General features: G+C 70.6%; 40 protein-coding genes and 2 pseudogenes (1 of these 42 only partly in view). 26 read left to right on the forward strand and 16 right to left on the reverse strand.

Features of this window, described 5'->3' with window-relative positions:
* The 10 genes from AQJ91_RS31300 to AQJ91_RS31345 all read left to right on the forward strand — a co-directional run.
* Positions 1 to 721, forward strand: partial view of a Rossmann-like and DUF2520 domain-containing protein gene (locus AQJ91_RS31300; RefSeq protein WP_067028207.1) — the 3' portion only. Its footprint begins 209 nt before the window's first position; the window shows 721 of its 930 coding nt (coding positions 210-930); its start codon lies off the left edge, out of view; its stop codon occupies positions 719 to 721.
* Entirely contained in the window at positions 718 to 1719 is a 1002-nt protein-coding gene (gene panC, locus AQJ91_RS31305) for a pantoate--beta-alanine ligase (RefSeq protein ID WP_067028208.1), read from the forward strand. Before AQJ91_RS31300 ends, panC begins: the two co-directional genes overlap by 4 nt.
* Entirely contained in the window at positions 1716 to 3434 is a 1719-nt protein-coding gene (locus AQJ91_RS31310; RefSeq protein ID WP_067028210.1) for an L-aspartate oxidase, read from the forward strand. The genes panC and AQJ91_RS31310 overlap by 4 nt, the downstream gene beginning before the upstream one ends.
* 5 nt (positions 3435 to 3439) lie before the next feature.
* The gene (gene nadC / locus AQJ91_RS31315) at positions 3440 to 4420 is read left to right on the forward strand and encodes a carboxylating nicotinate-nucleotide diphosphorylase (RefSeq protein WP_067028212.1); all 981 of its coding nucleotides are present in this window, start codon (positions 3440 to 3442) and stop codon (positions 4418 to 4420) included.
* 5 nt (positions 4421 to 4425) lie between these two features.
* Positions 4426 to 5223: a type III pantothenate kinase gene (locus AQJ91_RS31320; protein ID WP_067028214.1), complete on the forward strand. Its 798-nt coding sequence runs from the start codon at positions 4426 to 4428 to the stop codon at positions 5221 to 5223.
* A gap of 154 nt (positions 5224 to 5377) precedes the next feature.
* The gene (locus tag AQJ91_RS31325) at positions 5378 to 6025 is read left to right on the forward strand and encodes a hypothetical protein (protein WP_067028216.1); all 648 of its coding nucleotides are present in this window, start codon (positions 5378 to 5380) and stop codon (positions 6023 to 6025) included.
* Between the two features lie 45 nt (positions 6026 to 6070).
* On the forward strand, positions 6071 to 6250 hold the full coding sequence (locus tag AQJ91_RS31330) for a hypothetical protein (RefSeq protein WP_067028218.1): 180 nt from the start codon (positions 6071 to 6073) through the stop codon (positions 6248 to 6250).
* A gap of 153 nt (positions 6251 to 6403) precedes the next feature.
* Complete coding sequence (locus AQJ91_RS31335; RefSeq protein WP_079085342.1) at positions 6404 to 6814, forward strand: BlaI/MecI/CopY family transcriptional regulator; 411 nt, start codon at positions 6404 to 6406, stop codon at positions 6812 to 6814.
* Between the two features lie 9 nt (positions 6815 to 6823).
* Entirely contained in the window at positions 6824 to 7387 is a 564-nt protein-coding gene (locus AQJ91_RS31340; RefSeq protein ID WP_067028222.1) for an amino-acid N-acetyltransferase, read from the forward strand.
* 224 nt (positions 7388 to 7611) lie between these two features.
* The gene (locus tag AQJ91_RS31345) at positions 7612 to 7947 is read left to right on the forward strand and encodes a histone-like nucleoid-structuring protein Lsr2 (protein ID WP_067028224.1); all 336 of its coding nucleotides are present in this window, start codon (positions 7612 to 7614) and stop codon (positions 7945 to 7947) included.
* Positions 7948 to 7983: 36 nt separating this feature from the next.
* Here AQJ91_RS31345 and AQJ91_RS31350 read toward each other — a convergent pair whose 3' ends face one another.
* A complete protein-coding gene (locus tag AQJ91_RS31350; protein WP_067028226.1) occupies positions 7984 to 8697 on the reverse strand; it encodes an SCO3374 family protein in 714 nt (237 codons plus the stop codon).
* A gap of 430 nt (positions 8698 to 9127) precedes the next feature.
* On the opposite strand from AQJ91_RS31350, the gene AQJ91_RS31355 reads away from it, so the two are divergent.
* Positions 9128 to 11653: an ATP-dependent Clp protease ATP-binding subunit gene (locus AQJ91_RS31355; RefSeq protein WP_067028228.1), complete on the forward strand. Its 2526-nt coding sequence runs from the start codon at positions 9128 to 9130 to the stop codon at positions 11651 to 11653.
* A 76-nt stretch (positions 11654 to 11729) separates the two neighbouring features.
* Here AQJ91_RS31355 and AQJ91_RS31360 read toward each other — a convergent pair whose 3' ends face one another.
* From AQJ91_RS31360 to AQJ91_RS56210, 3 genes and pseudogenes are all read right to left on the reverse strand, one after another.
* Entirely contained in the window at positions 11730 to 12377 is a 648-nt protein-coding gene (locus AQJ91_RS31360; RefSeq protein ID WP_067028229.1) for an HAD family acid phosphatase, read from the reverse strand.
* Between the two features lie 155 nt (positions 12378 to 12532).
* Positions 12533 to 13376, reverse strand: a pseudogene (locus AQJ91_RS31365) (PDDEXK nuclease domain-containing protein).
* Positions 13373 to 13987 (reverse strand): NACHT N-terminal Helical domain 1-containing protein, encoded by a 615-nt coding sequence (locus AQJ91_RS56210; RefSeq protein WP_234383107.1) that lies wholly within the window; start codon positions 13985 to 13987, stop codon positions 13373 to 13375. Before AQJ91_RS56210 ends, AQJ91_RS31365 begins: the two are co-directional and overlap by 4 nt.
* A 382-nt stretch (positions 13988 to 14369) precedes the next feature.
* Between AQJ91_RS56210 and AQJ91_RS31375 the strand changes: the two genes are divergently transcribed.
* Positions 14370 to 14918, forward strand: a complete 549-nt coding sequence (locus tag AQJ91_RS31375; RefSeq protein ID WP_067028233.1) for a M23 family metallopeptidase — start codon at positions 14370 to 14372, stop codon at positions 14916 to 14918.
* On the opposite strand, the gene AQJ91_RS31380 is transcribed toward AQJ91_RS31375, so the two are convergent.
* Entirely contained in the window at positions 14915 to 15514 is a 600-nt protein-coding gene (locus tag AQJ91_RS31380) for a TetR/AcrR family transcriptional regulator (RefSeq protein WP_067028235.1), read from the reverse strand. The genes AQJ91_RS31375 and AQJ91_RS31380 overlap by 4 nt on opposite strands.
* Before the next feature lie 117 nt (positions 15515 to 15631).
* Here AQJ91_RS31380 and AQJ91_RS31385 point away from each other — a divergent pair, with 117 nt between their 5' ends.
* Positions 15632 to 17197: an MDR family MFS transporter gene (locus AQJ91_RS31385; protein WP_067028238.1), complete on the forward strand. Its 1566-nt coding sequence runs from the start codon at positions 15632 to 15634 to the stop codon at positions 17195 to 17197.
* 19 nt (positions 17198 to 17216) lie between these two features.
* On the opposite strand, the gene cseC is transcribed toward AQJ91_RS31385, so the two are convergent.
* The 5 genes from cseC to AQJ91_RS31410 form a co-directional block, all read right to left on the reverse strand.
* Positions 17217 to 18560 carry a two-component system sensor histidine kinase CseC gene (gene cseC / locus AQJ91_RS31390; RefSeq protein ID WP_067028240.1) on the reverse strand — a complete coding sequence of 448 codons (1344 nt, stop codon included), beginning with the start codon at positions 18558 to 18560 and terminating at the stop codon, positions 17217 to 17219.
* A gap of 8 nt (positions 18561 to 18568) precedes the next feature.
* A complete protein-coding gene (gene cseB / locus AQJ91_RS31395; protein ID WP_067028242.1) occupies positions 18569 to 19273 on the reverse strand; it encodes a two-component system response regulator CseB in 705 nt (234 codons plus the stop codon).
* A gap of 45 nt (positions 19274 to 19318) precedes the next feature.
* Entirely contained in the window at positions 19319 to 19909 is a 591-nt protein-coding gene (locus AQJ91_RS31400) for a hypothetical protein (RefSeq protein WP_067028303.1), read from the reverse strand.
* 110 nt (positions 19910 to 20019) lie between these two features.
* The gene (locus tag AQJ91_RS31405; RefSeq protein WP_067028245.1) at positions 20020 to 20568 is read right to left on the reverse strand and encodes a SigE family RNA polymerase sigma factor; all 549 of its coding nucleotides are present in this window, start codon (positions 20566 to 20568) and stop codon (positions 20020 to 20022) included.
* A gap of 298 nt (positions 20569 to 20866) precedes the next feature.
* Positions 20867 to 21793: an HhH-GPD family protein gene (locus tag AQJ91_RS31410; RefSeq protein WP_067028246.1), complete on the reverse strand. Its 927-nt coding sequence runs from the start codon at positions 21791 to 21793 to the stop codon at positions 20867 to 20869.
* Positions 21794 to 21914: 121 nt separating this feature from the next.
* On the opposite strand from AQJ91_RS31410, the gene AQJ91_RS31415 reads away from it, so the two are divergent.
* Both AQJ91_RS31415 and AQJ91_RS31420 read left to right on the forward strand, forming a co-directional pair.
* Positions 21915 to 22229 (forward strand): hypothetical protein, encoded by a 315-nt coding sequence (locus AQJ91_RS31415; RefSeq protein ID WP_067028248.1) that lies wholly within the window; start codon positions 21915 to 21917, stop codon positions 22227 to 22229.
* A gap of 198 nt (positions 22230 to 22427) precedes the next feature.
* Positions 22428 to 23255: a hypothetical protein gene (locus AQJ91_RS31420; RefSeq protein ID WP_079085345.1), complete on the forward strand. Its 828-nt coding sequence runs from the start codon at positions 22428 to 22430 to the stop codon at positions 23253 to 23255.
* A 28-nt stretch (positions 23256 to 23283) separates the two neighbouring features.
* Here the strand turns inward: AQJ91_RS31420 and disA are convergent, their stop codons facing one another.
* Positions 23284 to 24408 carry a DNA integrity scanning diadenylate cyclase DisA gene (gene disA / locus AQJ91_RS31425; RefSeq protein WP_067028250.1) on the reverse strand — a complete coding sequence of 375 codons (1125 nt, stop codon included), beginning with the start codon at positions 24406 to 24408 and terminating at the stop codon, positions 23284 to 23286.
* 80 nt (positions 24409 to 24488) lie between these two features.
* Entirely contained in the window at positions 24489 to 25898 is a 1410-nt protein-coding gene (gene radA, locus AQJ91_RS31430; protein WP_067028252.1) for a DNA repair protein RadA, read from the reverse strand.
* Between the two features lie 205 nt (positions 25899 to 26103).
* Between radA and AQJ91_RS31435 the strand changes: the two genes are divergently transcribed.
* Entirely contained in the window at positions 26104 to 27825 is a 1722-nt protein-coding gene (locus AQJ91_RS31435) for a BACON domain-containing protein (RefSeq protein WP_067028307.1), read from the forward strand.
* Positions 27826 to 27853: 28 nt separating this feature from the next.
* On the opposite strand, the gene AQJ91_RS31440 is transcribed toward AQJ91_RS31435, so the two are convergent.
* Positions 27854 to 28711, reverse strand: a complete 858-nt coding sequence (locus tag AQJ91_RS31440) for a DUF3109 family protein (RefSeq protein WP_079085347.1) — start codon at positions 28709 to 28711, stop codon at positions 27854 to 27856.
* A 71-nt stretch (positions 28712 to 28782) separates the two neighbouring features.
* On the opposite strand from AQJ91_RS31440, the gene AQJ91_RS31445 reads away from it, so the two are divergent.
* From AQJ91_RS31445 to ilvD, 4 genes are all read left to right on the forward strand, one after another.
* Positions 28783 to 29715 (forward strand): Ppx/GppA family phosphatase, encoded by a 933-nt coding sequence (locus AQJ91_RS31445; protein WP_067028254.1) that lies wholly within the window; start codon positions 28783 to 28785, stop codon positions 29713 to 29715.
* Positions 29716 to 29929: 214 nt separating this feature from the next.
* A complete protein-coding gene (locus tag AQJ91_RS31450; protein ID WP_199848067.1) occupies positions 29930 to 30754 on the forward strand; it encodes a sugar phosphate isomerase/epimerase family protein in 825 nt (274 codons plus the stop codon).
* The gene (locus AQJ91_RS31455; RefSeq protein ID WP_067028258.1) at positions 30751 to 31392 is read left to right on the forward strand and encodes a TetR/AcrR family transcriptional regulator; all 642 of its coding nucleotides are present in this window, start codon (positions 30751 to 30753) and stop codon (positions 31390 to 31392) included. Before AQJ91_RS31450 ends, AQJ91_RS31455 begins: the two co-directional genes overlap by 4 nt.
* A 143-nt stretch (positions 31393 to 31535) precedes the next feature.
* Positions 31536 to 33389 (forward strand): dihydroxy-acid dehydratase, encoded by a 1854-nt coding sequence (gene ilvD / locus AQJ91_RS31460; protein ID WP_067028259.1) that lies wholly within the window; start codon positions 31536 to 31538, stop codon positions 33387 to 33389.
* A gap of 158 nt (positions 33390 to 33547) precedes the next feature.
* Here ilvD and AQJ91_RS31465 read toward each other — a convergent pair whose 3' ends face one another.
* Complete coding sequence (locus AQJ91_RS31465; protein WP_067028261.1) at positions 33548 to 35701, reverse strand: serine/threonine-protein kinase; 2154 nt, start codon at positions 35699 to 35701, stop codon at positions 33548 to 33550.
* Between the two features lie 380 nt (positions 35702 to 36081).
* Between AQJ91_RS31465 and AQJ91_RS31470 the strand changes: the two genes are divergently transcribed.
* The 3 genes from AQJ91_RS31470 to AQJ91_RS31480 all read left to right on the forward strand — a co-directional run bounded on the left by AQJ91_RS31470 (position 36082) and on the right by AQJ91_RS31480 (position 37871).
* Complete coding sequence (locus tag AQJ91_RS31470) at positions 36082 to 36408, forward strand: SH3 domain-containing protein (protein WP_067028263.1); 327 nt, start codon at positions 36082 to 36084, stop codon at positions 36406 to 36408.
* Between the two features lie 47 nt (positions 36409 to 36455).
* Entirely contained in the window at positions 36456 to 36968 is a 513-nt protein-coding gene (locus AQJ91_RS31475) for a hypothetical protein (protein WP_067028265.1), read from the forward strand.
* A 132-nt stretch (positions 36969 to 37100) separates the two neighbouring features.
* Positions 37101 to 37871, forward strand: coding sequence for a class I SAM-dependent methyltransferase (locus AQJ91_RS31480; RefSeq protein ID WP_067028267.1), 771 nt, complete (start codon positions 37101 to 37103; stop codon positions 37869 to 37871).
* Positions 37872 to 38233: 362 nt separating this feature from the next.
* Here the strand turns inward: AQJ91_RS31480 and AQJ91_RS56215 are convergent.
* Positions 38234 to 38500 (reverse strand): annotated as a pseudogene (locus tag AQJ91_RS56215) (SulP family inorganic anion transporter); the annotation flags it as partial.
* 288 nt (positions 38501 to 38788) lie between these two features.
* On the opposite strand from AQJ91_RS56215, the gene AQJ91_RS31485 reads away from it, so the two are divergent.
* Genes AQJ91_RS31485 through proC form a run of 3 tightly spaced genes read left to right on the forward strand, consistent with a single transcriptional unit; the run spans position 38789 to position 41253 of the window.
* Positions 38789 to 39595, forward strand: coding sequence for an ABC transporter ATP-binding protein (locus AQJ91_RS31485; RefSeq protein WP_067028269.1), 807 nt, complete (start codon positions 38789 to 38791; stop codon positions 39593 to 39595).
* The gene (locus AQJ91_RS31490; RefSeq protein WP_067028271.1) at positions 39592 to 40386 is read left to right on the forward strand and encodes an ABC transporter permease; all 795 of its coding nucleotides are present in this window, start codon (positions 39592 to 39594) and stop codon (positions 40384 to 40386) included. Before AQJ91_RS31485 ends, AQJ91_RS31490 begins: the two co-directional genes overlap by 4 nt.
* 54 nt (positions 40387 to 40440) lie before the next feature.
* Complete coding sequence (gene proC, locus AQJ91_RS31495) at positions 40441 to 41253, forward strand: pyrroline-5-carboxylate reductase (RefSeq protein WP_067028273.1); 813 nt, start codon at positions 40441 to 40443, stop codon at positions 41251 to 41253.
* 47 nt (positions 41254 to 41300) lie between these two features.
* On the opposite strand, the gene trpS is transcribed toward proC, so the two are convergent.
* Entirely contained in the window at positions 41301 to 42326 is a 1026-nt protein-coding gene (gene trpS, locus AQJ91_RS31500; protein ID WP_067028275.1) for a tryptophan--tRNA ligase, read from the reverse strand.
* Positions 42327 to 42751: the final 425 nt, after the last annotated feature.

Consider the following 42751-nt stretch of genomic DNA (forward strand, 5'->3'; position numbering starts at 1 on the left):
CCTCCGGCGCGCCGAGCTGGTGCTGCTCACCGTCCCGGACGACAGCCTGCCCGGCCTTGTCACCGGGCTCGCCGAGACCGGGGCCGTACGGCCGGGGCAGCTGCTGGTGCACACCTCCGGACGGTACGGCGCGAAGGTGCTGGACCCGGCCCTGCGCGCGGGCGGGCTGCCGCTGGCCCTGCACCCGGCGATGACCTTCACCGGCACCGCCGTGGACGTCCAGCGGCTGGCCGGCTGCCCGTTCGGCGTCACCGCGCCCGACGAGCTGAGGCTGGCCGCGGAAGCCCTCGTCATCGAGATGGGCGGCGAACCCGAGTGGATCGCCGAGGACATGCGGCCGCTGTACCACGCGGCGCTCGCGCTCGGCGCCAACCACCTGGTCACGCTGGTCGCCCAGTCCATGGAGCTGCTCCGCGAGGCAGGCGTCGCGGCCCCCGACCGGATGCTCGGCCCGCTGCTGGGCGCCGCCCTCGACAATGCCCTGCGCTCCGGCGACGCGGCCCTCACCGGCCCTGTCGCGCGAGGGGACGCCGGCACGGTCGCCGCGCACGTCACGGAGCTGCGCAAGCACGCCCCGCAGGCCGTCTCCGGCTATCTGGCGATGGCCCGCGCGACCGCCGACCGGGCGCTCGCCCACGGGCTGCTGAAACCGGAGCTCGCCGAGGACCTCCTCGGGGTACTCGCCAACGGGACCGACGGCGCCGAGGGAGAGGCCCGATGACCACCACCCTGCTGCGCACCGCCGCCGAGCTGCACGCGCGGGAGCGCACCGGCCGCCGTGCCGTCGTGATGACCATGGGCGCCCTGCACGAGGGCCACGCCACGCTCGTCCGCACCGCGCGCGAGATCGCCGGAACGGACGGCGAGGTCGTCGTCACCGTCTTCGTGAACCCGCTGCAGTTCGGCGCGGGCGAGGACCTCGACCGCTACCCGCGCACCTTGGACGCCGACCTCAAGATCGCCGAACAGTCGGGCGCGGACGTCGTGTTCGCGCCCTCGGCCGACGAGGTCTACCCGGGCGGCGAGCCCCAGGTGCGCATCAGCGCGGGCCCCATGGGCGAGCGCCTGGAGGGCGCCTCGCGCCCCGGCCACTTCGACGGCATGCTCACCGTCGTCGCCAAGCTGCTGCACCTCACCCGCCCCGACGTGGCCCTGTACGGCCAGAAGGACGCCCAGCAGCTCGCCCTGATCCGCCGCATGGTGCAGGACCTGAACTTCGGCGTCGAGATCGTCGGCGTACCGACCGTCCGCGAGGACGACGGCCTGGCCCTGTCCAGCCGCAACCGCTACCTCTCGCCCCAGGAGCGGCGCACGGCGCTCGCGCTGTCCCGCGCGCTGTTCGCGGGCCGCGACCGGCACGCCGCGCAGGAGGCGCTGCGCGCGCGGGCGCGCGAAGTGCCCGCCACGCGGGCGCGTGCCGAGGCGCTCAGCGCCATAGGGGAGTCCCGCGCGGCGGCCGACGCGCACGCCGTCTCCAAGGCCGCGCCGGGCTCCGCGACAGCCGTCCGCGCGGCCGCCCGCCTGGTCCTCGACGAGGCCGCCCGCCTCGACCCGCCGCTCGCCCTGGACTACCTCGCCCTCGTCGACCCGGCGGACTTCACGGAGATCACCGATCTCAAGGACGACTTCACCGGCGAGGCCGTCCTCGCCGTCGCCGCCCGGGTCGGGACGACCCGGCTGATCGACAACATTCCCCTCACCTTCGGAGCCGCCTCGTGACCAGCACAGGCATACGACTGCACGCGCCCGCGCCAGGGTGGTCCATCACCGCGGACGTGGTGGTCGTCGGCTCCGGCGTCGCCGGCCTGACCGCGGCCCTGCGCTGCGAGGCCGCCGGCCTGAAGACCGTCGTCGTCACCAAGGCCCGCCTCGACGACGGCTCCACCCGCTGGGCGCAGGGCGGCATCGCCGCGGCTCTGGGCGAGGGCGACACGCCCGAACAGCACCTGGACGACACGCTGGTGGCGGGCGCGGGCCTGTGCGACGAGACGGCCGTACGGATCCTTGTGACCGAGGGACCCGACGCCGTACGCCGGCTCATCGAGACGGGCGCCCACTTCGACGAGTCCGAGGAAGGCGGCCTGGAACTCACCCGCGAGGGCGGCCACCACCGCCGCCGCATCGCGCACGCCGGCGGCGACGCGACCGGCGCGGAGATCTCCCGCGCGCTCGTCGAGGCGGTACGCGCGCGTGGCCTGCGCACGATCGAGAACGCGCTGGTGCTGGACCTGCTGACGGACGCCGACGGCCGTACGGCGGGCGTGACCCTGCACGTCATGGGCGAGGGCCAGCACGACGGCGTGGGCGCTGTGCACGCCCCCGCCGTGGTCCTCGCGACCGGCGGCATGGGCCAGGTCTTCTCGGCGACCACCAACCCGTCGGTGTCGACGGGCGACGGCGTGGCGCTCGCCCTGCGCGCGGGCGCGGAGGTCAGCGACCTCGAGTTCGTCCAGTTCCACCCGACCGTGCTGTTCCTCGGGCCGGACGCCGAGGGCCAGCAGCCGCTCGTCTCCGAGGCGGTACGCGGTGAGGGCGCCCACCTGGTCGACGCCGCCGGCGTGCGTTTCATGGTCGGCCGGCACGAACTGGCCGAACTGGCGCCCCGGGACATCGTCGCCAAGGGCATCATGCGCCGCATGCAGGAGCAGGACGCCGAGCACATGTTCCTCGACGCCCGGCACTTCGGCGCCGACATGTGGGAGCACCGCTTCCCGACCATCCTCGCCGCCTGCCGCGCCCACGGCATCGATCCGGTCCACGAGCCCATCCCGATCGCCCCGGCCGCCCACTACGCCTCCGGCGGCGTCCGCACCGACTCCCACGGCCGGACGACCGTCCCCGGCCTGTACGCGTGCGGCGAGGTCGCCTGCACCGGCGTGCATGGCGCCAACCGGCTCGCCTCGAACTCCCTCCTGGAGGGCCTGGTCTACGCCGAGCGCATCGTGACGGACATCGTGGCGGCCGGGCCGGCGAGCGCCCCCCACGCGCGCGTGCCCGAGCCGGTCCCGTACCCCGAGACGCCCGCGCACCCCCTCCTCGAACCCGAGGCCCGCTTCGCGATCCAGCGGATCATGACGCTGGGCGCGGGCGTGCTGCGCTCGGCACGGTCCCTGGCCACCGCCGCCGACGGCCTCCAGAAGCTGCACGCCGACGCCCGCGACGCCCTCGACGAGAACGGCAAGACCGCCGAGCCCGGCGTCGACACCTGGGAGGCCACCAACCTCCTGTGCGTGGCCCGCGTCCTGGTCGCCGCGGCACAGCTGCGCGACGAGACCCGCGGCTGCCACTGGCGCGAGGACCGCGCCGACCGCGCCGACACGACATGGCGCCGGCACATCGTCGTACGGCTGAATCCGGACCGCACGCTGGCCGTACACACCACGGACACCGCAGACTTCCCCCCGACCCGGCAGCCCCGCCCCCAGGAGCAGTGACAGCAGTGAGTACCCCCGACCTTCCCCTCGCCCCGACCGGCGGCTGCGGCGACGACTGCGCCTGCGGTGCCGGTGACGGCTACGAAGAGTACGCAGAGTGCGGTCTCGACCCCGCGCTCGCCCAGCTCCTGGCCGACGCGGGCCTCGACCCCGTGGAGGTCGAGGACATCGCCAACGTCGCCATCCAGGAGGACCTCGACCACGGCGTGGACGTGACGACGGTCGCGACCATCCCCGAGGACGCCGTCGCCACCGCCGACTTCGTCGCGCGCGAGGCGGGCGTCGTGGCGGGCCTCAGGGTCGCCGAAGCGGTGATGTCGGTGGTCTGCGAGGACGAGTTCGAGGTCGAGCGGCACGCGGAGGACGGCGACCTCGTGGAGGCCGGCCAGAAGCTCCTGTCGGTCACCACGCGCACGCGTGACCTGCTCACCGCGGAGCGCAGCGCGCTGAACATCCTGTGCCGGCTGTCGGGCATCGCGACGGCCACGCGCGCGTGGGCGGACGCGCTGGAGGGCACGAAGGCGAAGGTCCGGGACACGCGGAAGACGACACCGGGGCTGAGGTCGCTGGAGAAGTACGCGGTGCGCTGCGGGGGCGGCGTGAACCACCGCATGTCGCTCTCGGACGCAGCCCTGGTCAAGGACAACCACGTGGTCGCCGCGGGCGGTGTCGCCCAGGCCTTCAAGGCCGTACGGGAGGCCTTCCCGGACGTGCCGATCGAGGTCGAGGTCGACACCCTGCACCAGCTGCGCGAGGTCGTGGACGTGGGCGCCGACCTGATCCTGCTGGACAACTTCACGCCGGGCGAGTGCGAGGAGGCGGTGGCCCTGGTGCACGGCCGGGCGGCGCTGGAGGCGTCGGGCCGCCTGACGCTGGAGAACGCCAAGGCGTACGCGGACACCGGCGTCGACTACCTGGCCGTAGGTGCCCTCACCCACTCCTCGCCGATCCTGGACGTCGGCCTGGACCTGCGCGGGGCGGAGTAAGAGCGATGCTCCTCACGATCGACGTAGGCAACACGCACACCGTCCTGGGCCTGTTCGACGGCGAGGACATCGTCGAGCACTGGCGCATCTCCACGGACGCGCGCCGCACGGCCGACGAACTGGCGGTGCTCCTGCAGGGCCTGATGGGCATGCACCCGCTCCTCGGGGACGAGCTGGGCGACGGCATCGACGGCATCGCGATCTGCGCGACGGTCCCCTCGGTGCTGCACGAACTCCGTGAGGTGACCCGGCGCTACTACGGCGACGTGCCGGCCGTCCTCGTCGAACCGGGCGTGAAGACGGGCGTGCCGATCCTGACGGACAACCCGAAGGAGGTCGGCGCGGACCGCATCATCAACGCGGTCGCCGCGGTCGAGCTCTACGGCGGTCCCGCGATCGTCGTCGACTTCGGTACGGCGACGACGTTCGACGCGGTCTCCGCGCGCGGGGAGTACGTCGGCGGGGTCATCGCGCCCGGCATCGAGATCTCGGTCGAGGCGCTGGGCGTCAAGGGCGCGCAGCTCCGCAAGATCGAGGTGGCGCGGCCGCGGAGCGTGATCGGCAAGAACACGGTCGAGGCGATGCAGGCGGGCATCATCTACGGGTTCGCGGGGCAGGTTGACGGCGTCGTCGGCCGGATGGCCCGCGAACTGGCGGAGGACCCGGACGACGTGACGGTGATCGCGACGGGTGGGCTGGCGCCGATGGTTCTGGGCGAGTCCTCGGTGATCGACGAGCACGAGCCGTGGCTGACGCTGATCGGGCTGCGACTGGTGTACGAGCGGAACGTGTCACGCATGTGACGGCCCGCCCCGGAGCGGCCGCACCTCGGTCGATCCGGACCCGGGTCACCCCCAGCCGAGTGGCTCCCGCGCCACACCCGTTGTCCTGTGCCTCGTTTGTCTGATTAGCGCGTATCGTCGCCGCATGCCCACGCCATACGGATCCCGCGGCGGCATGGCGTTCGGCGCGGAGGAGCTGCGCGTGCTCCGCCGTGCTCTCGCCCTTGCCCTCAACCCGACCCCTGCCTCGGCCGAGGACGTCCAGGACTGCCTTCGCCTCGCCGAGTCCCTCGACGAGGCGATGCGCGAGGGCGCCCGGCTGCGTGCCTTCCTGGTGGCCGACCTCGCCCGGTACCGCGCCGCCCTTCCCGGCACCGCCGCCGGTTATCTGGCCCTCCTGGAGGAGGCGCTGGGCGCGGGGTACCGCCCGAACCCGGACGACCTCGCCGCACTCCAGGCGCTGCGCGGCAACCCCGTCGCGGCCGCCCTGCTGAACCGCTGCCAGATGCTCGCCGAACAGGGCGTCTGTGCCCGTCTCGCGCGCGGTACGGCCCGCCAGGTCACCCCGGCCACCGCGACCGTCCCCGCATCCCGTACACGCCTCCTGGCCCTTCCTGGAGGCATTTCCGGCGCCTCGTCCCGGGACCAGGACCCCGCCAAGCGGCCGGAGAAGAAACCCGCGGAGAAGCCGGCCGCCCCCAAGCCCGCCCCCGCCGAGCCCAAGCCGTCCCGCCCCATCCCCACCCCCGGCGAGGTCTTCCCGCGCCGCAGACCGGCGACCCCGCCACCCGCGGCCCCACCCCAGCAACTCGCCGCAGGCTGAGCCCCCACCCCTGACCGCCGACCACCCTCTGGCTACCCTGGACGCATGGACTACGTCTCCGCGCTCCTGCCCCCGGTCGTCATGGCCGCGCTCTTCATCGGTGTGATCAGGGTGATCGTGAAGACCCAGGGCGGGGCCAACAAGGCCAAGGAGGACGCGGCCGTCGACGCCGCTCTCGCGCGCGCGGAGGGGGCCCGTCAGGCCTCCGCCGCGCCGGACGCCTGACACCGGCGGCCGCCCGCAGCACCGGCGTAGGACTCCCGCGCCCACCGCGCTTTCGGGTCGTACGCCCTTTTTGTTGCCGTTTGTCGGTGAAGTGCACGTTCGGCACGCCAATACCGAGATCTCCCACTATTGTGTCGAGTTGTGCCTCGCCCATTGGGAGAACTCGAAGACGCGGTCATGACGCGGGTGTGGAAGTGGAACCGCCCGGTGACCGTTCGAGAAGTCCTGGAAGATCTCCAGCAGGAACGGTCCATCGCGTACACCACGGTGATGACCGTTTTGGACAATCTTCATCAGAAGGGCTGGGTACGCCGCGAAGCGGAAGGCCGGGCCTATCGATATGAGGCGGTCTCCACCCGCGCCGCCTACGCCGCCGCCCTGATGAACGACGCCTGGTCCCAGAGCGACAACCCCGCCGCCGCTCTCGTCGCCTTCTTCGGGATGATGAGCGACGAACAGCGCCACGCCTTGCGGGACGCCGTACGCATCGTCCAGGGACCGGATACGCCGGATACGGCCGGTACGGAGAACCCTGACTCGGCGGCGGAGGGCGGCGGGCGATAGCGTCCGCTCATGTCAGCAGAGAGCCACTCCGCCGAGAGCTCCTCGGCGGAGAGCCCAGAAGTCACCGCAAAAGCCCTCACCGTCCGCCGCGCCCGCACCAGCGATGTCCCGGCCGTGCGCCGTCTCCTTGACGAGTACGTCCGCGCTCGCATCCTGCTCGACAAAGCCACGGTGACGCTTTACGAGGACATCCAGGAGTTCTGGGTCGCGGAACGGGACGACAACGGCGAGGTGGTCGGCTGCGGCGCCCTGCACGTGATGTGGGAAGACCTCGCGGAAGTGCGCACTCTCGCCGTGAAGCCCGGCCTCAAGGGTGCCGGTGTCGGGCATCGCGTTCTGGAGAAGTTGCTGCAGACCGCGCGCTGGCTCGGCGTTCGTCGCGTTTTCTGTCTCACCTTCGAAGTGGACTTCTTCGGCAAGCACGGCTTCGTCGAGATCGGCGAGACGCCCGTTGACACCGATGTCTACGCGGAGCTGCTGCGTTCCTATGACGAGGGCGTGGCGGAGTTCCTCGGTCTCGAACGAGTGAAACCGAACACCTTGGGCAACAGCCGCATGCTTCTGCACCTGTGATCGCCAAGGCATATTCCGCCGAGCACCCCTGCCCGGGTTCCCTATGTCCGAAACGCGCATGTTTCCGGGCCGGGGCCGGGGAGCAGGTCTCTCCCAGGGGTTTGTGTTTTTCAAGCAAAAGCGGTTTGCTTTCCGACGTACTGCAGTACTGCATATAACAGGGGACGGCGAAACGGCGGACGCCGCAGACCCCGGCCCTGAAGTTATCGATGAAAGGAAATCCGGTGGCACAGAAGGTTCAGGTCCTTCTTGTCGACGACCTCGACGGCGGCGAGGCGGACGAGACGGTGACGTTCGCGCTGGACGGCAAGACGTACGAGATCGATCTCACGACTGCCAATGCGGACAAGCTCCGTGGTCTTCTCGAGGCTTACGTGAAGGGCGGTCGTCGTACCGGAGGCCGTGCTTCGGGTGGGCGCGGAAAGGCGCGCGTCACGTCCGGCGGCAGCCAGGACACCGCGCAGATCCGCGCGTGGGCCAAGGAGAACGGCTACGAGGTCAACGACCGCGGCCGTGTCCCGGCGTCCATTCGCGAGGCCTACGAGAAGGCCAACGCCTGATCGCGAGGCCTGAAGGCCTTGACGGTTCGAGCGGTTCTACGGCCGGGCGCACGCGCGCCGCAGCCGGAGGCGGTGGCAGTGCGTGGCCACCGTGTGCAGAACCCGTACGAGATCGGGGGCGCCCCCAACGCCTCCCATGGCCGACAGCGTCGGCAGCGAGGCCTCGACCTCGCACCCCGGCTCGGGGGGCCGCAGCCACACGGCGGCCCCCTGCAAGGCACCGGAGCGGCCCAGGGGAAGCGGCCGCCCTCCGGTCTGCCCCGCCGCACAGGAATACCGCGCGACCGCGGCCTGCCCCACGGCCGTCAGCCCGTCCGGATGCGGCGCCGCGGGACGCCGTACGACCGCGCCCGGCCCCGGCTCCGGAGGCAGTGGCGCGTCCATGGTCCCGCCCTCGCCGATCGCCGTCAGGTCGACGGCCAGCTTGCCCCACTCCAGCCAGTCCAGCACCGTCGGCAGGTCGTCCGCGCTGCCCGCGGCCATCAGGATCCGCAACCGGCCGGCCTGGACGGCCACCGGGGAACCCGGCAGCAGATGGCGCAGGGCGGCGTGGCCCGCCTCGGCGGGGACGTCCAGGACGTCGTAGTGCACGCCCACGGAAAGTCGTACCGGAGTGTCCGGCCTCCCGGGCACCGTCGGCCAGCCCAGTTCGTTCTCGTACCAGCGGCGGATCCCGTCGCTGGGATGGTCGGGATCGACAGGGCGGCGGGGAAGGGGGACCGTGGTGACCGTGGGAAGGGTGCCAACCATGCCAAGTGCAACCGTCGGAAAGGCGTGCGAGTTACGCTGAGTGCTCTCGCGGATGCGCAGAGTGCCGGAAAAGGGTGCGTGCGGGGGCGCGGCGGGACGCAAGGATGTTCGCCCGTAGCGGAGGGAACCGGTGCGCGCGGCATGGAGTGTCAGTCCCAGCGGGTAAGACATCCCTAGTGGGAGGGGTCGACACGCAGATCAGGCCGTCTCACGTTCGCCATCGGCGTACTGATGACGGGGATAACTGCCTGGCCTGCGGGAACATCGTCTCGCACCATCGGGTTGGAGCAGATGTCGGCGTTCGGGGTCAGGAGGCCATCGACGGTGTCGGCAGTTGGAATGAGCGGTCCCCGCTTGCGGGACTAAGCTGCGGAAGGACAGGGAGGGGAAGTTCCCCCCACTGCCTGACCGCTCTGAGGAGCGATTAACGATGTTCGAGAGGTTCACCGACCGCGCGCGGCGGGTTGTCGTCCTGGCTCAGGAAGAAGCCCGGATGCTCAACCACAACTACATCGGCACCGAGCACATCCTCCTGGGCCTGATCCACGAGGGTGAGGGTGTCGCCGCCAAGGCCCTTGAGAGCCTCGGGATTTCGCTCGAGGCGGTCCGCCAGCAGGTGGAGGAGATCATCGGGCAGGGGCAGCAGGCCCCGTCCGGGCACATCCCCTTCACCCCCCGTGCCAAGAAGGTCCTGGAGCTGTCGCTCCGCGAGGCCCTTCAGCTGGGCCACAACTACATCGGCACGGAGCACATCCTGCTCGGCCTGATCCGCGAGGGCGAGGGCGTCGCCGCCCAGGTCCTGGTCAAGCTGGGCGCAGATCTCAACCGGGTGCGGCAGCAGGTCATCCAGCTGCTCTCCGGTTACCAGGGCAAGGAGACCGCCACCGCCGGCGGGCCTGCCGAGGGCACCCCCTCGACGTCCCTGGTCCTCGACCAGTTCGGCCGGAACCTCACCCAGGCCGCTCGTGAGTCCAAGCTCGACCCGGTCATCGGGCGCGAGAAGGAGATCGAGCGGGTCATGCAGGTGCTGTCCCGCCGTACGAAGAACAACCCGGTCCTGATCGGTGAGCCCGGCGTCGGCAAGACCGCCGTCGTCGAGGGCCTGGCCCAGGCCATCGTCAAGGGCGAGGTGCCCGAGACCCTCAAGGACAAGCACCTCTACACCCTGGACCTCGGCGCCCTGGTCGCCGGCTCCCGCTACCGCGGTGACTTCGAGGAGCGCCTGAAGAAGGTCCTCAAGGAGATCCGCACCCGCGGCGACATCATCCTGTTCATCGACGAGCTGCACACGCTGGTCGGTGCGGGTGCCGCCGAGGGCGCCATCGACGCCGCTTCGATCCTGAAGCCGATGCTGGCCCGCGGTGAGCTCCAGACCATCGGTGCCACCACCCTGGACGAGTACCGCAAGCACCTGGAGAAGGACGCGGCCCTCGAGCGCCGCTTCCAGCCCATCCAGGTCGCCGAGCCGTCCCTGCCGCACACGATCGAGATCCTCAAGGGACTCCGTGACCGGTACGAGGCCCACCACCGCGTCTCCATCACGGACGAGGCGCTGGTCCAGGCCGCCACCCTGGCCGACCGGTACATCTCGGACCGCTTCCTGCCGGACAAGGCGATCGACCTGATCGACGAGGCCGGTTCCCGGATGCGCATCCGCCGGATGACCGCGCCGCCGGACCTGCGCGAGTTCGACGAGAAGATCGCCGGCGTCCGCCGCGACAAGGAGTCCGCGATCGACTCGCAGGACTTCGAGAAGGCCGCCTCTCTCCGCGACAAGGAGAAGCAGCTCCTGGCCGCCAAGGCCAAGCGGGAGAAGGAGTGGAAGGCCGGCGACATGGACGTCGTCGCCGAGGTCGACGGCGAGCTGATCGCCGAGGTCCTCGCGACCGCCACCGGCATCCCGGTCTTCAAGCTGACCGAGGAGGAGTCCTCGCGCCTGCTGCGCATGGAGGACGAGCTCCACAAGCGGGTCATCGGCCAGGTCGACGCCGTCAAGGCGCTGTCGAAGGCGATCCGTCGTACGCGTGCGGGCCTCAAGGACCCGAAGCGTCCCGGTGGTTCGTTCATCTTCGCCGGTCCGTCCGGTGTCGGTAAGACCGAGCTGTCCAAGGCGCTCGCCGAGTTCCTCTTCGGTGACGAGGACGCGCTGATCTCCCTCGACATGTCGGAGTTCAGCGAGAAGCACACGGTGTCGCGTCTCTTCGGTTCGCCCCCCGGCTACGTGGGCTACGAAGAGGGCGGCCAGCTGACCGAGAAGGTCCGCCGCAAGCCGTTCTCCGTCGTCCTCTTCGACGAGGTCGAGAAGGCCCACCCGGACATCTTCAACTCGCTGCTGCAGATCCTGGAGGACGGTCGCCTGACCGACTCCCAGGGCCGGGTCGTGGACTTCAAGAACACGGTCATCATCATGACGACCAACCTCGGCACCCGGGACATCTCCAAGGGCTTCAACCTGGGCTTCGCGGCCTCGGGTGACAAGAAGACCAACTACGAGCGCATGAAGAACAAGGTCTCGGACGAGCTCAAGCAGCACTTCCGGCCCGAGTTCCTCAACCGCGTCGACGACGTGGTCGTCTTCCCGCAGCTGACCCAGGACGACATCCTCGCGATCGTCGACCTGATGATCGGCAAGGTGGACGAGCGCCTGAAGGACCGGGACATGGGCATCGAGCTCTCCCAGTCCGCCAAGGAACTGCTGTCCAGGAAGGGTTACGACCCGGTGCTGGGTGCGCGTCCGCTGCGTCGCACCATCCAGCGCGAGATCGAGGACTCGCTGTCGGAGAAGATCCTGTTCGGCGAGCTGCGCCCCGGTCACATCGTGGTCGTGGACACCGAGGGCGAGGGCGAGACCCAGACCTTCACCTTCCGCGGTGAGGAGAAGTCGGCGCTGCCCGACGTCCCGCCGATCGAGCAGGCGGCCGGCGGTGCCGGGCCGAACCTGAGCAAGGAGGCCTGACCCTCAGCGGGTTGAGCCGAAGAAAGGGGCCGGTGCTTTCCAGCACCGGCCCCTTTCGCATGCCTGAGAGCGCGGCTTACGACAGCTGGCCGTCGTAGTCCGGCAGCTTGTACGTCTTCTCGGCGTGGCCGCCCGACAGGTCGGTGGCGCTGTTGCCGATGTTCGCGATGATCGTGTAGCCCTTCGACTCGATGGCGACGCGCTGGGCGGTCTTGTACTCGGCGACGTCCTTGAAGAGGTCGATGAAGCTGCGGACGTGGAGGCCGGAGACCCGGTAGCCGACGTTCTTGAGGTTGTAGTCGGTCACCGAGTAGATGATGCCGGGGCGGGCGGTCACGAAGAACAGGGCGACGCCGTGCTCCTGGGCGTACTTGGCGACGTTCAGCACCGGCTTGTTGGCGGGCTGCGGGTAGCTGAAGCCGAAGTCGGTCTCCAGGGTGGTGTTGTCGATGTCGAACACGATCGCCTGCTTCTCGCCCGGCCCGGTGTTCGCGATGCGCTGCTTGAGGTAGGGCAGCGCCTGGTCCATCACGGCCTGGCAGTCCACCTGCCAGGTGGCGTAGTCGACGTCCTCGGCTGCGGCTGCGGCTGCGGCCGTGGCGGTGGCGATGGTGGAGGTGGTGGCCGTCGCGGCCTGGGCGTCGGCGGGCACGGCCATCGCCGTGACGGCGATCGTCGCGACGGCGGTCGTGCCTATGCGGCGCGTCCAGGTGCCTCTGGTCATGTGGGGTCCTCTCGCATCCGAGCGCTGCCTGTGTCGTGGGCATGCTCGTGGGTGGGGATGGCTTGCGGGGAACCAGCGGGTTACCGGACGGTAGTTCACGTTGAGATGTGGCTCATACCACTCGGCGTGTCGTTGTGGCGAGAGTCACACGGAAGTCAGTGGTCCGGTGCCCGCTCGCCGATGTGGTCGATGGCCGCTTGGACGATGCGGGACAAGTCCTCTTCCGTGGGGACGAGTTCGCGGTCAGCGGGCGAGAGCGTCGAGTAGTTGGTCACGGCCAGCGGGTTGGCGCTGGCGTCCAGGGCGAGCTGAACAGCGGCCTTGTTGTGGCGGGTTCCGATGAGGAAGCCGATCGTGCTGTCGTCGCGCTGTGAGTCGCGCACCATCTGGTCGACCACGCTCACGTAGAAGTTGAGCTTGCCGACGTGTTCGGTACTGGCGGCCGACGAAGGCGAAGCCCACGCCCAGTTCGGTGAGGAAGCGGACCATGTTGGCGACGATCGCCTCTTCGAGTTCGTGCTCGGCATGGTGCTCGTCGAGGCCGAGGAAGTCGAGGCGGTACGGATCCCGGGCAAGCTCCTTGAGGCCCGCGGAGTCATCGGGGACAGTCACTTCGAAGTTGGTGGCGGCGGAGCCCTGGGCGAGGTGCAGGCTCTGGTGGATGAAGCGGTCCAGCAGGGCGTGGGACCAGCCGTTGCGAACGGCTTCGGCGGTGTAGAAGTCCAGCTCGGAGCGGGTTTCGAGTTTGTCCATGAGGACGGTGATGTGGCCCCAGGGCAGTTGTCCAACAGGCTGTTGGACAATTGGGTCCGGCCAGGTGCGAGCCATCTTCTGCATGTACATCAGGTTGCTGCGGGAGAAGCCGCGCAGGTTCGGGAAGGCCGCTTTCAGGTCCGCCGCCAGCCTTCCTACGACCTTGGTGCCCCAGCCCTCGTCCTCTTGGCGGGCGAGGATCAGCTTGCCGATCTGCCAGTACATCCGGACGAGTTCGGTGTTCACGGCCCGCTGTGCGCGCAGGCGTGAGCCGGCGACCGTCTCTCTGACCTCGCCGAGGAGATCGCCGTACCAGGACGGCAGGGAACCCAGTTGGGCGGGGACGGCCGCCTCGGACTCCTTGGTGTTCTTGTGCATGGGGTGAGGCTTGCGCAGAAGTGCACGATGTGCAGGCAGGAGCTTGTCAGCAGCTGGGAGTAGAGGGATACGGAGTCCTCGCTGAAGAACCGTACGAGCTCGCGACCGCCTGCCTGCACGTAGAGCATGTTGGCCAGCGTTTCGTGGCCCAGCCGAACGGCCTGTATGTCGTCGAGTTCCAGATTGCCCAGAGCGTAGAGCGTCAGCTCCAAGGCGTCTGTGACGGCCTCCAGCTCGGCCTCGTCCAGCGGCGCCTCGCGTGTCTCGCGCGCCGCACGCTCCACGAGCTGTCGGGCGAGCTTGCGTAACTCCTTCTGGCCGAGCGTGCGCTTCTCGCCCCGGAAGGACACCGGGGCGGACAGCCGTACGGGCTTGTCCACGAGCCCCGCACCCGGACCGCCCTGGGACACGAACAGCTTCTTGATCAACGGCCCGATGGCGCTCGACGCCAGCTTGCCCCCGATGACCGCAGGATCCACTTGGCCTCCCCCTGAGCCCGCTTCTGTGCAGGGCAGCAGAGTAGTCCCCGTCACATCCCGGGGTCCCCCGATCTCGGCGGCCGGTGACATGCCGCACAGGCGATTTGTCCGTTACTAGGGCGGATAGTGGAGAGGGTGGTTCAGGCAAAAGAACTTTTACCCCGGAACTCCGAGACGGTTTTCTGCGTCCTGGGCGGATTCATCCCGGATGGGCTTGATGAGCCTTCTGTGAAGGATAGGTGATTTTTGGGATGAAGTACTAGGTTCCGTCGTAGATCGCGGCTTTTGTGGTTCGTGGGGGTCGGGGTTACCAAGGAATGGCCCACCCGGCGGCCGCTCGCGTCCCGGGTGGTCTTTCTGCCCCCGTCCCCATGAGGTTCCTATGTCTTCGCGCGTCTCGTCCCGCTTCTCCCGTACGTCCATGCTCCGCACCCGCGTGGCTGTCGTGGCCACCGCTGTGGGCGCGTCAGTCGTGTTGGGGGCCGGTGTCGCGTCCGCCGCGGGGAAGACCGCTTCCTGGGTCGACCCGGTGAAGAAGTACAAGCTGTCCGCCGGCTACGCCCAGTCCGGCAGCATGTGGAAGTCCACCCACTCCGGGCAGGACTTCGCCGTGCCGAGCGGTACCGCGGTCGTGGCCACGCATGGCGGCACCGTCGCCAAGGCCGGCGGCAACGGCGCCGGCGACGGGCCGGCGTACGGCAACGCCGTCGTCATCAAGCACGGCAACGGGACCTACTCCCAGTACGCGCACCTCTCGCGCGTCGAGGTGAAGGTCGGCCAGGTCGTCAAGACCGGTCAGCGCGTCGGCCTGTCCGGCAGCACCGGCAACTCCAGTGGCCCGCACCTGCACTTCGAGATCCGTACGACCGCGGACTACGGGTCCTCGATCGACCCCGTCGCCTTCCTGCGCTCCAAGGGCGTGACCCTCTAAGGAGTTCGGCGGCTGCCCATGTGGGCCTGGGTGACCAGGTCCGTCGCGACCTCGAGGATCGCCCTGCGCTTCTCCTCGGGGTCGGCCTCGATGTCCTGCATGACGAACATGCCGGCGTGCATCGTGAACAGGGCGCTGATACAGCGGACCTGGTCGGTCAGGTCCGCGTCCGGGTCGATGATGATGTCCCGCATGCCGAGCATGCGGCTCTTGAACATCTCGCCGATGCTCAACTCCCGTACCGTCGCCTGGTTCTCCTGCATGAAGCGGAACAGCGGGGCCGCGTCGGACAGGGCCTGGCTGTAGCGGCGTACGATCTCCTGCTTGGTCTCCAGGGTGTGGGGCTGCTGTCTGCCCCACTCGATCAGGTCCTCGATCGGTTTCGTCAGGTCCTCGAAGAGGCCGACGAGGATCTCTTCCTTCGTCTTGAAGTGGTAGTACAGGGCCGCTTTCGTGACGTCCAGGCGCTCGGCGATCTCGCGCAGGGAGGTCTTCTCGTAACCCTGCTCGGCGAAGAGCTCGAGCGCTACGTCCTGGATGCGCTGGCGGGTGTTCCCGCGGCGCCGCTGCTTGGTGCCGTCCATGGTGCCACCCATCGTCGTACTCCTCGCGCTTTCCTAAAAACTTACTTGACGCCCGGCTAGTTACGCCTCTACGTTCCCAGTGTAGACAACTAGCCGGGCGGCAAGTAAGTAGCTGGGGGAGTGGGAGTCATGGCGGACACACAGGCGGTCGACACAGGCGCGGAGAAACAGCCGAGGAGCGTACGGGTCGTACTGCTCGCGCTGATGATCACGATGATGCTGGCGATGCTCGACAACATGATCGTGGGTACGGCGATGCCGACGATCGTGGGCGAGCTGGGCGGCCTCGAACACCTGTCGTGGGTCGTGACCGCCTACACGCTCGCCACGGCGGCCTCCACTCCGCTCTGGGGCAAGCTCGGCGACATGCACGGGCGCAAGGGCGTCTTCATGAGCTCGATCGTGCTCTTCCTGATCGGCTCCGTGCTGAGCGGCATGGCCCAGGACATGGGACAGCTCATCGGCTTCCGGGCCGTCCAGGGGCTCGGCGCCGGCGGTCTGATGGTCGGCGTCATGGCGATCATCGGCGATCTGATTCCGCCGCGGGAGCGGGGCAAGTACCAGGGCATGATGGCCGCCGTCATGGCGCTCGCGATGATCGGCGGGCCGCTGGTCGGTGGGACCATCACCGACAACTGGGGCTGGCGCTGGGCCTTCTACATCAACCTGCCGCTCGGTGTGGTGGCGCTCGCCGCGATCAGTGTCGTCCTGCACCTGCCGAAGAAGCGGGCCCAGGCGCGGATCGACTACCTCGGGGCGGCGCTGCTGACGGTCGGCATCACCGCGATCGTGCTCGTCACCACGTGGGGTGGCACGGAGTACGCGTGGACGTCCGCGCGGATCATGGAGCTGACCGGGATCGGGGTCGCCTCGCTGATCGGGTTCGTGTTCTGGCAGACCAAGGCGGCGGAGCCGGTGGTGCCGCTGCACATCTTCCGCAGCCGGAACTTCACGCTGATGTCCGTCATCGGGTTCATCACCGGGTTCGTGATGTTCGGGGCGACGCTGTTCCTGCCGCTGTACCAGCAGTCGGTGCAGGGCGCCTCCGCGACCAACTCCGGGCTACTGCTCCTGCCGATGCTCGGCGCGATGCTGGTCATCTCGATGGTGGCGGGCCGGGTGACCACCAACACCGGGAAGTACAAGGTGTTCCCGGTCGTCGGCAGCGTGGCGATGGTCGCCGGGCTGTACCTGCTGTCGACGATGGACACGGACACCTCGCGGCTCACCTCCGGTGTGTACATGGCCGTCGTCGGTCTCGGCATGGGCTGTCTGATGCAGATCACCATGCTGGTCGCGCAGAACAGCGTCGAGATGAAGGACATGGGCGTCGCGTCCTCGTCGGCGACTCTCTTCCGTACGCTCGGATCGTCGTTCGGCGTCGCGATCATGGGCGCGCTGTTCAACCACCGGGTCCAGGACGTCATGGCCGAGCGGGCCGGGGCGCTGGGCTCCAAGGTGACCGAGACGTCCGCGCAGCTGGACGCGGCGAGCCTGGCGAAGCTGCCGACGGTGGCGCGGGAGGCGTATCAGCACGCGGTGACCGCGGGGACGCACTCGGCGTTTCTGCTGGGTGCTGTCGTGGCGGTGGTCTCGCTGGCGGCGGCGGTGTTCGTGAAGGAGGTGCCGCTCAAGGGGGCGGGACCGAAGGAGGAGGAGGAGCGGGTTCAGATGCCGGTGAGCGAGCCGGTCTGAGACACCTCGTCCAGGGCGGTCACGGCAGCATCGGGTAGCTCCCCGTGTTCGTCGGCGCGTGTTCCGGCAGCCACAGGACGGCCACGGCGCCCTCCGCGGGCACGTGCTCCGGCGCGCCGGCCGGGCGTACGTTGCGGAAGGTCAGCCGGGCGCCCAGGACCCGCGCCTGGCCGGCCGCGATGGTCAGGCCGAGGCCGTGGCCGTGGCCGGCCCGGTCGCTGCTGCCGGTGCGGAAGCGGCTCGGGCCCTCGGCGAGGAGGTTCTCGGGAAAGCCGGGGCCATGGTCGCGGACCCGGATGACACGGCCCTCGACGGTGACCTGGATGGGCGGCCTGCCGTGCCGGGCGGCGTTGGCCAGCAGGTTGAACAGGACGCGTTCCAGGCGGCGCGGGTCGGTCGTGACCTCCGACTCGTGCACCACCCGCACCTCGACGGCCGGGTCCTTCGCCGCCACCCGCCGGGCGACGAACTCGCCCAGCATGATGCCCTGCAGCTCGGCCCGCTCGGACGCCCCGTCCAGCCGGGCCACCTCCAGGACGTCCTCGACGAGCGTGCGCATCGCCTTCGCCCGGTCCAGGACCAGCTCGGTCGGGCGGCCGGGCGGCAGCAGCTCCGCCGCGGTCAGCAGCCCCGTCACCGGTGTGCGCAGCTCGTGCGCGATGTCCGCGGTGACCCGGCGCTCCGCCTCGATGCGCTGCACCAGCGCGTCCGCCATCGAGTCCACCGCGCTCGCCAGGTCGTCGGTCTCGTCCCGCACGACCCCGCCGATGGCGTCCCGCACCCGTACGTCCGTCTCGCCCCTGGCCAGCTGGTGCGCCGCCGCCGCCGCCTTGCGCAGCCGCCGGGACAGCTGCCCGCCGATGAGCACACCGAGCGCGCTGCCGCCCAGCACGACCGCGATGGAGCCGATCACCAGCGCCTGGTCGAGGTCCCGCATCACATCGTCGCCGCGCTCGGTGAACCCGGTGTGCAGGGACAGCACATGCCCGTTCTTGACCGGCACCGCCGCCCAGATGTCCGGCTCGCCGTCCGCGCCGTCGGTCACATAGGTCGCCCGGCGGCCCTCCTCGACCTTGGCCCGCAGTGCCGCCGGCAGATCCGGGTCGTCGATGCCGACGTTCGGGAAGTTCGGCCGGTCGGACTGGTCGAAGTTGAGCTGGGCCAGCTGGATCCGCTCGTCCGCGAGGTCGCGCGCGTTGTCCAGCATCGAGACCCGGGCGGCGTTGTGCACCACCAGGCTCAGCGCGACCGCCACCAGCGCGCCGACCAGCGCGATCGCCGCGCTCAGCTTCCACTTCAGTCCCGTGCGCATGCCGTCGTGGTCCACGCCGGACGGGACGAGACGCCGGAAGATCCCCCGCATACCCCTGCTCAGGCCTTCAACTTGTAGCCGAAGCCGCGGACCGTCTCGATGCGGTCCTGGCCGATCTTCGTACGCAGCCGCTGCACATGGACGTCGACGACGCGGGTGTCCCCGCCCCAGCCGTAGTCCCAGACGCGCTCCAGCAGCTTGTCCCGCGACAGCACCGTGCCGGGCGCCGACGAGAACTCCAGCAGCAGCCGCATCTCGGTCGGGGTGAGCGCCACCGGCTGCCCGGCCCGGCGCACCTCCATGCCCTCGGTGTCGACCTCCAGGTCGCCGAAGGTCAGCATGCCGCCGGCCGCCGCGGCCCCGGCGTCGTCCGCCCGGTCGCCGCCGTTCGCGTGCCCGAACCGGCGCAGTACCGCCCGGATCCGCGCGACCAGCACGGCACCGTCGAACGGCTTGGTGACGTAGTCGTCCGCGCCCGCCTCCAGGCCGAGCACGACGTCGATGGAGTCGGCCCGCGCCGACAGCATGATCACCGGCACGGTCGACTCGTCCCGGATGCGCCGGCACAGGCTCACCCCGTCGAGCCCCGGAACCATGACGTCCAGCAGCGCGATGTCGGGCCGGTCCGCCCGGAACGCCTCCAGCCCCGACAGCCCGTCGGGCATCGCGGTGACCGCGAAACCGTCCCGCTCCAGGGCGAGCTGGGTGGCCTCGCGGATGACGTCGTCGTCCTCGACGAACAGGACGTGGGTCTGGTCTGCCATCCCGCCGCTCTCAGTCCTCGTGTGTCTCACGTATGTCCCAGGTGCTCAGTTACCGGGCTCCGGCGTCGCCTCGTCCGGGACGACAGTGCCGTACTCGCTGTGCGAGAAGTGTGTCTGGACGAAGCGGCCCGCGGTCCAGCGGTAGGTGATCACGTCCTCACCGGACGGGTTCGACACCGGGTCGCCATCCTCGTACAGCTGTTTGGTGACCACCAGGTCGCCGCGGTCGATCTCCGCGTAGACCGGCGGCTGCTCGGCCGTGAACACGTTCACGTACGCGCCGTCCTGCTCGCGATACACATACGAGCCAACACCGACCACGTCCCCGCAGGTCAGCACGTTGACGACGACGTCGTCCGCCGAGCCTCCGGTCATGTTGCCGTAGTACACGTCGACGGGGTACTTGTCGGCGGCGCACGGCTTCAGACCGCGCTTCACCTCCGCCGAGACCCGCGGGTCCCGCTTGACCAGTTCGACCGCGTCGACGCGCTTCGCCGGGGACGCGGAGAGGGAGGCCGACGGTGCCACTACGCCGCCCGCCACGGGATCGGTACGGGCCGGGCCCTCGTCGCGGGCGCCGGTGCCGCCGGTGGCGCACGCCGAGACGAAAAGGGCGAGGGCGGCGAACACGGCCATCGCCGTGAACACCGCCTGATGACTCCCTGGGGCCGGTGCGGTCCCGGGCCGGACGGATCCGCTGCGGTCGGGATCCCCCTCCCCGTGCCCGGTGCCGGTGGCCCTCGTGCCTAGGCCGCGCAACGCTCCCGCTCCTCACGCTCCAGCGCGCGTGCGCCGAGCTCGTCGTCATCCCTGCTCTCCAGCTCCTCGCGGAGCCGGGCGAGCGCCCGGTGCAGCGTGCTCTTGACCGTTCCGGCCGACATGCCGAGGGCGGCGGCCGTCTCCTCCGTGGACATCTGCTCCCAGTGTCGCAGCACCACGACACTGCGCTGCTTGGGAGCCAGCACCTTCATGATGTCCATCAGCAGGGCACGGTCGGCGTGCTGCTCGGTGGCGTCGTCGACCGAGGCGTCCGGGAGCTGCTCGGTCGGCACCTCCTCCAGCTTCCGGGCCCGCCACCACTCGGTCCGGGTGTTGATCATGACCCGGCGCAGATAGGCGTCCGCGAGCCGCTTGTCCGCGATGCCGTCCCAGCGGTGGTACGTCCGCACCAGCGCCGTCTGGAGCAGGTCCTGGGCGTCGACCGGGTCCGGGACCAGCCGGCGGGCGCTGCGCAGCAGCGCGTCCTGCCGGGTGCGGACGTACTCCTCGAACTCGAGCACCTCTCCCTGCGCCATGCTGACCGCCTCCGATTCCCCGTACCCGGAACGGCTGTTCGCCGCCCGTGTGATCCGTGCTCATCCGTGCCTGTCGGGCACGGAGATGAAGCTACGGAGGCGTTGTCACGGGCCTGTCCGAAGCAGCCTGCGGCCAGCGCTCGGCTGTCCGTCGGTTGTGTAACGGAAGCAGGAAAGGGGTAAATGGGAGCGCCGAGTTGGGGTGGTATCGGGTGACCTGGTCGTTGAGGGTGTGGCGGAAGCTGTCACGGGCCTGTCGACCCTGTGATGTGTCTGTGCGTCGGTCCGGCCCGGTACGTCAGCTCTGCGGCAGCCGGTACAGCCCGCCCGCCAGCGGCTCCACCAGACCGTCCGCGACGAGGCCGTCGAGCGCCCGGGCCCGCTGCACCGGCTCGTGCCACACCCGGTCCAGGACCGCCTGCGGCACGGGCGCGTGCGCCTCCCGCAGTACGGCGAGCAGCTTGCCGCGCACCTGGCGGTCGGTCCCCGCGTACGTCTGACCTCGCCGCGGCGGACCGTCGTGCTCCGGCTTGCCCGCGAGGCGCCAGGCACACTGGGCGGCGATGGGACAGCGGTGACAGGACTCGCTCTTGGCGGTGCACACCAGCGCGCCGAGCTCCATCGAGGCGGCGGCCCAGCGCGCGGCGGTCTGCTCGTCGGCGGGCAGCAGCGCGCGGGCGAGCTTGCGCTCGGCGGCGGTGGTGGCGTTCGGCGGGTACTGCACACCGGTGACGGCCCGCGCGAAGACACGGCGGACGTTGGTGTCGAGCACGGCATGCCGCTGCCCGTACGCGAACGACGCCACCGCCGCGGCCGTGTACTCACCGATGCCGGGCAGCGCGAGCAACTGGGCGTGGTCGGTCGGTACGTCGCCGCCGTGCCGTTCCGTTATGGCGACGGCGGCACCGTGCAGCCGCAGCGCGCGGCGTGGGTAGCCGAGCCGGCCCCAGGCGCGCACGGCCTCGCCGGGCGCCTCCTCGGCCAGGTCGGCGGGGCGCGGCCAACGGGCCAGCCACTGCTCGTAGACGGGCAGGACGCGGTTCACCGGCGTCTGCTGCAACATGAACTCACTGACCATCACCCCCCACGGCCCGGCCTCCGGGCGCCGCCACGGCAGATCCCGGGCGTGCTCCTCGAACCAGTCGATGACGGGGGCGTGCAGGCCCTCTCCGAGGGGGAGGGCGTCGCCGGTGCTGCTGTGCGGGGGCTTCGTGGGCGCAGTCATGACGTTCCGATCCTCCCACGCGGGGAGGCCGACCCGGGCGTACCGCCACCCGCCGGGAGGACGACGGCGCCTGACGATCGACAACAGTGCCGACCCGCCGGTCGCTTGTAGCGTCGGGCGGATGGAACGTCCTCGGATCCTGCGGGGCTGTCTGCTCTGGGCGGGGCCGGCACTGCCGGCGCTCACGGCGGACGGGCTCGGCCTGAACGAGCCGCACGGCCTCTGGCCGCAACTGGCAGTACTCGCCGTGCTCGCGGCGGCGGTCACCGTGGCGCGACGGCAGCCGGTGGCGGCCTTCGGCGCGGTTGCCGTCCTTGGCCTGGCCGCCGGCCCCGCCCTGTTCACCGTCTCCTACGGCCCCGCCCTCGCCGTCCGGTCGTCGTGGCGGCGAGCGGGACCGCCGTCACTGTGTGCGGTGTCGGTGATGTCGCGGTAGAGCCCGGCGTCGTCGAAGTCCATGGTCACGGACGGTAGGTGGCGGGCCGATACGGTCACATCCTGCGATCGTCAGGTGCTCCACCTGACGAAAGACAGGGGGTGGGACGGCGTTTCCGGGATGATGATCCGGAAAAGTTGTGGCTGTTGGCGGCGGGTGGGACGGGCGAACCGGCCGATCTCTCGTACAGTTTGCGCCGTGGGATCTCTGCGCAATCCGGTCGGGCCGCTTCCCTCCTCCATCTACTGGCGACGGAGGGCCGTCATGCTGTCCGTGGTCGCCCTGATGGCACTGCTGATCACCTGGGTGCTCACCTCGGGCGGCGGGGGCGGCAAGAACGGCGCCAACGGGTCCGACGACAAGAATCCCTCGCCCTCGACCATCACACCGGGGCCGACCGGTTCCGGGCCGGCGATCAGTCAAGCCCCGGGCGGGCGCGAGGAGTCGACCGGGGGCGGGGATTCCAGCGGGTCGGGGGACGGGGCCGGCGACGGCTCCGGCACAGGCTCTGGCTCCGGTTCCGGGGGCTCCAGCGGGTCGGACGGCTCGGGTGGCGGCACGGCCGGCGGTGGCTCGGGCAGCGGTGTCGGCAGGGACGACACGATTCCGGCGAGCTCTCCGCTGCCCAACTGCACCGTGAGCGCCGTGAAGTTGAGCGTGCGCAGCCTCCACAACGCGTACGAGCCCGGTGAGACGCCCGCGGTGCTGCTGACCGCGACGAACTCCTCCGGCAGCGACTGCAAGGTCGATCTCGGGCCGAAGCACGCGGTGTTGACGATCACTCAGGCGGACAGCGACGACGACTACTGGTCCTCCGCCGACTGCCCCAAGGTCTCCGGCAGCCTGCTGTACCGGGTGCCCGCCGGGAGCAGCATCACGTACACCGTGCAGTGGGACCGCAAGCCGAGCGCTCCCGAGTGCGCGACGCCTCCGGCGGGGGCGGCAGGGGCGGGGACGTATCTGGTGGAGGCACAGGCTCCGGGGTTTGCGAAGGCGCAGACGTCGTTCGTGCTGGAGAACGACTAGTAACCGCTGGGGCAGACGCCTGCGTGCCCTAGACGTACCGCTCCAGGATCGACGACTCCGCCAGCCGGGACAGCCCCTCCCGCACACTCCGCGCCCGGGCCTCCCCGACCCCGTCCACGGTCTGCAGGTCATCGACGCTCGCGGCGAGCAGCTTCTGCAGCCCCCCGAAGTGCTCCACCAGCCGGTCGATGATCGCCCCCGGCAGCCGCGGCACCTTGGCCAGCAGCCGGAAGCCCCGCGGGGACACCGCGGAGTCCAGCGCCTCCGGCGAGCCCGTGTAGCCCAGCGCCCGAGCCACCGTCGGGAGTTCGAGGAGCTCCGCGTGGGTGAGGGCGTCCAGTTCGTACAGCGCCTCGTCGACCGTGCGGGAACGCTTCGCCGTCGGCTCGGGGACGTAGTCCCGCACGACCAGCTCACGCTCGGGCTCCACGCCCGCGATCAGCTCGTCGAGCTGGAGGGCCAGCAGCCGCCCGTCGGTGCCCAGCTCCACCACGTACTCGGCGATCTCGGTGGCGATACGCCGCACCATCTCCAGGCGCTGCGCCACCGCGGAGACGTCCCGGACCGTGACGAGGTCCTCGATCTCCAGCGCTGACAACGTTCCCGCGACCTCGTCGAGGCGGAGTTTGTAGCGCTCCAGGGTCGCCAGGGCCTGGTTGGCACGGGACAGGATCGCGGCCGAGTCCTCCAGGACGCGGCGCTGGCCGTCGACGTAGAGGGCGACGAGCCGCATCGACTGTGAGACGGACACCACGGGGAAGCCGACCTGCCTGCTCACCCGGTCCGCCGTGCGGTGCCGCGTGCCCGTCTCCTCCGTGGGGATCGTCGGGTCCGGCACCAGCTGGACGCCGGCGCGCAGGATCTTCGAGAGGTCGGACGAGAGCACGATGCCGCCGTCGAGCTTGCACAGCTCGCGCAGCCGGGTCGACGTGAACTCGACGTCCAGGATGAATCCACCCGTGCACATCGCTTCGACGGTCTTGTCGGAGCCGAGCACGATGAGCCCGCCCGTGTTGCCGCGAAGAATCCGTTCGAGGCCGTCGCGCAGGGCCGTGCCGGGTGCCACGGCGCTCAGTGAGGCGCGCATCAGGCCATCGGCACCGGAGCTCCCACCGGACTTTCCGGGAGCTGCTGCCCGGTCGTTGGCTGCCACTGCACTCCTCCGGTCGCAGGTTCTGGGGTGCTCCCGTTTCGCACAATCGGTCGTACGGACGGGCGAGACCTGGGCAAAGTCTACCGGCGGTCCTCCTCGTCCCGTGGGGCCTCTCGGCGACGCGAGCGCGGAAGGACCCGGAGAGCGTCCCCTATGTCGGCCACTTCCAGGACCTTCATGCCGGACGGGATCTTGCCCGGGTCGCCCGGCACGAGGGCGTGCGTGAAGCCGAGGCGGTGTGCCTCCGCGAGTCTGCGCTGGACGCCCGTGACCCGTCTGACCTCGCCCGCGAGGCCCACTTCGCCGATCGCGACGAGGTTCTTGGGCAGGGGAGTGTCGCTGGCCGCGGAGGCCAGGGCGAGAGCGATGGCGAGGTCGGCGGCGGGCTCGGAGAGCTTCACCCCGCCGACCGTCGCGGAGTAGATGTCCCGCTTGCCGAGGGCGCTGATCCGGCCGCGCTGCTCCAGCACCGCCAGCATCATCGAGACGCGGGAGGTCTCCAGACCGGACGTCGTACGGCGTGGGGAGGGGATCTGGGAGTCGACGGTGAGCGCCTGGACCTCGGCGACCAGGGGGCGGCGGCCCTCCAGGGTGACCGTGAGACAGGTGCCCGGGACCGGCTCCGCACGTCGGGTCAGGAACAGGCCGCTCGGGTCGGTCAGGCCCGTGATGCCCTCGTCGTGCAGCTCGAAGCAGCCGACCTCGTCGGTCGCGCCGTAGCGGTTCTTGATGCCCCGCACGAGACGCAGGCGCGCGTGCCGGTCGCCCTCGAAGCTGAGCACCACGTCCACGAGGTGTTCCAGGAGACGCGGACCCGCGATGGCGCCGTCCTTGGTGACATGGCCCACAAGGAGGGTGGACATGCCCCGCTCCTTGGACGCCCGGATCAGCGCGCCCGCCACCTCGCGCACCTGGGCCATGCCGCCGGGGGCGCCGTCGATCTCCGGGGAGGCCACCGTCTGCACGGAGTCCAGGATCAGCAGGGACGGCTTCACCGCGTCCAAGTGGCCGAGTACGGCGGCCAGGTCGGTCTCGGCGGCGAGATACAGGTGGTCGTCGATGGCCTTGATGCGGTCGGCGCGCATCCGGACCTGGCTCGCCGACTCCTCGCCGGTGACGTAGAGGGTGCGATGCTCGTCGCTCGCCGCCTTGGCCGCCACGTCGAGCAGCAGCGTGGACTTGCCGACGCCGGGCTCGCCGGCCAGCAGGACCACCGCGCCGGGGACCAGGCCGCCGCCGAGCACACGGTCCAGTTCGGGCACGCCGGTGGAGCGGGCGGTGGCCTGGCGGCCGTCGACCTGGCCGATGGGCAGGGCGGAGGTGGTGACGCGCCCCGGCGTCGTCGTGCGGACCGCGGGCGCACCGTACTCCTCGACCGTCCCCCAGGCCTGGCACTCCGGGCAGCGGCCGAGCCACTTGGCCGTCTGCCAGCCGCACTCCGTGCAGCGGTAGGACGGTCGGTCCTTGGTGGTCTTGGTACGGGCAGCCATGCGGAGAACCGTAGCCCCCGGCGCTGACAACGCGTGCCCGGTACGGCGCACTACCTCCCAACCCGGCACAAACCATCCAGCCTCACATCGAAACAGCCGCGGAACCGGAGGTTCCTGTCCCCTTATGAGGGATCGTTTCACCCGTATGGATTAAATGTGCTCAAGGGGGGAGAAGCCGCCTCCGCACGCCCCCTACGGTCCACGGATTATGAGCAGCAGTCCGGAGACCTCGACCCGCACCACCGGCACACACCGGGCGCAGCGTGAGGCGCGTGACCGTGCGGCGGCGCGCGCGTTGGCGCACCGGTCGCCCGCGCGCTACGAGTCGTATCTGGACGGCATGTTCACCTACTGCCTGTCCGTGCTGTGCGACCACGAAGCGGCGACCGCCGCCCTCGGTGACGTCCTCGCGCTCGCCGAGCGGCGCGGCCAGCGGGTCCCGGAGGCGGCCGCGGAGCGCAGGGCGTGGCTGTACGCGCTGGCCCGCTGGGCGTGCCTGCGCAAGCTGGCCGAGGCCAAGCAGAAACGTCAGGGCACCCATGCGGCGGGTCGGCCCGCCCCCCATCGGCAGCGGCCCGCCGGACCGTCCGTCCCCGAGGAGGTCCAGGAACAGCGCCGGCGAGAACTCGCCCTGCTCGCCTGGCCGGAGGCCGCCGGCACCACCCCGGAGCAGCGCGAGGCACTGGAACTCGCCGTACGCCACCATCTCGCCGCCCACGAGGTCGCCGCCGTCCTCGGCATGCACCCGGCCGCCGCCCGCGAACTGCTCGCCTCCGCCGCCTGCGAGGTCGAGCGCACGCGCGCGGCCCTGGCCGTCGTCGAGACCGGCGCCTGCCCGGGCGTCGCCCGCCTCGCCGGCGACCACCAGCTGGTGCTCAGCACCGCCCTGCGCCGCGAGCTGGTCCGGCACGTCGACGACTGCCCGCGCTGCCGCCGCACCGCTGAGCGCGCCGTCCCCGGCCGCTGGCCCGGCGTCACCCTCGCCCCCGCCGAGCTGCACGTCCTGGAGGCGCCCCGCGCGGCCCTGCACGTCGCCCTGGCGCACCACCCGCGCGCGCGGGGTGCCGCCGTGCCCCGCTTCGACCGGCGCGGTTTCCCGATGGACCCCAAGGACCGCGCCGCCCGCAGGGACCGCCTACGCGCGCGTGCCGTCACCACGACCGTCGTCGCCACCGTCGTCGCGGCCCCGGTGCTCGCCCTGTGGGCCGCCTACCGGGGCACCCCGACCGGCGAGGGCGTGGACGGCCACTCGGCCAGCGCCGGCGGGGCACACGGCCCCAGCAGTCTCGACGGCGAGTTGGCGAGCCCCGGCTACGAGAACGCCGGCAACGCCAGTACCGGGCCCGACCGGCGCCTTCGTGAAGGCGGCTCAGCCGACGTGTCCGTGGAGGTCATCAGCGTCACCGGCGTCGGCCGGAAAGGTGTCGGCCGCCTGGAGGTCGCGGTCGGCAACAGCGGCGACACCACGCTGATCACCCTCACCGCGACCGGCGACGCCCCGGTCCGCTGGTCCGCGACCACCGGCGCCTCCTGGCTCTACCTGAGCAGGTCGTCGGGAACCCTCGCACCCGGTGCGACGTTGACGATCAAGGCGTACGTCGACCATCTGCGCGAGCCGTCCGGCTACTGGAGCGCGCACGTGGCGATCTCACCGGCCGGAGCCATCGTCTCCATCGAGGGCTACGGCACGGCCCCGAGCCCCGCCCCGTCGTATCCCACGGACCCCGGCACCCCCAGCGACCCGCCCCAGTCCTCGTCTGCCCCCGACCCGACGCCCACGACCCCGGCCCCCACGCCCAGCGACCCGCCGCCCTCGCCGTCCGACCCGGACCCGACCCCCAGCGACCCGCCGCCCTCGTCCTCCGCCCCGGAGAGCCCGTCGCCACCGCCCAGCTACAGCGGCGACTCGAGCCCCGCTGTGTCGTAGCGGAGCAGCGGAGCAGCGGAGCAGCGGATCAGTCGACCGGATCCGCCGGATGCGGTGCCAGCAACGGCAGCTGCGAGGCCAGCCGCTCCTCGCACAGCTCGACCAGCCGGTCGTAGCCCGCCTTGCCCATCAGCTCGATCAGCTCCGGCCGGTAGGACACGTACACCGGGTCGCCCGCGCCGTGCGCCGAGGTCGCCGACGTGCACCACCAGTGCAGGTCGTGGCCGCCCGGACCCCAGCCCCGCCGGTCGTACTCACCGATCGACACCTGCAGCACACGCGTGTCGTCGGGCCGGTCGATCCACTCGTACGTCCGCCGCACCGGCAGCTGCCAGCAGACGTCCGGCTTGGTCTCCAGCGGCTCGCGGCCCTCCTTGAGGGCCAGGATGTGCAGCGAGCAGCCCGCGCCGCCCGCGAAGCCGGGACGGTTCTGGAAGATGCACGAGCCCTGGTAGGGGCGGGTCTGCCGGTCGCCGTCCTCGTCCTCCGAGATCCAGCCGTGCTCCACGCCCTCGTCGTGGTACTGCCAGACCTCCGGCGTGAGCCGTGCCACGTGCTCCGCGACCCGCTTCTCGTCGTCCTCGTCGGAGAAGTGCGCGCCCAGCGTGCAGCACCCGTCGTCCGCGCGGCCCGCCTGGATGCCCTGGCAGCCACTGCCGAAGATGCAGTTCCAACGAGAGGTCAGCCATGTCAGATCGCACCGGAAGACCTGCTCGTCGTCTGCCGGATCAGGGAACTCCACCCACGCGCGCGCGAAGTCGAGGCCCTTCTCGTCGGCTTCCAGGGCCTTCCTCGACTTCTTCGGTGGCTTCGCCTGCGAAGAACCCTTGGTGGATTTGGCCGTCTTGTCAGCCTTCTCGTCCTTCGCCTTTTTCGTCTTTGGCACGAGACCAGAGTAAAGCGCCCGGAACGACTCCGAGGACGGAGGACGGCCCGGCTGGCAGTAGCGTTCCGTACATGAGACTCGGTGTCCTCGACGTGGGATCGAACACAGTGCATCTGCTGGTGGTGGATGCGCACCCGGGCGCGCGCCCGCTGCCCGCGCACTCGCACAAGGTGGAGCTGCGCCTTGCCCAACTTCTCGACGAGGGCGGGGCCATCGGCCCCGAAGGGGTCGACAAACTGATCGGCGTCGTCCATGAGGCGCTTCAGGCCGCCGAGGACAAGGGCGTCGAGGACCTGCTGCCGTTCGCGACCTCCGCCGTGCGCGAGGCCAGCAACGCCGACGACGTCCTCGCGCGCGTGAAGGAGGAGACCGGCGTCGAGCTCCAGGTCCTGACCGGCGCGGAGGAGGCCCGACTGACCTTCCTCGCCGTCCGCCGCTGGTTCGGCTGGTCGGCAGGGAAGCTGCTCGTCCTGGACATCGGCGGCGGCTCCCTGGAGATCGCCTACGGCATCGACGAGGAGCCCGACACGGCCGTCTCCCTCCCGCTCGGCGCGGGCCGCCTCACCGCGGGCTGGCTGCCGGGCGACCCGCCCGACCCGGACGACATCCGGGCGCTACGACGCCATGTCCGCGCGCAGATCGCCCGTACCGTCGGCGAGTTCAGCCGCTTCGGCGCCCCCGACCACGTGGTCGCCACGTCCAAGACCTTCAAACAGCTGGCCCGCCTCGCCGGCGCCGCCCGCTCCGCCGAGGGCCTCTACGTCCAGCGCGACCTGAAGCGGGAGTCCCTGGAGGCCTGGGTGCCGCAACTGGCCGGCATGACCACCGCCGAACGTGCCGAACTCCCCGGCGTCTCCGAGGGCCGCGCCAACCAGCTCCTCGCGGGCGCGCTGGTCGCCGAGGGCGCGATGGATCTGTTCGGCGTCGAGACGCTGGAGATCTGCCCCTGGGCACTGCGCGAGGGCGTGATCCTGCGCCGCCTGGACCACATGCCGACGGCGTGAAGTACGCCACGCGCGCGGGGCGGGTTCCCGGTGCGCGTACGTGAGGTGTGCCACGCGCGCGCGTGCCGAGAGACACGGCGTCTGCACGGCCGCACACCTGCCCGCGCGTGTGCCCACGGACCGCACCCGCGCGTGGCCGGTTGCCGTGCCCCCGCGCCGTCGGCAGGGGGCATCGGCTCCCCGGTGTCGAGCGTGGCCCTTTAGTCTGTCCCTCGTGGCAGAACCATTGGTGCGCGTCCCGGATGCGAAGGTCGCCCTGTCGACGGCCTCCGTCTATCCGGAGTCGACGGCGACGGCCTTCGAGATCGCCGCGCGCCTCGGGTACGACGGCGTCGAGGTCATGGTGTGGACCGACCCGGTCAGCCAGGACATCGAGGCGCTGCGCAGACTCAGCGACTACCACCGGATCCCGGTTCTGGCCGTGCACGCGCCCTGTCTGCTGATCACGCAGCGCGTGTGGTCCACGGACCCCTGGACCAAACTCCAGCGCGCCCGGGCGGCCGCCGAGAGGCTCGGCGCGAGCACGGTCGTCGTGCACCCGCCGTTCCGCTGGCAGCGCCAGTACGCACGGGACTTCGTCGCCGGGATCTGGCGCATGGCGAATGAGACAGATGTGCGGTTCGCCGTCGAGAACATGTACCCCTGGCGCTACCGCGACCGCGAGATGCTCGCGTACGCCCCCGACTGGGACGTCACGAAGGACGACTACCGCCACTTCACGATCGACCTCAGCCACACCTCGACCGCCCGCACCGACGCGATCCACATGATCGACCGCATGGGCGACCGCCTCGGCCACGTCCACCTCGCCGACGGCAGGGGATCGGCGAAGGACGAGCACCTCGTCCCCGGCCGCGGCACCCAGCCCTGCGCCCAGCTGCTGGAACGCCTCGCGCTGAGCGGTTTCGACGGCCATGTCGTCATCGAGGTGAACACCCGCCGCGCGATGTCCGGCGCCGAACGCGAGGCCGACCTCGCCGAGGCCCTCGCCTTCACCCGGCTGCATCTGGCCTCGGCGCTGAAGGTCCCCCGGCCATGACCGGCGTGACCTCACCCCAAGGCCCGGCCTCTCCCAAGGACCCGGCCTCCCGCAAACGCGGCCGCCCCCCGCGTACGGAATCGGCCGACACCCGCGACCGCATCCTGACCGCGGCCCGCGAGGAGTTCTCCGAGCGCGGCTACGACAAGACGTCCGTACGCGGCATCGCCAAGGCGGCCGGCGTCGACGCCGCTCTGGTCCACCACTACTTCGGCACCAAGGAGCAGGTCTTCGAGGCGGCCGTGGAAGTCGCCTTCGCACCCGCGCTGAAGGTGCGCGACGCGGTGGTCGAAGGCCCGCTCGACGGCGTGGGCGAGCGCATGACCCGCGTCATCTTCGGCCTCTGGGAGAACCCGGCCACCCGGACCCCGCTGCTCGCCATCGTCCGCTCGGCCGTGAACAACGAGGCCGCGGCCGCCGTCTTCCGCCGTCTGATCTCCGCCCAGCTGATGCGCCGCATCGCCGGACAGCTCGGCGCCCCGGACGCGGAACTGCGCGCCGAACTCGCGGCCGCGCAGCTCGTCGGCATCGCGATGATGCGGTACGTGATCAGGATCGAGCCGATCGCGTCGGCGGACGTCGAGGAGATCATCGCCCGGGTGGCGCCGGTGGTGCAGGGGCATCTGACGGGGCCGTAACCCCCGGTGGGGTGGCCGCCGACCGGGACGTACATCCCGTATTCCGGACAACGTGTCCGCCCCTTGGAGCACCGGCGTACGCTCGACTACGTCATCACTCTGTCGGCACAGTCCGGCGGAACTCTCCGAAGGAGCGAGCGACGATGCCCGAGCTGAGGTCCCGCACAGTTACCCACGGCCGCAACATGGCGGGCGCCCGCGCCCTTATGCGCGCCTCCGGTGTACCCGGTGCGGACATCGGCCGGAAGCCGATCATCGCGGTGGCGAACAGCTTCACCGAGTTCGTGCCGGGCCACACCCATCTGCAGCCCGTCGGCCGGATCGTCAGCGAGGCGATCGTCGAGGCCGGCGGCATCCCACGCGAGTTCAACACGATCGCCGTCGACGACGGCATCGCGATGGGGCACGGCGGAATGCTGTACTCCCTCCCGTCCCGCGACCTCATCGCGGACTCGGTCGAGTACATGGTCGAGGCCCACTGCGCCGACGCCCTGATCTGCATCTCCAACTGCGACAAGATCACCCCGGGCATGCTGATGGCCGCCCTGCGCCTCAACATCCCGACGGTTTTCGTCTCCGGCGGGCCGATGGAGTCCGGCCGCGCCACGCTGGTCGACGGCACGGTCCGCACTCTCGACCTGGTCGACGCGATCTCCGACGCCGTGAACGACAAGATCTCGGACGAGGACATCCTCCGTATCGAGGAGAACGCCTGTCCGACCTGCGGCTCCTGCTCCGGCATGTTCACGGCCAACTCGATGAACTGCCTGACCGAGGCGATCGGTCTCTCCCTCCCCGGCAACGGCTCGGTCCTGGCCACGCACACGGCCCGTAAACAGCTGTACGTCGATGCGGCCCGCACGGTCATGGACATCACCCGCCGCTACTACGAGCAGGACGACGACACGGTCCTGCCCCTCAACATCGCCACCATCGCGGCCTTCGAGAACGCCATGGCCCTCGACATCGCGATGGGCGGCTCGACCAACACGATCCTGCACCTGCTGGCGGCGGCCCAGGAGGCGGGCGTCCCCTTCGGCCTGGAGCAGATCGACGCGGTCTCGCGCCGCGTGCCCTGCCTGGCGAAGGTCGCCCCGAACGTCGCGAAGAACCGCACGTACTACATGGAGGACGTGCACCGCGCGGGCGGCATCCCGGCCCTGCTCGGCGAACTGCACCGCGCGGGACTCCTCAACGAGGACGTGCACGCGGTCCACAGCCCGTACCTGTCCGACTGGATGAAGACCTGGGACGTGCGGGGCGGCTCGCCCTCCCCGGAGGCCCTGGAACTGTGGCACGCGGCCCCGGGCTGCGTCCGCTCCGCCGAGGCCTTCTCCCAGTCGGAGCGCTGGGCGGCCCTGGACGAGGACGCCGAGGGCGGCTGCATCCGCTCGGCCGAACACGCGTACTCCAAGGACGGCGGCCTGGCGGTCCTCAAGGGCAACCTCGCGGTCGACGGCTGCGTGGTGAAGACGGCCGGCGTCGACGAGTCGATCTGGACCTTCGAGGGCCCGGCGGTCGTCTGCGAGTCCCAGGAAGAGGCGGTCGAGAAGATCCTCAACAAGCAGGTGACGGACGGCGACGTCGTGGTCATCCGCTACGAGGGTCCCAAGGGCGGCCCCGGCATGCAGGAGATGCTCTACCCGACGTCGTTCCTCAAGGGCCGCGGCCTCGGCAAGACCTGCGCCCTGATCACCGACGGCCGCTTCTCCGGCGGCACCTCGGGCCTGTCCATCGGCCACGCGTCCCCCGAGGCGGCCTCCGGCGGCACGATCGCCCTGGTCGAGGACGGCGACCGCATCCGCATCGACATCCCGAACCGCACGATCGAGCTCCTGGTCGACGACGCCGAACTGGCGCGCCGCGAGCAGACGCTGAACGGGGCGTACGCCCCCCGGAACCGGGACCGGAAGGTGTCGGCGGCCCTGAAGGCGTACGCCGCGATGGCGACCAGCGCGGACAAGGGCGCCGTGCGCGATGTGAGCCTGCTGGGCTGAGCCGAGGGCGGCTTGGCCGAGGCCGAGGCCGAGCCGAGGGCTGAGTGGGCCGCCTCCGACTGTGACGGGTCGGGGGCGGCCCTTTTACGTCGGCCTCTTCTGCCGGTCTTCTTGTGTCGGTTCCTCTGCGCCGGTCCTTCTGTCTCGCTCCTCTTGTGTCACCAGGCGGACGGGTTCCCGGCGCTCACGGCGAAGACGGTGCCGTCGGGGGCGGTGGCGTAGACGCGGGTACCGGCGATGACGGGGGTCGGTACCGCGGCCACCACCTGGTCCGAGTTCGTGCCGAGGCGCGGCGGTGTCTGCCCCAGGAGTTTCCCTTCCCGGGCGTCGACGGCCAGCAGTCGGCCGTCAGCGGCCGTGACGTACACGTGGTCGCCGTCGGCGACCGGGGCCGAACTGCGGCTCACCGACGTCTCGAGGCTCCACAGGTGCTTCCCCGCCCCCAGGTCGACGGCATCCAGCGTGCCGCTGGCGGCCAGGACGTAGACGATGTTCCCCCGCACGCCGGCGTGCGCGTCCAGCCGGGCGACGGGGAGCTCCACCCGGCTCGACGCCCCGGATTCCGGCGTATAGCGGACCACGGCGTCCGTGTCCCCGTTGCCCGCGTCGGCGGCGAGGAAGAAGACGGAGCCGTCCTGGGCGCCGACGGGCTTCAGCGACCCGCTCAGCCGGGCTTCCCACCGCACGTCGCCGGTCCCCGGATCCACCGCCGTGACCAGCGTGCTCGCCCCGTCGTCGGCCGTCCGCGTCCGGTACGCCAGCGGGTCCCCGGCGAACGAGGTGAAGGGCGCCCCACCCCGGCCCGGCATCTGCCGGCTCCATTTCGTGTCGCCGGAGGCGCTGTCCACACCGGTGACCGTTCCGTCCGCACCGGTGATCAGGAGCATGCCGCCGACGTACCGCGTCATGCTCTGCCCGGGCACCTCCCGCTGCCAGACCTCCGCGCCCGATGCGGGATCGAGCGCCGCGAGCTGCCGGCCGCCGTCCGTATAGGGCTGTACGAGGCCGCCCGACACGACCGGCGGGCCGCTGGGCAGCGTCGTGGCAACGGAGTGCCGCCACAGCAGGGTGCCGTCGGACGGCTCGAGGGCGAAGACCACGCCGGGCAGCGCGCAGAGCAGCCTGTCCGCGCCGTAGGAGCACTGCGGCATGCCCTCCTTGCCTGACAACGGCTTCGCCTGCCACGCACGGAACGCGGCCTGCGTGGTCCGGACATCCGTGGCCTTCCTTCCGTCGCCCGCGTCCTTCCCCGCGCCCTCCTCGCCGAGGAGGGGAAGAGAGGCGAGAGCTCCGCCGGCCACGAGGACGACGGCCCCTGCCGCGAGGACCACGCGCCTGCGCAGCCGCCCCTTGAGCCGCTTCTCGGGCCGCTCTTCGGGCCGCTCTTCGGGCTGCCGCTCGGGCTCCGCGGCAGGCGGCTTCGGCACCGGCGTCGGCGTGTCACCGCTCCGCTGCTCCGGTATGAACGCCTGGGTGTCGTACGACGCCGCCACCGACCGCAGCTCCCGCATCAACTCGTCGGGAGTGGGCCGGTCCTCGGGCTCCTTGGCGAGGCAGCGCCTCACGAGCGGCGCGAGATTCTCCGGTACGCCGGCCAGGTCCGGCTCGTCGTGCACGACCTGGTAGGCCACGACGTACGGACTGTCGGAGTCGAACGGCCCGCGCCCCGTCGCCGCATGCACCAACACCGACCCCAGCGCGAAGATGTCCGCGGCCGGTCCGACCTCCCGCGGCCGCCGGAACTGCTCGGGCGCCATGAACGGCGGCGTCCCGATCAACTTCCCGGTCTCGGTCCGCAGTTCACTGTCCTTTGGCCGAGAAATGCCGAAGTCGATGACCTTCGGCCCGTCCTCCGCGAGCAGCACATTGCTCGGCTTCAGATCCCGGTGGACGACCCCGACCCGATGGATGTCACGCAGCGCCTCGGCCAGCCCGGCCATCAACTGCCGCAACTGCGCAGGAGCCATCGGCCCATTCCGCTTCACATGATCGGAAAGGGTCGGCCCGGGAATGAACAGCGTGGCCATCCAGGGCCGTTCGGCCTCGGGATCGGCGTCGACGACCGACGCGGTGAAGGCGCCGCTCACCCGCCGGGCGGCCGCCACCTCCTGCCGGAACCGGCCCCTGAACTCGGGATCCCTGGCGAACTCGGCATGGACGACCTTCACCGCGAGCTTCATCCCCGAGGTGCTCCGGGCCAGATGCACGACCCCCATGCCGCCCGACCCGAGACATGACTCCAGCCGGTAGTGACCGGCGTACTCGGGAAGTTCCGCTTCCGCGCCCGCTCCGGTGCTGTGCTGTGGCGCCATGGGACCACCCCCGTGCTGTTCGTCCGCGCGCGCGACGCACGGAGCCTAGTCGATGACTCGTGCGAGACGGAGGCGGCTTGCTAGTGCCCCAACAGGCAACGTTCGCCCCGTCGCGACGCCCGGCACACTCCCCCACTGCCTCAAGGGCGTGGGAGGTGCCCCCACTCGCCGCACCGGCCGAAAGCCCAAGTACATCCAGTACGAGGACTTCCGGCCGGCACGCCGAGAGCACGCACCGGACGCCGCTCCTTGACGGGCGAACGCTGCCTGCCGGGGCACTAGCCTCCGCGTGCGAGTTGCGCACATGTGTTTTATGGCGCGTTTCAGGGGGAATCAACGGGATCCCATGGCAGTCATGGGATCAGCGGGGGAGGTTTTTCATGTCTGTCGACGATGTCGAAGAGAGAGAAGGCGGCGCGGAAGAGGCCGTCACGACGATGGCGGCGGCGACCGCGACGGTCCGCTACTACCCGATCGCGCCGGGCGTCCGCCTCAACGTCCGCAGTGGTCCCGGCACGAGCTACAACATCGTGCGCGTCCTGCCCGAAGGCTCCCGCGTCCCGATCTACTGCCAGACCCTCGGGACGGCCGTGACGGGCCCGTACGGCACATCCAGGATCTGGGACAACATCAGCAACGGCGAGTACGTCTCGGACGCGTATGTGCTTACCGGCAGCGACGGCTACGTCGCCCCGCGCTGCACCTGACCGTACCGACTACGGAGCCCGCGGCCCACCGGAGCCATAATCGACGCGTGAGCGACGAGAACGGCACCCCGGCCACCCCCGCGGGCTCCACACCCCCCGCCGGGCCCCGCCCCGAACCCCTGCGCTTCTTCGGCACGACCTGGGTGCACCACGACAACGGCTACACCGCCCGCCGCATCGCGGTCGCCGTCGGCTCCCTCGTGGCCGCCGCCGTCTCCTGCCTGGTCCTCCGCTTCGCCTACCAGGGCCTCCAGATCGCCGCCATCGGCAGCTTCGTCACGCTCCTCATGGTCGTGATGTTCGCGGTCTGCAGCGCCCTCGCCTTCCGCCACACCTGGGACGGCTTCGGTAAACGCCCCGACCCCGACCGCCAGGCATCCCTCCGCGGCCTCCTGGCCATCGGCTTCGTCGGCTCCCTCCTCGCCTACTTCTTCCGCTCCCTCACCGAGGCCCCCGGCGAGAAACTCCACCGCGAGGAATACGAGACGGCCCGCAAGCGGCACGAGCAGCGCGCCACCCGCCGCACAGGCAACCCGTCGAAGAAGCGCCGCCGGTCCTGAGCCCCCGGACGGAACGACTTCCTTGACCCCCTTGACCCCCTGGATTCCTTGATCTCCTGGTCAAGGAATCCAGGTCCCCATCTCCCGGTCAAACCCGGTGCACCCCGCACCCACCCCGGCCACCATGGCCGTATGACCGCCCCTTCCCACACCGACCGGGCCCGCTCCTTCGACGTCGCGGCGGCCCAGTACGCCGCCAACCGCCCCTCCTACCCGCCCGCCCTCTTCGACACCATCGAGGAACTCACCGCCCGCCCCCTCACCGGCACCCGAGTCGTCGACGTGGGCGCCGGCACCGGGATCGCCACCGCCCTCCTCCAGCAGCGGGGCGCCGACGTACTGGCCGTGGAACCCGGCGCCGGCATGGCCGCCCAGTTCCGCCGCACCCACCCCCACATCCCGATCGTCCGCGGCAACGGCAACGCCCTGCCCCTCCCCGACTCCTCCGCCGACCTCCTCACCTACGCCCAGGCCTGGCACTGGACCGACCCCGCGCGCTCGGTCCCGGAGGCCCTCCGCGTCCTGCGCCCGGGCGGTGCGCTCGCCCTGTGGTGGAACACGACCCCTCTCGAGATCCCGTGGATCGCGGACCAGGCACACCGCATCGGCCGCCGCTTCGGCGCCAACCCCGCCATCGAGAAGAACGGCAGCGGCGCCCAAGCCGCCCTCGCCGACCCCACCGGCCGCCTCGACTTCACCCGCCGCAAGATCCGCTGGACCCGCCGCGTCCCCGTCGACATCCACCTGGCCAACATCGGCAGCCACTCGATCTTCCTGATCCACGGCAAGGAGGCAAGCACCGCCTTCCTCACCGAGGAGCGACAGCACCTCCTGCAGACCTTCCCCGACGGAACGGTGGAGGAGACCTACGACGTGGACCTCCTCGTCGCCGTCCCGTCCTGACCGCTGGAACCCGACCGGCCCCGGGGCCGCCGAGCCGCGCGACCGCTGATGGCCGAGGAGACAGCAGAGCGAACCGCCTCCCCACCAGCCCCGACGGCTGCCGCCCCCCAGCGTGCGAACGTCTGCTAACGGCCCCGACCGCTGCCGACGCCGGCCCGCGAACGCCGGCTAACGGCCCCCGCATGTCGATACGCCCCGCCCGCCTCTACGCCGACCCGCCGCTCCCGCCATCCCTTCGGGACAGCCGACTCCCGTCCCCACCTCACACCCGCCGCCTGCCCATCAACCACCCCCTGCCGGTCACTCGCCTCCCGGCAGTCACCGCACCCAGCCCCGGCAGCGACACCAGCCCGGCGAGCTTCCAGCCCGGCCCCGAGCACCAGCACCCCGAGAACCTCGATCCCCTACCTGCACGTCCTCGTACACCAGCACCGTCAGCCCCGCCGCCGGCCCGCTCACCTGCAGGCTGCTGCCTGGCAGTGCCCCGGCGACCAGCCCGCCAACGATGCCGGTGACCAGCCCCCGGCGGGCACGCCGGAGGCTATGGCGACGCCCACACATAGGGGCATTGCTACGAGGAACACGACGAGGGAAGCGAACAGATCGGCCTTGCCTGCATCACTGCGCATGCGGACAGCACCTCCAGAGACCAGCGGGAGATGCGTGGGCCGCCGAGCCGGGGGAGGGCGCGGCGTGCGTGCATGCGTGGCATATGACCGCGCACTGAAATCCATTGTCGGGAAAGGAAGTTGATCGCGCAGCGCCTTCCGGCCGCCATTCACGCCATCCCGGGGTGCGTGAACCTGACCACGCGCCTCCGATCACGCCGCTACGCGCCTGCCCTCCGGTGCGACAGGCCCCCGCCACACCCCACTCGGCCCTTGACGAGACCACCCCTCGAGAGCATTATTCACCACATGATGAATTACTCTTCCGTCCGATCGGATCCCCCAGACGAACCCGCCGTCCGAGCCCAGAACCTGACCGTCGTACGCGGCGCCCGCCAAGTCCTCCGCGACCTCGACTTCACCGTCCCGCGCGGCCAGATCACCGGCCTCCTCGGCCCCTCCGGCTGCGGCAAGACAACCCTCATGCGCGCCATCGTCGGCACCCAGGCCAAGGTTACCGGCACCCTCGACGTCCTCGGCCACCCCGCCGGCCACCCCACCCTCCGCACCCGCATCGGCTACGTCACCCAAGACCCCTCCGTCTACGACGACCTGACCATCCGCCAGAACCTCGCCTACTTCGCCGCGATCCTCGACCCCGGCCACGCGGCAGCCCACCGCCGCCACGAGAACGTCACCCGAGCCATCTCCGACGTCGACCTCACCGACCACGCCGACGCCCTGGCCGGCAATCTCTCCGGCGGCCAGCGCAGCCGGGTCTCCCTGGCCGTCGCCCTCCTCGGCACCCCTGAACTCCTCGTCCTCGACGAACCCACCGTCGGCCTCGACCCGGTCCTCCGCCGCGACCTCTGGAACCTCTTCCACGACATCGCCGCCTCCCGCGGCGCCACCCTCCTCATCTCCTCCCACGTCATGGACGAGGCCGAGCGCTGCCACCGCCTCCTCCTCATGCGCGAGGGCCAGATCCTCGCCGACGACACCCCGGACGCCCTGCGCACCCGCACGCGCACCGAAACAGTCGAGGAGGCCTTCCTGCACCTGGTGGACGAGGCGACCGCGGCCGCCCGCTCGAACGCGAAGGAGACCACGCGATGAGCAGCACGACGACCACACCCACGACGGCGACGCCCTCCGCCCTCACCGGCGCCCTGAACCTCTCCCGCACCGCCGCCACCGCCGCCCGGGTCCTGCGCCAGCTCCGCCACGACCCGCGCACCATCGCGCTGATGCTCCTCGTCCCCTGTGTGATGCTGTTCCTGCTGCGCTACGTCTTCGACGGCAGCCCACGCACCTTCGACAACATCGGCGCCTCCCTCCTCGGGATCTTCCCGCTGATCACGATGTTCCTGGTCACCTCCATCGCCACCCTGCGCGAACGCACCTCGGGCACCCTCGAACGCCTCCTCGCCATGCCCCTCGGCAAAGGCGACCTGATCGCGGGCTACGCCCTCGCCTTCGGCACCCTCGCGATCATCCAGTCGGCCCTGGCCACAGCTCTGGCCCTCTGGTTCCTCGGCCTGGACGTCACCGGCAGCCCCTGGCTGCTCCTCCTCGTCGCCCTGCTCGACGCGCTGCTCGGCACCGCCCTCGGCCTCTTCGTCTCGGCCTTCGCGGCCTCCGAATTCCAGGCCGTCCAGTTCATGCCGGCCGTGATCTTCCCCCAGCTCCTCCTCTGCGGCCTCTTCACCCCCCGCGACAACATGCACCCCGCCCTCGAAGCCATCTCCAACGTCCTCCCCATGTCCTACGCCGTCGACGGCATGAACGAGGTCCTCAGGCACACGGACATGACCGCAGCCTTCGTCCGCGACGTCCTGATCGTGGCCGGCTGCGCCCTGCTGGTCCTGGGCCTGGGAGCGGCAACCCTGAGGCGCAGGACGGCATAGCCGCCCGTGCGAGGATGAACCCCGGACGACGCACCCCCGGAGGGCACCTCAGCCATGACCCAGAAAGTCGCAGTCCTCGGCACCGGCAAGATCGGTGAAGCCCTGCTCAGCGGAATGATCCGAGCGGGCTGGACCCCGGCCGACCTCCTGGTCACCGCCCGCCGCCAGGAACGAGCCGACGAACTCCGCACCCGCTACGGCGTCACCCCCGTCACCAACGCCGAAGCCGCCAAGACCGCCGACACCCTGATCCTCACGGTCAAGCCGCAGGACATGGGCACCCTCCTCGACGAACTCGCCCCGCACGTCCCCGCCGGCCGCCTGATCATCAGCGGCGCCGCAGGCATCCCCACCTCCTACTTCGAACAGCGCCTGGCCGAGGGCACACCCGTCGTCCGCGTCATGACGAACACTCCCGCCCTCGTCGACGAGGCCATGTCCGTCATCTCCGCCGGCAGCCACGCCACCGCCGAACACCTCGCACACGCCGAGGAGATCTTCGGCGCCGTCGGCAAGACGCTCCGCGTCCCCGAGTCCCAGCAGGACGCCTGCACCGCGCTCTCCGGCTCCGGCCCGGCGTACTTCTTCTACCTGGTCGAAGCCATGACGGACGCCGGCATCCTCCTCGGCCTGCCCCGCGACAAGGCCCACGACCTGATCGTCCAGTCCGCGATCGGCGCCGCGACGATGCTCCGCGACAGTGGCGAACACCCCGTCAAGCTCCGCGAGAACGTCACGTCCCCCGCCGGCACCACCATCAGCGCCATCCGCGAACTCGAGAACCACGGCGTACGAGCCGCCCTCATCGCCGCCCTCGAAGCCGCCCGCGACCGCAGCCGCGAACTGGCCTCCGGCAACAACAGCTGACCCCCTGCCGCCCCCTGCCCAGGGGCGGCACCCACGGGAACGCTCGCCTACCCCGCCGCACTCACCGCCATATCAGCACCGGCCGGCAGCAACCCGATCGCCCGATAAGCGGCATCCACGGTCGGCCGCGCCATCGCCCGAGCCCTCTCCGCACCATCCCCCAGCACCCCTTCCACAAAGCCAGGATCCGCGCACAGCTCCCTGTGCCTCTCCTGCACGGGCCGCAGAACCTCGACCACCGCCTCCGCGGTGTCCGACTTCAAAGCGCCGTACGACTCATATACACCGCTCAGGTCCGATGGGTTCCCACCCGTGCACGCGGCCAGAATCTCCAGGAGATTGCCGAGCCCCGGCCGCTCCGTACGGTCGTAGACGACGTCCCGCCCGCTGTCGGTCACGGCCCGCATGACCTTCTTCCGCACCACGTCCGGCTCGTCGAGCAGACAGACGATTCCCGGCCCGGCGTCGTCGCTCTTCCCCATCTTCGACGTCGGCTCCTGCAGATTCATGACCCGGGCAGCCACCGCCGGATGCGTCGCCTGAGGCACCACGAAGGTGTGCCCGTAGCGCTGGTTGAACCGCACCGCCAGATCCCGGGTCAGCTCCACATGCTGAGCCTGGTCGTCCCCCACCGGCACCTCATCGGTCCCGTACACCAGGATGTCCGCCGCCATCAGCACGGGATACGTCAGCAGGGACAGCCGCACACTCCCACCCCGCTCCCGCTCACGCGCGGCCTTCTCCTTGTACTGGATCATCCGCCGCATCTCACCGTCCGTGGCCACGCACTCCAGCACATACGACAGCCGCGCGTGCTCATCCACATGACTCTGTACGAACACGGTGCACAGCTCCGGATCCAGCCCCGCCGCCAGCAGCAACGTCGCCGCCTGCCGACTCAGCCGACGCACCCGCGCCGGATCGTGATCGACGGTCAGCGCATGCAGATCGACGATGCAGAACAGCGCGTCGGCCTGGTGCTGATCGACGGCAGCCCACTGCCGCATGGCTCCGAGGTAGTTCCCCAGCGTCAGATGCCCGGTCGGCTTGATCCCACTGAAGACCCGCGTCATCTCTCCACCTCCTGGTCGAGACCGCCGCACTCGCCGGCCGGCCCTCAGGAGGGAGAACGAGAACGGCCGCCGAAGCGGCGGCCGTTGGTTGCATACGTATGTACGGCCGCCGTCAGGCGGCCCACCACAGCTGGGTGTACGTACGCGTCGTCATGGACCCCAGAGTACGCCCGGAGGGTGCCCTCCTGACCGAAGTTGACACACACAGCCCCGATCCGTACTGTTCTCCGAGTTGTCCGACGTGAGCGCCGACTCCGGTCGGTCCCCGGACAGCCATTCCGCAAGTACCAACCACCACTCGACGACAGTCGGTCTGTCTGCCGTCGCGTCATTGGCATGCGTATTCGCGAAATGAGGAATCCGTGTTCGAAAGGACGCAGCCCCCGATTAGCTCGGAGGCCGGGAATCCGCTAAAGTCTCACTCG

The organism is Streptomyces dysideae (assembly GCF_001514305.1).
GTDB lineage: Bacteria > Actinomycetota > Actinomycetes > Streptomycetales > Streptomycetaceae > Streptomyces > Streptomyces dysideae.

Excerpts from the sequence above, each read along its gene's own strand:
- panC (WP_067028208.1), top strand. The coding sequence starts at position 718 with ATGACCACCACCCTGCTGCGCACCGCCGCCGAGCTGCACGCGCGGGAG.
- AQJ91_RS31320 (WP_067028214.1), top strand. The coding sequence starts at position 4,426 with ATGCTCCTCACGATCGACGTAGGCAACACGCACACCGTCCTGGGCCTG.
- AQJ91_RS31325 (WP_067028216.1), top strand. The coding sequence starts at position 5,378 with ATGGCGTTCGGCGCGGAGGAGCTGCGCGTGCTCCGCCGTGCTCTCGCC.
- AQJ91_RS31330 (WP_067028218.1), top strand. The coding sequence starts at position 6,071 with ATGGACTACGTCTCCGCGCTCCTGCCCCCGGTCGTCATGGCCGCGCTC.
- AQJ91_RS31340 (WP_067028222.1), top strand. The coding sequence starts at position 6,824 with ATGTCAGCAGAGAGCCACTCCGCCGAGAGCTCCTCGGCGGAGAGCCCA.
- AQJ91_RS31350 (WP_067028226.1), bottom strand. The coding sequence starts at position 8,697 with ATGGTTGGCACCCTTCCCACGGTCACCACGGTCCCCCTTCCCCGCCGC.
- AQJ91_RS31355 (WP_067028228.1), top strand. The coding sequence starts at position 9,128 with ATGTTCGAGAGGTTCACCGACCGCGCGCGGCGGGTTGTCGTCCTGGCT.
- AQJ91_RS31360 (WP_067028229.1), bottom strand. The coding sequence starts at position 12,377 with ATGACCAGAGGCACCTGGACGCGCCGCATAGGCACGACCGCCGTCGCG.
- AQJ91_RS31375 (WP_067028233.1), top strand. The coding sequence starts at position 14,370 with ATGTCTTCGCGCGTCTCGTCCCGCTTCTCCCGTACGTCCATGCTCCGC.
- AQJ91_RS31380 (WP_067028235.1), bottom strand. The coding sequence starts at position 15,514 with ATGGGTGGCACCATGGACGGCACCAAGCAGCGGCGCCGCGGGAACACC.
- AQJ91_RS31385 (WP_067028238.1), top strand. The coding sequence starts at position 15,632 with ATGGCGGACACACAGGCGGTCGACACAGGCGCGGAGAAACAGCCGAGG.
- cseC (WP_067028240.1), bottom strand. The coding sequence starts at position 18,560 with ATGCGGGGGATCTTCCGGCGTCTCGTCCCGTCCGGCGTGGACCACGAC.
- cseB (WP_067028242.1), bottom strand. The coding sequence starts at position 19,273 with ATGGCAGACCAGACCCACGTCCTGTTCGTCGAGGACGACGACGTCATC.
- AQJ91_RS31400 (WP_067028303.1), bottom strand. The coding sequence starts at position 19,909 with ATGGCCGTGTTCGCCGCCCTCGCCCTTTTCGTCTCGGCGTGCGCCACC.
- AQJ91_RS31405 (WP_067028245.1), bottom strand. The coding sequence starts at position 20,568 with ATGGCGCAGGGAGAGGTGCTCGAGTTCGAGGAGTACGTCCGCACCCGG.
- AQJ91_RS31410 (WP_067028246.1), bottom strand. The coding sequence starts at position 21,793 with ATGACTGCGCCCACGAAGCCCCCGCACAGCAGCACCGGCGACGCCCTC.
- AQJ91_RS31415 (WP_067028248.1), top strand. The coding sequence starts at position 21,915 with ATGGAACGTCCTCGGATCCTGCGGGGCTGTCTGCTCTGGGCGGGGCCG.
- radA (WP_067028252.1), bottom strand. The coding sequence starts at position 25,898 with ATGGCTGCCCGTACCAAGACCACCAAGGACCGACCGTCCTACCGCTGC.
- AQJ91_RS31445 (WP_067028254.1), top strand. The coding sequence starts at position 28,783 with ATGAGACTCGGTGTCCTCGACGTGGGATCGAACACAGTGCATCTGCTG.
- AQJ91_RS31455 (WP_067028258.1), top strand. The coding sequence starts at position 30,751 with ATGACCGGCGTGACCTCACCCCAAGGCCCGGCCTCTCCCAAGGACCCG.
- ilvD (WP_067028259.1), top strand. The coding sequence starts at position 31,536 with ATGCCCGAGCTGAGGTCCCGCACAGTTACCCACGGCCGCAACATGGCG.
- AQJ91_RS31465 (WP_067028261.1), bottom strand. The coding sequence starts at position 35,701 with ATGGCGCCACAGCACAGCACCGGAGCGGGCGCGGAAGCGGAACTTCCC.
- AQJ91_RS31470 (WP_067028263.1), top strand. The coding sequence starts at position 36,082 with ATGTCTGTCGACGATGTCGAAGAGAGAGAAGGCGGCGCGGAAGAGGCC.
- AQJ91_RS31480 (WP_067028267.1), top strand. The coding sequence starts at position 37,101 with ATGACCGCCCCTTCCCACACCGACCGGGCCCGCTCCTTCGACGTCGCG.
- AQJ91_RS31485 (WP_067028269.1), top strand. The coding sequence starts at position 38,789 with ATGATGAATTACTCTTCCGTCCGATCGGATCCCCCAGACGAACCCGCC.
- AQJ91_RS31490 (WP_067028271.1), top strand. The coding sequence starts at position 39,592 with ATGAGCAGCACGACGACCACACCCACGACGGCGACGCCCTCCGCCCTC.
- proC (WP_067028273.1), top strand. The coding sequence starts at position 40,441 with ATGACCCAGAAAGTCGCAGTCCTCGGCACCGGCAAGATCGGTGAAGCC.
- trpS (WP_067028275.1), bottom strand. The coding sequence starts at position 42,326 with ATGACGCGGGTCTTCAGTGGGATCAAGCCGACCGGGCATCTGACGCTG.